At 60.4% G+C, this 57,671-nt stretch carries 47 protein-coding genes and 1 pseudogene (1 of these 48 running past the window's edge); 36 read left to right on the plus strand and 12 right to left on the minus strand.

Translation table 11 applies throughout. The features are described from left to right. Positions 1 to 115: 115 nt before the first annotated feature. Complete coding sequence (locus tag EDC28_RS18700) at positions 116 to 2,431, minus strand: Tex family protein (protein ID WP_123422624.1); 2,316 nt, start codon at positions 2,429 to 2,431, stop codon at positions 116 to 118. A gap of 177 nt (positions 2,432 to 2,608) precedes the next feature. On the opposite strand from EDC28_RS18700, the gene greB reads away from it, so the two are divergent. From greB to EDC28_RS18730, 6 genes are all read left to right on the plus strand, one after another. Beyond that, positions 2,609 to 3,088 carry a transcription elongation factor GreB gene (greB, locus tag EDC28_RS18705; protein ID WP_123422625.1) on the plus strand — a complete coding sequence of 160 codons (480 nt, stop codon included), beginning with the start codon at positions 2,609 to 2,611 and terminating at the stop codon, positions 3,086 to 3,088. Between the two features lie 112 nt (positions 3,089 to 3,200). After that, complete coding sequence (gene ompR, locus EDC28_RS18710; RefSeq protein ID WP_050658831.1) at positions 3,201 to 3,926, plus strand: osmolarity response regulator transcription factor OmpR; 726 nt, start codon at positions 3,201 to 3,203, stop codon at positions 3,924 to 3,926. Continuing rightward, positions 3,923 to 5,251: a two-component system sensor histidine kinase EnvZ gene (gene envZ, locus EDC28_RS18715; protein WP_123422626.1), complete on the plus strand. Its 1,329-nt coding sequence runs from the start codon at positions 3,923 to 3,925 to the stop codon at positions 5,249 to 5,251. Before ompR ends, envZ begins: the two co-directional genes overlap by 4 nt. Positions 5,252 to 5,367: 116 nt before the next feature. After that, positions 5,368 to 7,041, plus strand: a complete 1,674-nt coding sequence (locus EDC28_RS18720; protein ID WP_050658829.1) for a carbon starvation CstA family protein — start codon at positions 5,368 to 5,370, stop codon at positions 7,039 to 7,041. Between the two features lie 74 nt (positions 7,042 to 7,115). Then, positions 7,116 to 7,394: a cory-CC-star protein gene (locus EDC28_RS18725; RefSeq protein WP_211355755.1), complete on the plus strand. Its 279-nt coding sequence runs from the start codon at positions 7,116 to 7,118 to the stop codon at positions 7,392 to 7,394. Next, positions 7,394 to 8,407, plus strand: a complete 1,014-nt coding sequence (locus EDC28_RS18730) for an ArsA family ATPase (RefSeq protein WP_123422627.1) — start codon at positions 7,394 to 7,396, stop codon at positions 8,405 to 8,407. Before EDC28_RS18725 ends, EDC28_RS18730 begins: the two co-directional genes overlap by 1 nt. A 29-nt stretch (positions 8,408 to 8,436) precedes the next feature. On the opposite strand, the gene EDC28_RS18735 is transcribed toward EDC28_RS18730, so the two are convergent. After that, positions 8,437 to 9,075 (minus strand): NAD(P)-dependent oxidoreductase, encoded by a 639-nt coding sequence (locus EDC28_RS18735; RefSeq protein ID WP_123422628.1) that lies wholly within the window; start codon positions 9,073 to 9,075, stop codon positions 8,437 to 8,439. 110 nt (positions 9,076 to 9,185) lie between these two features. Between EDC28_RS18735 and EDC28_RS18740 the strand changes: the two genes are divergently transcribed. After that, the gene (locus EDC28_RS18740) at positions 9,186 to 10,070 is read left to right on the plus strand and encodes a LysR family transcriptional regulator (protein WP_123422629.1); all 885 of its coding nucleotides are present in this window, start codon (positions 9,186 to 9,188) and stop codon (positions 10,068 to 10,070) included. Between the two features lie 41 nt (positions 10,071 to 10,111). Here the strand turns inward: EDC28_RS18740 and EDC28_RS18745 are convergent, their stop codons facing one another. Both EDC28_RS18745 and EDC28_RS18750 read right to left on the minus strand, forming a co-directional pair. Beyond that, positions 10,112 to 11,857 carry a phytase gene (locus EDC28_RS18745; protein WP_170164176.1) on the minus strand — a complete coding sequence of 582 codons (1,746 nt, stop codon included), beginning with the start codon at positions 11,855 to 11,857 and terminating at the stop codon, positions 10,112 to 10,114. A gap of 12 nt (positions 11,858 to 11,869) precedes the next feature. Beyond that, complete coding sequence (locus EDC28_RS18750) at positions 11,870 to 14,563, minus strand: TonB-dependent receptor (RefSeq protein ID WP_123422631.1); 2,694 nt, start codon at positions 14,561 to 14,563, stop codon at positions 11,870 to 11,872. Positions 14,564 to 14,781: 218 nt separating this feature from the next. On the opposite strand from EDC28_RS18750, the gene EDC28_RS18755 reads away from it, so the two are divergent. Both EDC28_RS18755 and EDC28_RS18760 read left to right on the plus strand, forming a co-directional pair. Then, positions 14,782 to 15,675, plus strand: a complete 894-nt coding sequence (locus tag EDC28_RS18755) for a GGDEF domain-containing protein (protein ID WP_170164177.1) — start codon at positions 14,782 to 14,784, stop codon at positions 15,673 to 15,675. Further along, positions 15,675 to 16,652, plus strand: a complete 978-nt coding sequence (locus tag EDC28_RS18760) for a helix-turn-helix domain-containing protein (protein ID WP_123422633.1) — start codon at positions 15,675 to 15,677, stop codon at positions 16,650 to 16,652. The genes EDC28_RS18755 and EDC28_RS18760 overlap by 1 nt, the downstream gene beginning before the upstream one ends. Here EDC28_RS18760 and EDC28_RS18765 read toward each other — a convergent pair. Next, a complete protein-coding gene (locus tag EDC28_RS18765; RefSeq protein WP_280530868.1) occupies positions 16,649 to 17,506 on the minus strand; it encodes a patatin-like phospholipase family protein in 858 nt (285 codons plus the stop codon). The two genes, EDC28_RS18760 and EDC28_RS18765, sit on opposite strands and share 4 nt — an antisense overlap. A 183-nt stretch (positions 17,507 to 17,689) precedes the next feature. Continuing rightward, positions 17,690 to 19,291, minus strand: a complete 1,602-nt coding sequence (gene pckA, locus EDC28_RS18770; protein WP_050658821.1) for a phosphoenolpyruvate carboxykinase (ATP) — start codon at positions 19,289 to 19,291, stop codon at positions 17,690 to 17,692. Between the two features lie 311 nt (positions 19,292 to 19,602). Between pckA and EDC28_RS18775 the strand changes: the two genes are divergently transcribed. Continuing rightward, on the plus strand, positions 19,603 to 23,187 hold the full coding sequence (locus EDC28_RS18775; RefSeq protein ID WP_123422634.1) for a S8 family serine peptidase: 3,585 nt from the start codon (positions 19,603 to 19,605) through the stop codon (positions 23,185 to 23,187). Between the two features lie 100 nt (positions 23,188 to 23,287). Further along, a pseudogene (gene tnpA / locus EDC28_RS18780) lies at positions 23,288 to 23,653 on the plus strand (IS200/IS605 family transposase); the annotation flags it as partial. An 84-nt stretch (positions 23,654 to 23,737) separates the two neighbouring features. Here tnpA and hslO read toward each other — a convergent pair. Further along, complete coding sequence (hslO, locus tag EDC28_RS18785) at positions 23,738 to 24,601, minus strand: Hsp33 family molecular chaperone HslO (protein WP_123422635.1); 864 nt, start codon at positions 24,599 to 24,601, stop codon at positions 23,738 to 23,740. Between the two features lie 2 nt (positions 24,602 to 24,603). Continuing rightward, entirely contained in the window at positions 24,604 to 25,002 is a 399-nt protein-coding gene (hslR, locus tag EDC28_RS18790; RefSeq protein ID WP_050658817.1) for a ribosome-associated heat shock protein Hsp15, read from the minus strand. 300 nt (positions 25,003 to 25,302) lie between these two features. Between hslR and gspC the strand changes: the two genes are divergently transcribed. From gspC to EDC28_RS18850, 12 genes are read left to right on the plus strand one after another with little or no spacing between them, the layout of a single operon-like run. Further along, positions 25,303 to 26,190 (plus strand): type II secretion system protein GspC, encoded by an 888-nt coding sequence (gene gspC, locus EDC28_RS18795; protein WP_170164178.1) that lies wholly within the window; start codon positions 25,303 to 25,305, stop codon positions 26,188 to 26,190. 26 nt (positions 26,191 to 26,216) lie between these two features. Further along, positions 26,217 to 28,298, plus strand: a complete 2,082-nt coding sequence (gene gspD, locus EDC28_RS18800; protein WP_050658815.1) for a type II secretion system secretin GspD — start codon at positions 26,217 to 26,219, stop codon at positions 28,296 to 28,298. Further along, positions 28,291 to 29,817, plus strand: a complete 1,527-nt coding sequence (gene gspE / locus EDC28_RS18805) for a type II secretion system ATPase GspE (protein WP_050658814.1) — start codon at positions 28,291 to 28,293, stop codon at positions 29,815 to 29,817. The genes gspD and gspE overlap by 8 nt, the downstream gene beginning before the upstream one ends. Continuing rightward, a complete protein-coding gene (gspF, locus tag EDC28_RS18810; protein ID WP_123422637.1) occupies positions 29,817 to 31,037 on the plus strand; it encodes a type II secretion system inner membrane protein GspF in 1,221 nt (406 codons plus the stop codon). Before gspE ends, gspF begins: the two co-directional genes overlap by 1 nt. A gap of 19 nt (positions 31,038 to 31,056) precedes the next feature. Next, complete coding sequence (gspG, locus tag EDC28_RS18815; RefSeq protein ID WP_050658812.1) at positions 31,057 to 31,491, plus strand: type II secretion system major pseudopilin GspG; 435 nt, start codon at positions 31,057 to 31,059, stop codon at positions 31,489 to 31,491. A gap of 3 nt (positions 31,492 to 31,494) precedes the next feature. Further along, on the plus strand, positions 31,495 to 32,238 hold the full coding sequence (locus EDC28_RS18820) for a prepilin-type N-terminal cleavage/methylation domain-containing protein (RefSeq protein ID WP_123422638.1): 744 nt from the start codon (positions 31,495 to 31,497) through the stop codon (positions 32,236 to 32,238). Then, positions 32,232 to 32,600, plus strand: a complete 369-nt coding sequence (gene gspI, locus EDC28_RS18825) for a type II secretion system minor pseudopilin GspI (protein ID WP_050658810.1) — start codon at positions 32,232 to 32,234, stop codon at positions 32,598 to 32,600. The genes EDC28_RS18820 and gspI overlap by 7 nt, the downstream gene beginning before the upstream one ends. Then, a complete protein-coding gene (gene gspJ, locus EDC28_RS18830) occupies positions 32,597 to 33,220 on the plus strand; it encodes a type II secretion system minor pseudopilin GspJ (RefSeq protein WP_123422639.1) in 624 nt (207 codons plus the stop codon). Before gspI ends, gspJ begins: the two co-directional genes overlap by 4 nt. Then, on the plus strand, positions 33,220 to 34,173 hold the full coding sequence (gene gspK, locus EDC28_RS18835; RefSeq protein WP_123422640.1) for a type II secretion system minor pseudopilin GspK: 954 nt from the start codon (positions 33,220 to 33,222) through the stop codon (positions 34,171 to 34,173). The genes gspJ and gspK overlap by 1 nt, the downstream gene beginning before the upstream one ends. After that, positions 34,173 to 35,354 (plus strand): type II secretion system protein GspL, encoded by a 1,182-nt coding sequence (gene gspL, locus EDC28_RS18840; protein WP_050658807.1) that lies wholly within the window; start codon positions 34,173 to 34,175, stop codon positions 35,352 to 35,354. Before gspK ends, gspL begins: the two co-directional genes overlap by 1 nt. Next, entirely contained in the window at positions 35,351 to 35,821 is a 471-nt protein-coding gene (gene gspM, locus EDC28_RS18845; RefSeq protein ID WP_050658806.1) for a type II secretion system protein GspM, read from the plus strand. Before gspL ends, gspM begins: the two co-directional genes overlap by 4 nt. Then, positions 35,821 to 36,573 carry a type II secretion system protein N gene (locus EDC28_RS18850; protein WP_123422641.1) on the plus strand — a complete coding sequence of 251 codons (753 nt, stop codon included), beginning with the start codon at positions 35,821 to 35,823 and terminating at the stop codon, positions 36,571 to 36,573. The genes gspM and EDC28_RS18850 overlap by 1 nt, the downstream gene beginning before the upstream one ends. Positions 36,574 to 36,886: 313 nt before the next feature. Here EDC28_RS18850 and yrfG read toward each other — a convergent pair whose 3' ends face one another. Beyond that, positions 36,887 to 37,573: a GMP/IMP nucleotidase gene (gene yrfG, locus EDC28_RS18855; RefSeq protein ID WP_123422642.1), complete on the minus strand. Its 687-nt coding sequence runs from the start codon at positions 37,571 to 37,573 to the stop codon at positions 36,887 to 36,889. 61 nt (positions 37,574 to 37,634) lie between these two features. On the opposite strand from yrfG, the gene nudE reads away from it, so the two are divergent. From nudE to EDC28_RS18875, 4 genes are all read left to right on the plus strand, one after another. Further along, the gene (nudE, locus tag EDC28_RS18860) at positions 37,635 to 38,198 is read left to right on the plus strand and encodes an ADP compounds hydrolase NudE (RefSeq protein ID WP_050658999.1); all 564 of its coding nucleotides are present in this window, start codon (positions 37,635 to 37,637) and stop codon (positions 38,196 to 38,198) included. Next, complete coding sequence (gene cysQ, locus EDC28_RS18865) at positions 38,195 to 38,971, plus strand: 3'(2'),5'-bisphosphate nucleotidase CysQ (RefSeq protein WP_123422643.1); 777 nt, start codon at positions 38,195 to 38,197, stop codon at positions 38,969 to 38,971. Before nudE ends, cysQ begins: the two co-directional genes overlap by 4 nt. A gap of 12 nt (positions 38,972 to 38,983) precedes the next feature. After that, the gene (locus tag EDC28_RS18870) at positions 38,984 to 39,304 is read left to right on the plus strand and encodes a hypothetical protein (protein ID WP_123422644.1); all 321 of its coding nucleotides are present in this window, start codon (positions 38,984 to 38,986) and stop codon (positions 39,302 to 39,304) included. Between the two features lie 186 nt (positions 39,305 to 39,490). Beyond that, positions 39,491 to 39,772 carry a hypothetical protein gene (locus tag EDC28_RS18875; RefSeq protein ID WP_123422645.1) on the plus strand — a complete coding sequence of 94 codons (282 nt, stop codon included), beginning with the start codon at positions 39,491 to 39,493 and terminating at the stop codon, positions 39,770 to 39,772. Here EDC28_RS18875 and EDC28_RS18880 read toward each other — a convergent pair. Continuing rightward, positions 39,765 to 40,268, minus strand: coding sequence for a GNAT family N-acetyltransferase (locus EDC28_RS18880; protein WP_123422646.1), 504 nt, complete (start codon positions 40,266 to 40,268; stop codon positions 39,765 to 39,767). The genes EDC28_RS18875 and EDC28_RS18880 overlap by 8 nt on opposite strands. A 58-nt stretch (positions 40,269 to 40,326) precedes the next feature. On the opposite strand from EDC28_RS18880, the gene EDC28_RS18885 reads away from it, so the two are divergent. From EDC28_RS18885 to EDC28_RS18900, 4 genes are all read left to right on the plus strand, one after another. Further along, the gene (locus EDC28_RS18885) at positions 40,327 to 40,839 is read left to right on the plus strand and encodes a phage tail protein (RefSeq protein WP_123422647.1); all 513 of its coding nucleotides are present in this window, start codon (positions 40,327 to 40,329) and stop codon (positions 40,837 to 40,839) included. A 12-nt stretch (positions 40,840 to 40,851) separates the two neighbouring features. Beyond that, on the plus strand, positions 40,852 to 41,352 hold the full coding sequence (locus EDC28_RS18890; protein WP_123422648.1) for a phage tail protein: 501 nt from the start codon (positions 40,852 to 40,854) through the stop codon (positions 41,350 to 41,352). 11 nt (positions 41,353 to 41,363) lie between these two features. Continuing rightward, a complete protein-coding gene (locus EDC28_RS18895) occupies positions 41,364 to 41,900 on the plus strand; it encodes a phage tail protein (RefSeq protein WP_123422649.1) in 537 nt (178 codons plus the stop codon). Positions 41,901 to 42,028: 128 nt separating this feature from the next. Next, complete coding sequence (locus EDC28_RS18900; RefSeq protein WP_123422650.1) at positions 42,029 to 50,425, plus strand: tandem-95 repeat protein; 8,397 nt, start codon at positions 42,029 to 42,031, stop codon at positions 50,423 to 50,425. A gap of 57 nt (positions 50,426 to 50,482) precedes the next feature. Here EDC28_RS18900 and EDC28_RS18905 read toward each other — a convergent pair whose 3' ends face one another. Both EDC28_RS18905 and EDC28_RS18910 read right to left on the minus strand, forming a co-directional pair. Beyond that, positions 50,483 to 52,213: a potassium/proton antiporter gene (locus tag EDC28_RS18905; RefSeq protein WP_123422651.1), complete on the minus strand. Its 1,731-nt coding sequence runs from the start codon at positions 52,211 to 52,213 to the stop codon at positions 50,483 to 50,485. A gap of 85 nt (positions 52,214 to 52,298) precedes the next feature. After that, entirely contained in the window at positions 52,299 to 53,027 is a 729-nt protein-coding gene (locus EDC28_RS18910; RefSeq protein ID WP_123422652.1) for a L,D-transpeptidase family protein, read from the minus strand. Between the two features lie 118 nt (positions 53,028 to 53,145). Between EDC28_RS18910 and EDC28_RS18915 the strand changes: the two genes are divergently transcribed. The 5 genes from EDC28_RS18915 to EDC28_RS18935 all read left to right on the plus strand — a co-directional run. Beyond that, complete coding sequence (locus EDC28_RS18915; protein WP_123422653.1) at positions 53,146 to 54,519, plus strand: Na+/H+ antiporter NhaC family protein; 1,374 nt, start codon at positions 53,146 to 53,148, stop codon at positions 54,517 to 54,519. A gap of 21 nt (positions 54,520 to 54,540) precedes the next feature. Beyond that, positions 54,541 to 55,011, plus strand: coding sequence for a hypothetical protein (locus tag EDC28_RS18920; protein ID WP_123422654.1), 471 nt, complete (start codon positions 54,541 to 54,543; stop codon positions 55,009 to 55,011). A 66-nt stretch (positions 55,012 to 55,077) separates the two neighbouring features. After that, a complete protein-coding gene (locus EDC28_RS18925) occupies positions 55,078 to 56,013 on the plus strand; it encodes a 3-hydroxyacyl-CoA dehydrogenase NAD-binding domain-containing protein (RefSeq protein WP_050658791.1) in 936 nt (311 codons plus the stop codon). A 104-nt stretch (positions 56,014 to 56,117) separates the two neighbouring features. Further along, positions 56,118 to 57,458, plus strand: coding sequence for an SH3 domain-containing protein (locus EDC28_RS18930; protein WP_123422655.1), 1,341 nt, complete (start codon positions 56,118 to 56,120; stop codon positions 57,456 to 57,458). Between the two features lie 189 nt (positions 57,459 to 57,647). Beyond that, positions 57,648 to 57,671, plus strand: the beginning of a protein-coding gene (locus tag EDC28_RS18935) for an alkaline phosphatase family protein (protein ID WP_123422656.1). It continues 1,500 nt past the right edge of the window; the window shows 24 of its 1,524 coding nt (coding positions 1-24); its start codon is at positions 57,648 to 57,650; its stop codon lies off the right edge, out of view.

Below are 57,671 nucleotides of genomic sequence, written 5' to 3' on the forward strand. Positions count from 1 at the left end.
AGACGCATAAAAAAATCCGACACCAAGGAGATGTCGGATTTTTCCATCACTAGAGGATCAGTCAAGCGATCGGTCTTAACTGATCAGCATTAGGGGCTTGGCCCCGGTTTTTTAATTAGCGCTTCAGCGCCGCTTTGAGGGCATCGGCCATGGCCGAGTTGCCGCTGTTGCCCCCTAGGCTCTGGGGCTGGGGTTTGCCGGCGCTGCGGTTGTTGCCGGTGCGCTCGGGGCGAGGGCCGCCGCTGCGCGCCCCGCCTGCCTGCTGGCCGGGCTCGTCGCTAAGGCGCATGGAAAGGGCGATGCGCTTACGCGGTATGTCCACTTCCATCACTTTGACCTTCACCACCAGGCCCGCTTTCACCACTTCCCTTGGGTCGTTGATGCGGCGCTCGCTCATGGCGCTGATGTGCACCAGGCCGTCCTGGTGAACACCAATATCCACAAAGGCGCCGAAGTTGGTGACGTTGGTCACCACCCCTTCGAGCACCATGCCGGGCTTGAGGTCGTTAAGGGTTTCCACCCCTTCGGCAAAGCTGGCGGTGGTGAACTCGGGTCGCGGGTCGCGGCCGGGTTTGTCCAGCTCTTTCAAAATGTCGGTGACGGTGGGCAGGCCGAACTGCGCGTCTACAAAGTCGCCGGGCTTGAGCTTGCGCAAGACATCAGAGTTACCAATCAGCGCCGCTTCCATCTTGCCGGTGCTGGCCTTGATTTTCTCCACCACCGGGTAGGCTTCGGGGTGCACGCCGGAGGCGTCCAGGGGGTTGTCACCGTTCATGATGCGAAGGAAACCGGCGCATTGCTCAAAGGCCTTGGGCCCCAGGCGCGGCACTTTCAAAAGCTGCTTGCGGCTCTTAAAGGCGCCGTTTTCGTTGCGCCAGGCCACCAGGTTGCCGGCCAGGGTGCTGTTAAGGCCAGACACTCGTGCGAGCAGCGGCGCTGAGGCGGTGTTCAAGTCCACTCCCACGCCGTTTACGCAGTCTTCCACCACCGCGTCCAGGGCCTTGGCCAGCTGGCTTTGGTTCACATCGTGCTGGTATTGGCCCACACCGATGGATTTGGGGTCGATTTTCACCAATTCCGCCAGCGGATCTTGCAGGCGGCGGGCGATGGAAACGGCGCCGCGCAGGGATACGTCTAGGTCCGGGAATTCATTGGCGGCCAGCTCCGAGGCGGAATAGACAGAGGCCCCTGCTTCGCTCACCACCACCTTAGTGACTTTCAGATCCGGGGCCTTTTTAAACATCTCGGCCACCATGCGGTCGGTCTCGCGGCTGGCGGTGCCGTTGCCGATGGCAATCAAGTCCACCTTGAACTTGCGGCACAGCTGCTCCAGGGCGTCGATGGACTGGGCATATTGGCGCTTGGGTTCAAAGGGATAGATGGTGGCGGTGCCCAGCACCTTGCCGGTGTCGTCCACCAGCGCCACTTTGCAGCCGGTGCGGATACCCGGGTCCAGCCCCATCACTACTTTCGGGCCAGCAGGCGCGGCCATCAACAAGTCTTTGAGGTTGTCGCCGAATACCTTGATGGCTTCTGCTTCGGCGGCGTCGCGCACCCGGCCCATCAGCTCGGTTTCCATGTACATCAAAATCTTGATGCGCCAGGTCCAGCTCACTACCTGTTTAAGCCAGGTGTCGCGGGGGCTGTCGCCCAAGTTAAGGCCGAGATGTTTGGCGATGATCAGCTCGCAGTAAGAGGTTTTAACGCTCTCTTCCTGGCCAGGGTCGGCGTTGATGGCCAGCGCCAAAATGCCTTCGTTGCGGCCACGGAGCATGGCCAGGGCCCGGTGCGAGGGCACCTTGGCCAAGGGCTCTGAATGGCTGAAGTAGTCGCTGAACTTGGCGCCCTCAATCTCTTTGCCGTCCATCACTTTGGCGGTGAGTTGGGCGTTGCTCCACAGGTAGCTGCGGATCTTTTCCAAAAGCGCCGCGTCTTCGGCAAAGCGTTCCATCAGGATGTAGCGGGCCCCTTCCAGGGCGGCTTTTACGTCACTCACGTCACCGCTGACAAACTGCTCGGCAAGTTGCTGCGGGTCGCAGCTGGCGTTATTGAACAGCTCCTCGGCCAGGGGCTCAAGGCCCTGCTCGATGGCGATCTGGCCCTTGGTGCGGCGCTTGGGTTTGTAGGGCAGGTACAACTCTTCCAGTACCGTTTTGGTGTCGGCGCCCAGCAGCTCTCTTTTGAGCTGGTCGGTGAGTTTGCCCTGCTCGTCAATGCTCTTGATGATGGCCTGGCGGCGGTCTTCCAACTCGCGCAGGTAGCCCAAACGGGATTCGAGGTTACGCAGCTGGGTGTCGTCCAGGCCGCCGGTTACCTCTTTACGGTAACGGGCAATAAAGGGGACGGTGGAACCTTCGTCCAGCAGGGCCACGGCGGCGCTGACCTGGGCTTCACGAACGCCGAGTTCCTCGGCAATTTTTCTGTTGATCATCCTTACCACTTGTCTTTCGTGCGGACGGCGAGAGCGCCATTGTGCCACGCAGGGCGGTGATGGCGAATGGCCTTTTTAGCGCGAGCACCGGCCCGTTCAGCAAATGCTTGCCAGCCGCCTTGCCAATGGCGAGCTGAGGCGATACAAAGCGCTCAAGACATTCTGTTGCCGGCCACTATGAGAACCGACCTTATCACCCGCGAGGGCTTTAACGCCCTGAAAGAAGAACTGGATTTCTTATGGCGCACCGAGCGCCCCGAGGTCACCCAAAAGGTGGCCTGGGCGGCCAGCCTGGGGGACAGGTCCGAGAACGCCGACTACCAATACAACAAAAAGCGGCTTCGGGAGATTGACCGGCGGGTGCGCTTTTTACGAAAGCGCCTGGAGGTGCTGCGGGTGGTGGATTACTCCCCCCAGCAGGACGGCAAAGTGTTCTTTGGCGCCTGGGTGGAGGTAGAGAACGAAGCGGGGGATTTGCTGCGCTTTCGTATCGTCGGCCCAGACGAGATTTACGGCCGCAAGGATTACATCTCCATCGACGCCCCCATGGCCCGGGCACTGTTGAAAAAGGAAGTGGACGACGAAGTGATGGTCAGCACCCCCCACGGCCCCAAGCCTTTTGTGGTGGTTAGCATTCACTACCCGCAAGGGAAGTAACGGCATCCGGCCACGGCTGGCCATGACACGACTTGTAACAAAGGCCAGTGGTGGTTGCTGGCGGAACTTTTTATAGTAAAAGCCGACGCTTAAGCCCTGGGTGAGAACAACGATGGCACAGGAAAGCACCAAGATCCTGGTAGTGGACGACGACATGCGCCTGCGCGCGCTTTTGGAACGGTACCTGATGGAGCAGGAGTTCCAGGTGCGGGCCGTGGCCAATGGCGAGCAGATGGACCGCTTGCTGGAGCGGGAGAATTTCCATCTGATGGTGCTGGATTTGATGCTGCCTGGTGAAGACGGCCTGGGTATCTGCAAGCGGCTGCGCTCCCGCGGCGAAAACATTCCCATCATCATGCTCACCGCCAAAGGCGACGAGGTGGACCGCATCATCGGCCTGGAACTGGGGGCCGACGATTACCTGGCCAAGCCCTTTAACCCCCGCGAATTGCTGGCCCGTATCCGCGCCGTGCTGCGCCGGCGCACCATGGAAGCGCCGGGTGCGCCGTCCACCGAGGAGCAGGAGATCACCTTCGGCGAGTTTCGCCTCAACCTCGGTACCCGCGAGATGTTCCGGGGCGATGAGCATATGCCCCTGACCTCCGGCGAATTTGCGGTGCTCAAGGCTTTGGTCAGCCACCCCCGTGAGCCTCTTTCCCGCGACAAGCTGATGAACCTGGCCCGTGGCCGCGATTACTCGGCCCTTGAGCGCAGCATCGACGTGCAGGTCTCGCGCCTGCGCCGCATGATTGAGCCGGACCCTTCTCACCCCCGTTATATCCAGACCGTCTGGGGCCTGGGTTACGTGTTTGTGCCCGACGGCCGCGCCCGGCCATGAAGCTGCTGCCCCGGTCCGCCTTTGGCCAGACGGTGATGCTGCTGGCGGGCCTGCTGCTGATCAACCAACTGGTCAGCTACACCATAGTGGTGATGTACGTCATCAAACCCAGCTACGACCAAATCAACGATCTGCTGGCCAAGCAGGTCAAGGTGGTGTTCCTCGACGAGCCCATCAATGGCCGCCAGCGGCTGGAGCTGCCCGATGAAATGCGCCAGCGTTTTTTCGAGGCCACCGGCATCGAGCTATATAGCGAGCAATCGGCCCGCAAGGCCGGGCTCGACCAAGCCACCTACTACAGCTACCTCTCCGAAGAGCTGGGCCGTGAGCTGGGCGGCCCCACCGAAGTGCGCATCAACCAGGGCACACAGTTCGATATCTGGGTGCGCCCGCCCATGGCCCCCAAGTATTGGTTGAAGGTGCCGCTAAGCGGCTTTGAGGGCTTCCAGTTCTCGCCGCTGCCGCTCTATTTGGCGCTGATAGGGGTGCTGTCGGTGCTGGGAGGCTGGCTTTTTGCCCGGCGCCTTAACCGGCCGCTGAAAAAACTGGAAGTGGCCGCCCACCAGGTGGGGCGCGGCGAGCGCCCGGCAACGCTTTCTGACGATGTCGGCTCCAGCGAAGTGGCGGCGGTAACCCGAGCCTTTAACCAGATGGCCAAAGGGGTGGCGCAATTGGAAGAAGACCGTGCCTTGCTGATGGCCGGTATTTCCCACGACCTTCGCACCCCCCTGACCCGCATTCGCCTGGCCACCGAGATGATGCAAAGCTCCGAGGGCTACCTCAAAGACGGCATCATCGACGACATCGAAGACATGAACGCCATCATCGACCAGTTCATCGCCTACGTGCGCCAGGACCGGGAAGACAGCCCCGAGCCGTCGGATGTTGAAGCCTTGCTGGAAGACGCGGTCAGCGCCTTTGCTGAGCGGCCGCTGCGCACCGTACTGGCGGTAGAGCCCATTCCCGAGCTGTGGCTAAGGCCGCTGTCCATCAAGCGGCTTGTCTACAACCTCTTGGAAAACGCCGAACGCTACGGCCGGGGCGAGGCCAGAGTGGAGGCCAGGTTGTCTCTTAACAGCAACGAATTGGTGCTCAAGGTGGGGGATAACGGCCCCGGCATTCCCGAGGCCGAGCGCGAGCGGCTGTTCATGCCCTTTGAGCGGGGCGACAAAGCCCGCAGCACCCACGGCTCCGGCCTGGGCCTTGCCATCATCAAGAAGATTGTCGATTCCTACCATGGCCGCATTCTCCTGGGCCAATCTACCCAAGGGGGGCTGCTGGTGGAGATCCGCCTGCCGCTTTCTTCCTTAAGCCCGGTGGAATAAGGCCTGGCGAGGTGCATTAGCGAAAAGTCGTATTGTGCCAGGGTCGTTTTTGCAGCAAAGGTGTAACGCTTACACAACTATTATTCAAATGTTGCAGAAAACGATAAGGACAGCACATGAGCGCCATCGTATTGCTGGTATTGGGGTTGGGAGGCATGGCCCTGGGCTATTTCTTCTACTCCCGTTTTATTGCCAACCACATCTATAAACTCGACGAAAACTTCAAGACCCCGGCCCACGAGATGGAAGACGGTGTCGATTTTGTTCCTACCAACAAATTCGTGCTTTGGGGCCACCACTTCACCTCGGTGGCTGGGGCGGCGCCCATAGTGGGCCCGGCCATCGCCGTTATTTGGGGCTGGTTGCCGGCCTTCTTGTGGGTCACCTTGGGCACCATCTTCTTTGCCGGTGTCCACGATTTTGGCGCCATCTGGGCCAGTATCCGCAACCGCGCTAAATCGGTGGGTTCGCTCACCGGTGAAGTGGTGGGCAAGCGGGCCCGTGCGGTGTTTATGATTGTCATCTTCCTGGTGCTGCTGATGGTCAACGCCGTGTTCGGGGTGGTGATCGCCAAGCTGCTGATTAACAACCCCGGCGCCGTAGTACCGGTGTGGGGCGCGGTGGCGGTGGCACTGGTGATTGGCCAGCTGATTTACCGCTTCAAGTTCAACCTGGCCTGGGTGTCGCTGATTGGCATTATCGTGCTCTATGGACTGATTTACGTCGGACCATCGATGCCGATTACCCTGCCTGACAGCACTTTTGGCCTTTCTGCGTCAGCCAGCTGGATCTTGCTGTTGTTCCTGTACGCGGCCATCGCTTCCCTGTTGCCGGTGTGGATGCTGCTTCAGCCCCGTGACTACATCAACGGCCTGCAGCTGTTCGTGGGGCTTATCCTGCTCTACGCCGCCGTGATTATCGCCAACCCCAGCGTGGTGGCGCCGATGATCAACATGGACCTGCCGGCCAATACGCCGTCGATGGTGCCGCTACTCTTTGTGACCATCGCCTGTGGGGCCATCTCCGGCTTCCACGGCCTGGTGGCATCTGGCACCACGTCCAAGCAGCTCAACAAGGAAACCGACGCCCGCTTTGTGGGTTACTTCGGTGCCGTGGGTGAAGGCGCTTTGGCCCTGGCGGCCATCATTGCCGCCACCGCCGGCTTTGCCTCCCTGGCCGACTGGCAGGCGGTATACAGCGCCTTCGGTAAAGGCGGCGTGCTGGCCTTCGTTAACGGCGGCGCCACCATCCTCCACGCCGGTACCGGTATCGATGCAGCGGTGGCCTCCACCATGCTGACGGTAATGGCCGCGCTCTTTGCCGGCACTACCATGGATACTGGCCTGCGCCTGCAGCGCTACATCTTCCAGGAGTGGGGCGAGATTTATAACATCAAGTGGATGGGCAAAGCCCTGCCGGCCACCTTGCTGGCGGTGGCCAGCTGCCTGGTGCTGGCCTTTGGTGCCGGTGGCGCCGACGGCTCCGGTGGCTTGCTGATTTGGCCGCTGTTTGGTACCACCAACCAGCTGCTGGCGGGCCTGACTCTGTTGGTGATCACCGTGATGCTGGTGCGCCGCAAATCGCCCACCATCTACACCCTGGCACCTTTGGTGTTCCTGCTGGTGATGACCCTGGCGGCGCTGCTGCTGCAACTCAAAGGGTTCTACGACCAGCAGAAATGGTTCCTGCTGGGCCTGGATATCGTGGTGCTGGTTGCCGCCATCCTGGTTACCCTGGAGTGTGCTGCCGCCCTCAAAGACGAAAAACGCAAGGCCGCCGAGGCTGAATAAGCCTGCCGGTTTTGGCTGCAAAAAAACCGGCGCCCTGTGGCGCCGGTGTATTTTGTAAGAGGAGTGCAGCCCAAGTGAAAGAAACCCTATCCAAACTCAAATTCTGGTACCAAAAGGCCGGTGAACTGGGGGCCCAGTACTACAACGCCCCATACCGCGCCGCCATTGCCCGGGCCAAGCGTGAAGAAGACGACTTGTTCATGCTGCTGGTGTTCTCCGAGATGATGGGGGTGCCCAACCCGGCCTCCTGGTATTGCCTTGAGCTTCAACCCCTGCTGCTGGAACGCTTTCACGACTGGCACCAGCGCATGGGCATGGAACATTCCCCCCTTGATAACTTCCGGTGTTGCTGATGTCGCTGGACTTAAAAAAACTCATTGCTGAAAAACGGCTGCTGCTGGTAGGTGGCAAAGGCGGCGTGGGCAAAACCACGGTGTCGTCCTCGCTGGCGGTAGCGGCGGCCGAGGCTGGCCGCAAGGTGCTGCTGGTGTCCACCGATCCGGCCCACAGCCTCTCGGACGCCTTTGATAAAGCCATAGGCGGCAAGGAGAAAATGCTGGCCCCGAACCTCACGGTGCTGGAGCTGGACCCCGACGCCGAAGTGGACGCCTACCTCGAGCGGGTGCTGGGGCAGATGCGCCGCTATGTGGGCCCGGATCAGGTGGCGGAGCTCAGCCGCCAGTTGCGCCTGACCCGCCAGTCCCCCGGTGCCCAGGAGGCGGCGCTTTTGGAGCGTATGGCCACGCTGATGGAAGAGGGGCTAGAGCAGTACGACTTGTTGGTGTTCGACACCGCCCCCACCGGCCATACCCTGCGGCTGCTGTCCCTGCCCGAGGTGATGGCGGCCTGGACCGACGGCCTGTTAAAACACAACAAACGCTCGGAAAAACTGGGCCAAGTGTTGTCGCACCTCACTCCCGGCCGTAGCGTCAATAACCCCATGGGCGACCCCAAGGACAACGCCCTGGAAGGGCTGGACGACAAAGGCAAGCAACTGGCCGAAACCCTGCTTAAACGCCAGCGGCTGTTTCACCGCACCCGCCACCTGCTGGCCGATGCGGCCCGCACCGCCTTTTTGTTTGTGCTGACCCCGGAAAAGCTGCCCATTCTGGAAACCGAACGGGCGGTGGCGGCCTTGCAAGAGTCGAAGATCCCGGTGGCCGGCGCCGTGGTCAACCGGGTGTTACCGGCCGCCGCCGACAGCGCCTTTTGGGCGGCGCGCCGCGAGCGCCAGCAGCGCCACTTGGAGGATATCGAGGCGCGGCTTGGCAAGGTGCCGAGGGTCACGGTGCCGCTCTGGGAAGATGACATCCAGGGCCTTGACAGCCTCAGCGCCTTTAGCAAGGCGCTACTGGACGCCAAATAAAAAAACGCCGCTGTCGCGGCGTTTTTTGATCAGTAGGCCAGGGTAAAGCGCCGGTTGATAAAGTCTGCGCTTTCCATCTCGTCAATCATGGCTTTGGCGTAATCCTCGACCGAAATGTGGCTGTTACCCTCGCCATCCACTAGCAGCTGGTCGGTGCCCAAGCGGTAGTGACCGGTGCGCTGGCCAGGGGCGATGATGGCGGCCGGTGACAGCATGGTCCAGGTGACCTCGGATTGGCCGCGCAGCTTGTTCAGGGCGTAGCGGGCGCCTTCGGCGCTGGCTTTGTATTCGGCGGGGAAGGCGGGGGAATCAATCAGCAGCTGGCCCGGTGCCACTTCCAAGGAGCCGGCGCCCCCCACCACCAGCAGGCGCTTGACGCCAGCGGTGTTGGCGGCGGCCAGGATGCTGTCAAAACCCTTGGCGTAATAGCCTTGGATGTCTTGTTGGGCGTGGCCGGAGAAGGCACTCAGCACCGCGTCAAAACCGCCAAGCTGCGCCGCCAGGGCCTGGGTGTCCTGCACGTCGGCTTTAACCACGGTCAGGCCCGGCATGGCAGCCAGGCGCTCGGGGCGGCTGACCAGGGCGGTAACGCTGTGGCCGCGGCTCAGGGCCTCTTCACGCAGGGCAGAACCGATAAAACCGCTGGCACCGATCAGGGCAATTTTCATGGGGTATTCCTCGTTGTCTGACGTTGATGGCGCCATTGTGAGTCGGGTTATTGATTTGAAAAACGCTGCAATCAATAATTCATTGTTATTAAATTGATAACGGTGTTGCCGTGGCCAGCGAACTCGACCTCAACAACCTGCCGCTTTTCATCGCCACGGTGGAAGCCGGGTCTTTTACCGCCGCCGCCGAGCGCCTGGGGTGCACCAAGACCAAGATCAGCCTGAGCATCCGCGCCCTGGAGCAGCGGCTGGGGGTCGCGCTTTTTACCCGCACCACCCGGCAAATCACCCTCACCGACGCTGGCCAGCAGCTTTATCTTGGCAGCAAGCCGCTGCTGGCAAGGCTGGGGGAAACGGTGCAGGAAGTGGGCAGCAGCGCCCAGGCGCTGAGCGGCACCTTGCGGATCACCGCGCCGGTAGACCATATGAGTCATCAGTTGGCTAGGGTTGCCGCCGCCTTTGGTGAGCGCCATCCGGGGCTGACCATCGAGCTTCGCAGCGGCGACAAGGTGGCAGACATGGTGCGGGAAGGGATTGATGTGGCCATCCGCATGGGCTGGCTCAAAGACTCAAGCCTGCGGGCCCAGAAGCTCGGCACCTTCGAGCAGCTGCTGGTGGGCTCAAAAGACTACCTGGCGGCGCACGGCAACCCGGAGCATCCCAGCGAACTTGGCCAGCACCGCTGGCTCGAATTCACCCCGTTACCCAGCGCCCTGACCTGGACCTTCACCCGCCCGGGGGAAACCCATCAGGTGCAGCTGCACAGCCGCCTCAAGGTGGACAACACCGCCGCCCTTATCAGCCTTATCAAGGCCGGCGCCGGGGTTTCGGTGATTGGCCATTTCGGCCAGCAGCTGGACCCAGAGCTGGTGCCGCTACTACCCGATTGGCGGCTACCGAGTGGCGGCATTTACGCCGTCTTCCCCCCCGGCGCTTTTATCCCCGCTAGGGTCCGCGCCTTTGTGGATTTCTACCGGGACTGGCTCGGAAAATAAAAAGGCAGGCGCGGGGCCTGCCAAAAGGGGTAAGACGATGCTTATTGTTGGAGTAATTTCAGCACCGCATCGAAGGGCACCAGTTTGAAGTTCTGGCCTTGCTCGGGCAGGCGTTTGCGCCCGTCCTGCACCGCCAGCAGGCCTTGGGGGTAAGCCTTGCCAAGGGCGAGGCTGGTGATGTCGATGCCGTCGGTTTCGCTGGTGCCGTCGATGCCCGCTTCGCTGTTAAGGCCGATGCGAAAGCGGCCCAGCAGCTGGTAGGGGGGCAGGGCGCTGTAGGCCACGTAGCTGTCGTTACCCTGGCTGGAGGCCACCAAGATGGGCCGCTGGCCTTGCCAAAGGGCCAGGCCTTCTACGTCGGCGTGGAGCATGGGGCCGACCTTGGCGATAAGGGTGCCAGCGGGCGCCTGGGTGTCGTCGGCGTTAAAGGCCCAGATGCCTACGTCTTCTTCTCCCAGGAAAAAGCGGCCGCGCTTGTCGTCGGCCACACAGCCCTCGGGCTGGGTGTTAACGCGAAAATCCCGCACCAGGGTGCCTTTAATGGCGCCCTGGTTGTCGTCCAGGCGGTATTGCAGCACCCGGCCGTTCTTGTCGTTCACAAACACCTGCAACTGCCCTTGGGGTTGGTACATGCAAAGGCCGTAGATGTCTTTAAGGGGAGTGGGTACTTCCCCCAGTAGGCTGACGTCGCCGCTGTCCGGTGCGATGGCAAAGACGCTGATGGCGTTATGGTCGCGGTGGCTGGCGGTGGCGATATCCACGGTCTTGCCACCAAGGCGAAAACCCTGGCGCACATCCACGTTGTTGACCCGGCCCACGGCCAGCCGCTGCAGGCGTTTGCCATTGAGGTCATACACCTCCAGGGCGCCGCGTTTGTCGGTGCCAAGCACCCGGCTTTGCTCGGGGTGCTGGTGGTTAACCCAGATGGCCGGGTCGTCCATGGCATCACCGATGCGATCGGCCGGCAGGGTTTGAGAGATGGCCTGCACCTCGGCAATGACCGGCGCCTGATAGTGGCTGACTGCCAGTTTCGGCAGCGCCTGCACTGTGCCCCCCAGATTGGCGCTATCGCCGTTGACGGCCAGCAGCTCGGCGCCGGGTTTACTCAGCGTCAAGCGCTGGGTGCCTTGCTCGGGGGCTTTGGGGCGGGTGGCGTTGGGGTAAAGGTCGAGGCTGTGGGTGCCCAGGCGCACCAGCAGGCCGTCGGGCCTTACCGCCAAGGCTTTGGTTTCGCCACTAAGCGCCCCAAAGGGGGCGGCGGCGTCCAGCAACTGGCGTTTGGGCTCTGCTTCGAGCTCGGCGCTGTAGCGCCACAGGGCCTGGTCGTCTTCGCTGATAAAGAGCGATTCCGAGGCGCTGTCGGTGGCGCAGGCCGTGGATTTATAAGGAATATTCAGGGTGCGCAGCCGCTTGGGCGCCTTGAGCCAGTGGCTGGTTTTTACCAGCCATTCCTCGCCGCTGCCCCTGTCGTCGAGGATAAAAAGATGCAGGCTGCCGTCCCTTGGGCTTTGGTAGCTGCATACTGCTTCCACCACCCGGTCGGTAACCGGCGCCGAGAATACTTCTTTGGCCCCCTGCCACAGGCGCAGCTGTTGGTCGGCCTTATCTACCGCCATCAACAAGGCGCCGTCCTGGCTGAGGTTGACCGGGTCCACCGCGCCTTTGACCAGGGTCTTGCCTTGCCAGCTAAGGCCCTGCTGGCTGATGTCTAGCTCGCTGCCTTGGTAGGGCAGCTGGCTTGCCAGGGCGCCTTGGGCCAAGAGGGTCAGGGTTAGTAATGCTTTCATGGCCATTCCTTATTAAAACGCGTGGTACTGCAGGCCCAACTGGAAGCTGCGGCCATAGGTTTCGTATTGGGCGTTGAGGGCCGAGCGGCCGGTGTAGACGTAGTAGGGCTCGTCGTTAAGGTTCAGCGCCTTGAAGGACAGTTGCAGGTTGGGGGTGGCGGACCACTTGGCGATAAAGTCCCACTGCAGGTGCGAGTCGGCGTAGAGGTCGTAACGGCTGTCGGTGACATCGTCCACTTCCAGCAGGTATTTGGACTGGTAGGCGCCAGAGATGCGCAGCGACAGGGTGCCGTCGTCGTAGCCCAGGGCCAGATTGGCGGTCTTGTCGGATTGGCTGGGGAAGGGCAGGTCGCGGCTGCCGCTGTCCCAGCTTAAGGTGGCGGTGGAGTCGGTCCAGGTGCCGTTGGCCGAGAAAATAAGGTGGTTGAAGGGCGCCGGCAGGCTGTCAAAGCGGGTCACGAAGTTAAGCTCGACCCCGTACAAGTCGGCGCTGTTGCCGTTGATGTAGGTCAGGGCCTGGTCGTAGTCCTCAAAGCCGGCAGAACCGGCCAAGTCGGCCCGGTAGATGAAGTGTTTGATGTCCTTGTAGAAGGCGCCGATGCTGGCCACGCCAATATCGCCGCTGTAGTGCTCAAGGCTTAAGTCGTAGTTGGCGCTGGTCATGGAGCGAAGCTCGGGGTTGCCGAATTCGGCTTCAAAATCGCCGGCGTCCCCTTCGCGGTAGAGGCCGGGTGCCAACTGGTCATAGGTGGGGCGCACAAAGGAGTTGGAGTAGGCGGCCCGCACCAGGGTGTCGTCGTCCAGGTTGTATTTGAGGTTCAGCGACGGCAACCAGCGGTCTTCGTCCTTGTGGTACTGGCTGACGGTGGCGGCGTCGTCCTGGTCTTCAAAGATGCTGTAGCCACGGGTGTCGCGGCGGGTCTTCTCATAGCGAAGGCCGCCTACTAGCAGTAAGTCGTCCCAGCGACTGGTGGCCATCAGGTAGGCCGCTTTGTTGTCTTCCTTGACGTGGTAGTCGTTGATCAAGGAATCCACGTCGTCGCGGTAGTCGGCTCTGTCGTAGCCGCTGATGGCGGCCAGAATGGCGCTGGTGCTGATGGTGGGTCCGAAGGGCGCCAGGCCGTAGTCGGCGTTGGCGCCAGCGTAATCGGCGAGGGTGTCTGGGATGGCCAGCTTTTTGTAGGTGAAGGTGTCTTCGTCCATGTCCTTCTTGCGCTCACCGAGCTTGATGCCGCCCTGGATATCCAGGGTGCTGGCGCCCAAATCCAGGTGGCGGGTCAAATCGGCCCTGACGCTGCGGTTATGGTCGGTGGCGTCGTGCTGGTACATCTCGATTTTGCCGAGCTGGTAATTGGCGGCGTCCAGCAGGCTGTCATCGCCCTCGAATACCGGCTTATCGCCGCTGGCGTAATGGATATTGCCGCTGTATTCGAACTTGGCGGCCTTGACCCCAAAGGGCAGCTCTTCTTCGGCGCTGCTGGTGGAAAGCTGGTATTTGAGGGTCCAGTCCTGCCAGTTGGACTTACCGCCGACGCTCAAGGATTTAATGAACTGGTCTTCGACGCGGTCTTTAAGGGCGCGGGTCAGGTCGGCCGGGCCGTCCACCCCCGGCTCGGCGGCATCTTCCCACTCGGCGCTGTAGGACTGGCGGGTCTCGTGGTCCTTGAACTGGGAGTAGAGGCCGCGCAGGTAAAACTGGTGGTTGTCGCTGGGGCGGTAGTCGATGTTGGCGGCCAAGCCCTTGCGCTTTCGGGAGATGCTGTAGTCACGCATGTCGGTTTCTTCCAGCAGGGCGCCGTCCCAGGCGCCGCCGGTTTCAACGTTGTCGGAACCAAACTTGCGGTCGTAATAGCTGGCGGCGAGGGCAATACCCAGGGCGTCGACCTGGCTGCCAAGGTCAAAGGTGTCAGACCAGGCGGCAGAGGCCTTGGGGCTGGTTTTGTCCCTGAGCTTGTTGTAGCTGCCCTCGGCGGTGAAGCTGAAGAAGCGGCCGTCGTGGTCAAAGGCGGTCAGGCTCTTCATTTCCACGTTGCCGCCCAGGGTGTTGGCGTCCATTTCCGGGGTCAGGCTCTTGGCCACTTCCAGGGTGCCCAGCAGATCAGAGGGAATGACATCCAGCGCCACGGCGCGGCGGCCCGACTCCGGCGCCGGGATGTTGGCGCCGTTGTAAGTTACGGTGTTGAGATCCGGCGCCAGGCCGCGGATGCGCACAAAGCGCCCTTCGCCCTGGTCGCGCTCGATGGAAATGCCCGGCAGCCGCTGCAGCGCCTCGGTGGCGTTGTCGTCGGGGTATTGGCCTATGCCGTCAGCCGAGGCCACGGTAACGATGTTGTCGGCATTTTTCTGGATATTAAGGGCGCGGCCAAGGCTGGCCACCTGGCCCACCACCGTGATGCGCTCTACCTTGGCGGCAAGGGTCAGGGGCAACTCCAGGGTGTGCTCGTCTTGCACGTCAATGGTGCGGGTTTCGCTGGCCAGGCCCGGATATTGGATCAAAAGCTGGTACTGGCCCTCTCGAACCGAAGGCAGTACAAAGCGGCCTTCGGGGCCGGTTTGGGTGCGATAGGGGCTGTTTTCCAGGTGGATGGTGGCGCCGATGAGTTTTTGGCCGGCGCCGTCCTGCAACTGGCCCTGAATTCGGCCGTCAGCCCAGGCCTGGGCACACAAAGCCAGAGCCGTCACTGCAAACAAGGGTGCTTTTTTCATGATGTCGGGTCCGCTGAATAAGTCTGGCGCCGACTCTGAAAGCCCTATGTGACAATGTGGTTGCAGTTTTTCGGCCTTAAGCCTGCCTTAACGTTTTTAGGGGCCTGGGCCGATGCAACAGCCTGAGCCGGGCTGACCCGGGTCCGATCGGCTCAGGGCTTCGCGGCGCTGTCACCTTTTTGTAAAAAGCAGCCAAGACAATGGGCTTAGGAGTGCCTATGTCTCGACACAAACTCAAACTGCTGCTGACCTTCCTTATCCTGCTGGCGCTGGGCGCCCTTGCCCGGCATATGGGCGAGCTCAAGCCCTGGGCGCTAATCGACTGGCTAGACGTGGTGGGAGAAGGCTGCGTGCTGCTGGTCAGCCTCGCCTGGGTGCTGATGGTGCTCAAAAGCCGCCCCCATGGCCGAGTGACTTTGCTGCTTTTTAGTGGCGGGCTGATGTTCTGCTGCTCCAGCTGGCTCGATTGGCTGGACGAATTCCTCCACTACCCCGAAGGCAGCCACCTGATGAGCTGGACCGAGAGCCTGCCCGCGCCCTTTGGCCTGGCCATGCTCACTTGGGGGCTGTGGGGCTGGCATCGCGAGCAGCTTGCCATCAGTGCCCAGCTCAAAAGCCGTGAACATTTCTTTCGCGAGCACCAGTTGGTGGACCCGCTCACCCGCCTTTATACCCAGCCCTACCTGCAACTGGTGTTGGAGCGGGAATTGGGGCTGCACCAGCAAGGGGCCAAGCCGCTCACGCTGCTGGCCTGGGACATTCGCGGCTTTGGCCGTTTCAATTTGCGCCACGGTGAGCTGGCTGGCGATAAGGCATTGAAAGGCCTCGCGGAATTCTTGCTGGCCGGGCTGCGCCCCCAGGATCTGCTGTGCCGCCTGGGAGGAGACCGCTTCGTGGCCCTGCTGCCTGGCACCGGCGCCGGTGAGGCGCGCGCACTGGGGCAAGCCCTGTCTCGGCAGCTGCAGGAGCGGCCCTGGCTTGGCAACAGGGTCAGCCTGAAAACCGAGCTGTTGCAAGCAGGGACGGCCGATAGTGTCGATACCCTGCTGGCGCGGCTGCAGGTGCAACTGGACAAGGACAAAGGGCCCGGCCCCTTTGCCAGGGAAGCCTGATGCGCCCCTGGTTTGGCAGTGACGACAAACAGCTGCCGGCCTTGCAGGCCAAGGCCATTGTTACCGTGGCCGAGCGCCGGGGCGTGGCCCCCGAACGGTTATTGAGGGGCACCGGTATTTTTGAGGGCGACCCGCTGATAAGCCCGGCGCAACTGGTGCGCCTGGCTTGCCAGGCACAAAAGCTGCTGCCCCAGGGCGAACTGGGTTTTCTGGTGGGCCACCACCTGCTACGCCAAGACCACCCCTTGGCAAACCTGCTGCGCGCCGCGCCGGATCTTCGCCGGGCCCTGATGGGGCTGGCCCGCTACCGAAGCCAATGGCAGTTGCTGCAATACCTGCGCCTGGAGGCCAGCCATGACCGGCTTTATCTCTATCTGCAAGACGCGGTGGGGCTGGGGGAGGCGAGGGCGTTTTTCTGCCAGGTGACCTTGGGGCTGCTGAGCGCCTTGCTGCGTTTGCAGCTTAACGGGCGCCAGGCCCTTGAGATCAGCCTTAGCCAAAAGACTCCCAAAGGGCTGCACCATTACCAGGCCCACCTTGGCTTGGCGCTGAGATTCGGCGCCGAGCAAGACTGCCTGAGCCTGCCGCGCAGCTGGTGGCAAGCAGGCTTTGCCGAGGCGGATGCCACCGCCTTTGCCGACGCCAAAGCTGCCATGGTGGCCGAGCTTGCGCCCCTGGGGTTACTGGAATGGTTGGCCAGGCTACAGCACCGGCATTTAACGGCGCAGCTGGGGCTAGAGCAGGTGGCAACCCGTGCCGGGCTCAGCCCCGCCAGCCTCAAGCGCCAGCTCAAGGCCCAGGGCACCAGCTTTGGCCAATGTGGTGACCAGGTGAAAAAGCTTCGGGCCCTGCACTGGCTTTGTTACGGCCAGCTGCCCAACGAGGTGCTGGCGCAGCGGCTGGGTTACTCGGACGTACACAACTTTCGCCGCTCCTTTAAACGCTGGACCGGCGCCGTGCCCTCGGTGTTTCGCTAGGCGCTCTTGGCCAGGCGCTGCTCCATGGCCAGGTAATCACGGCCTGCACCCAGCCCCATCAGGTAACCGGCGTCGAGCTTGGCTTTGTCCATGGTCAGGCGGCCCACGGCAAAATCCTGGGGCGGGGCGATGACCCTCAGTTGGCAGTCCGCCGGGGGATGGGCGATGAAATCCAGGGCAGCGTTGTAGTGGTTGGCCCTGTCCAGCAGGGTTTGGGCAAGCTCGGGGTGGTCGCGAAAGAGGTGCTGGGTCAGCCAGGGCAGGCGGCTTGGCTTCATGCGATAGCCAAGGGGATGGGACAGCACCACGGTCAAGTCGCGGGCACCGCGCCGGTAGGCCTCCTGCACCGGTATGGAGTCGGCCATGCCGCCGTCGGTAAAGGGCTGGTGGTCGATTTGTGGCATCTCTTTAAAGGCGATGGGCAGGGCGCAGGTGGCCAGCATCACCTGGTCGAGGTTGTCAGGGGTTACGCTCATGTAGCGGGCACCGCCACTGAGCACGTCGGTGACCACCGCCACCAGTTGTGGGCCCTTGGTCAGGCAATCGAGGTGCAGCGGCAGCAGTTTGCGCGACTCGTGCCAGAGCCAATGCACGTCGGTAAGGTGGCCGCCAAGGGCAAAGCGCCGGGGATTGAAGAAGCGGCGGGTGGTGGCAAGGCGGGTGATGATTTTGCGGCTGCGGCCCTGGCGGCGGCTGAGATAACCCACCGAATTGGTGGCGCCGGCAGAGACGGCCAGGATCAGGTCAAAGGCGTAATGCTGTTGCTGGATAAAGCTGTCCAGCACCCCGGCGGCAAAGATACCGCGCATGGCGCCGCCTTCAACAATCAGGGCTTTATTGGCTTTCGGTTGCACGGGTGACCTCCGGCTGAGTGATTGCTCTAAACTAGCAAAGCAGGCCTGAGATCTTAAATAGGTTTTTTAAATCAACAAGATAGTAAAACGAAAAGCTCTTTTTCCGTATTTTTAAGCGCACGCTCGTGCGCTTTTTTTCGCCAATAAAAAAGGCCGCTTACGCGGCCTTTTTCAATTTTTAGCTTACAGTTGTGGGCCGGCTGCTACCAGCGCCTTACCTTCGGCGTTGTCGGTGAACTTCTCGAAGTTGCTGACAAAACGCTGGGCCAGATCCTGAGCCTTGGCATCCCACTGGGCGGCGTCGCTGTAGGTGGCGCGGGGGTCGAGGATGGAGGCATCTTCAACACCGGCCAGGGCCTGGGGCACCGCCAGGTTGAAGTAGGGCAGCTGCACGAACTCGGCGTTCTCGATGCTGCCGTCGAGGATGGCATCGATGATGGCGCGGGTGGCCTTGATGGAAATGCGCTTACCGGTACCGTTCCAGCCGGTGTTGACCAGGTAGGCCTCGGCGCCCACCGCTTCCATGCGCTTGACCAGCACTTCGGCGTACTTGGTGGGGTGCAGGCTCAGGAAAGCGGCACCAAAACAGCTGGAGAAGGTGGGAGTGGGTTCGGTAACGCCACGTTCGGTGCCGGCCAGCTTGGCAGTGAAGCCGGACAGGAAGTAGTACTCGGCCTGGGCCTTGGTGAGCTTGGATACCGGCGGCAGTACCCCGAAGGCGTCAGCGGTCAGGAAAATAACCTTCTTGGCGTGGCCGGCCTTGGACACCGGTTTGACGATGTTATCGATGTGGTAGATGGGGTAGGAAACCCGGGTGTTCTCGGTCTTGGAGCCGTCGTCGAAGTCAACGCTGCCGTCTTTGCGCACGGTAACGTTTTCCAAGAGGGCGTCGCGGCGGATGGCGTTATAGATATCCGGCTCGGCTTCCTGGCTCAGGTTGATGGTCTTGGCGTAGCAGCCACCTTCGAAGTTGAACACGCCGTCGTCGTCCCAGCCGTGCTCGTCGTCGCCAATCAGCTCACGCTTGGGGTCGGTGGACAGGGTGGTCTTGCCGGTGCCGGACAGACCAAAGAAAATGGCTACGTCGCCGTCTTTGCCCACGTTGGCAGAGCAGTGCATGGAGGCGATGCCCTTAAGCGGCAGCAGGTAGTTCATCATGGAGAACATGCCCTTTTTCATCTCGCCACCGTACCAGGTGCCGCCGATGAGCTGCATGCGCTCGGTGAGGTTGAAGGCCACGAAGTTTTCGCTGTTCAGACCCTGCTTTTCCCAGTTGGGGTTGGTGGTCTTGGCGCCGTTCATGACGATAAAGTCAGGCTGAAAGTCTTTCAGTTCTGCTTCCGTGGGGCGGATAAACATGTTTTTCACGAAGTGCGCCTGCCAGGCCACTTCGGTGATGAAGCGAACGCTAAGGCGGGTATCGCTGTTGGCGCCGCAGTAGGTGTCCACCACAAACAGGCGCTTGCCGGACAGCTGCTCGGTAACCAGGCCTTTAAGATCGTTCCACACCTCGGTGCTGATGGGCTTGTTGTCGTTTTTGCCCTGATCGCTCCACCAGACGGTATCCCTGGTGGTGTCGTCGCGAACGATGTATTTGTCCTTCGGAGAACGGCCGGTAAAGATACCGGTATCCACGGCCACAGCCCCCAGGCTGGTAACCACTCCCTTTTCATAGCCTTCGAGGTCTTCGCGGGTTTCTTCGATGAAAAGTTGCTCAAAGGAGGGGTTGTAAACGATTTCCTGGACGGCATTGATGCCGTACTGGCCCAGATCGATCTGACTCATGGGGGATGGCTCCTAGGGTACGTAGTGTCTAGCTGTAGGGATTTGTCTGTCTGTTTTCTGGCGGCATTGTAGCCCAAAGGTGAGGGGGAGAGAACGCCGAGCAGTCACGAAAATGAAAGACTTTCAGGTCGGGTTACATAATGTGTTTCTTATACATCTTTAATACAAAAGTGTGAGCAAAGGTTTCATTTGTTTGCATGTTGTTGATTGTTGATTTTTCTGGTGTTAATACATGGGTTCCTTTGCAAGGATGTTGCGAGCGGCCAGCAGAGCCGCCGTAGAGATGTTTCACACTTAGAAGGAATGAAACCTTGAAACTCCAAACCGCTTTCAAGCTGAGCCCGCTGGTCCTGGCGCTGGCTTCTGCTTCTTCTGTTGCCGCGTTGTCGGTCAGCCCGCATCAGGTTGTATTCGACAATCCCGTAATAACTAAATCCAAAGTAACCAAGGCTCAAAAAGGTCCCCTGCGTGAGATCGTGCCGAATCGTTACATCATCGAACTGACCGGTGAACCTGTTGCGGCTCGCAGCGGTAGCCATGTTGCACGCTCTGCCAGTGGTAAGCTTGATTTTGCAGCCAGCTCAACTCAGGCGGTTAAGAGCCAATTGGCCTCAGAGCGTGCCCAAGCTGCTGCTGCCCTGAAGACTCTGTATCCTTCTGCCAGTGTTGTTCGCAAGTTCGACACCGTCTTTAACGGTTTGGCCGTGCAGGGCAATGACATCGACGTCGACGCCCTACGCAAGCTGCCCAACGTTAAACACGTTTATCGCGACGAAGTTTTCCATGTGAACATGGATCAATCGCTGCCGATTATCAAAGCTCCCGCAGCTTGGGAAGCCTTGGGTGGCCAAGCCACCGCCGGTAAAGGCCTGCGCGTTGCGGTTGTAGACTCCGGTATTCGTCCGGAAAACCCGATGTTTGACGATGCCGGCATGACCGCTCCCGATGCCAGCACCCTGCCTACTGATGACTACTGTCATACTGTTGACGCCAGTTTTTGTAACAACAAGCTGATCGTTGCCCGCTACTACCCTGCGCTGTCCAGCACCATTGCCGAGGAATACACCGACAAGCCGTTGGGCTGGAACGGTCACGGTACCCACGTTGCTGGCACTGCCGTGGGTATGCCTGTTACCGCAGACTACAAAGGCACTGATTATGCCCTATCAGGGGTTGCTCCCGGTGCCTATCTGATGGTGTACAAGGCCCTGTATCAGGGAGCTACCACCGCATCAGGCTCAACTTTGAGCCTGATGGCTGCTGTTGAAGATGCTGTTAACGATGGCGCTGACGTTATCAACAACTCCTGGGGTGGTGGTGCTGGTGGCGATCCGAACAATAGCGCTTACAAAACCACCTTTGAAAATGCCGAAGCGGCTGGCGTAGTGGTAGTAAGCGCCGCCGGTAACGACGGCAACGGTGCCCAAACCATCGGTTGCCCGGGTTGCGTCGAGTCTGGCATTACCGTAGCTAACACCCAGACTGGTCGCAGCTTTGTCCAGGAAATGAATGTCGATGGTATCGGTAATTTGCAGATGGTAGAAGGCAGCTCTTCGGTGCAGCTGTCCAGCTTGGCTGCGGCGGATCTCACTGCGCCTCTGGTTGCCGCTGCCAACATTGATGCCGCAAATGCCGAAGGGTGTGATGCCTTCCCGGCAGAAACCTTTGTCGATAGTTTTGCCTTTATCTCCCGCGGCAGCTGTAACTTTACTGTCAAAGCTGCCAATGCCGAGGCTGCTGGTGCCAAAGGCCTGGTTGTCTATGACAACGGCGGTGGTGTTGTTCAGATGTCCATGGATGAATCCACCATTTTCGGCGTGATGCTCAGCCAAGCCGACGCTGAGAAAGTGCTGGCTGCCATGGGCACCGGTTCTATCAATGTCACCCTGGATCCTGCTGTTCACTCCTTTGTGGATAGCGCTTTGGTTGATGTGATGAACAGCTCCTCTTCACGTGGCCCTAATGGCGACAATAGCTTTATCAAACCTGACCTGGCTGCCCCCGGTACCAACATTCTGTCGGCATTCTCTCCAGATGAGTTGGGTATTGGTGGTACTGACCCTGTCTTTGATTCCCTGACCGGTACCTCTATGGCCAGTCCCCATGTGGCAGGCGCGGCAACCTTGGTTCTGGCGGCGCATAGTGACTGGACTCCGGCGGAGGTAAAAGCCGCTTTGACCACCACCAGCACTACCGAAGTCAAAGACGATGACGGTGAGACACAGGCTTCACCCTTTGCCATGGGTGCCGGCCGCATTGATGTATCCAAAGCCATCAATGCCGGCTTGGCAGTGGCACCGGTCTCCATCTCTGGCCCGGGCTGTATGACCACCTGCACCTTTACCGTTGATACCACCAGCTTGGCTGGCGACACCGTCAACTGGACCGGCACCGTCAGCTTTAAAGATGCTGGCATCACTGCAACCCTGTCCAGCGCTACCATGAGCTTGGAAGCCGGTGCCACTGGCTCCTTTGTGCTGAATGTTGATGCCACTTCTGCGACCAAGGATGAATGGCACTTCGGAACCATTACCTGGACTGATGCCGACGGCAACCTGCCTACGGCGCATATGCCGGTGGCTATATACTCCGGTAACAGTACTGACGCGACCGCGCTGAGCTCTACTGGCGGTGTTATGACTGCTGGTGGTGAGCTTGCTGCGCAGACTCAGGTATCCAACAACGGTTTCGACGGTACTGCGACTGTGAAAGTAGTTCTGCCTGAGGGACTGGATGTTAATGGTACCCCCGAAGCAACCGAGTCTGGTGCAACCCAGGACAGCTTTGGTTATGACGCTGCAACCAAAACCATGACCTGGACTGGTACCCTTAACAAGTCTTTCGCCAACCTGGCGGCTGGTCCTGCTTGGCTGGACAGCTTGCCTTCTCTGACCGATGGTTTCGATCCGTTTGAAATCGCGTGCAGTGATTGTGATGAAGGGACCGTAAGCTTAAATGCTGCTGGTCTTGGTATTCAGTTTATGGGTAAAGCTGTTACCAGCATTACTCTTAGTGCCAACGGTTATGTTGCTTTCAACGGCGCCATTGTAACGGCTCCCTATTACAATGACAGCATGCCAAGCTCCAAGATCAGCGGTGCCGTGCTGGCTCCGTTCTGGACCGACTTGGATCTGACCAATACCGGCAAGTGGTACTACCAAATCATCAATGATGGTACCAACGACTATCTGGTCTTTGAGTGGAAAGATATCTCCGAGTACGGTGATACCAGTGGTCGTAAGTACACTTTCCAGGTACTGCTGCAATTGGATGCCGATGCTGCCTTCGTACATTACGTCAGCATGGATGCCATGCCGACTTATGTCACTGCCGGTGTCCAAGATGCCAGTGGCGCTAGGGGTAGCAATCTGTATATCGATGGAACTGGCACGGCTCCTGCGTCAGGCTCAAGCTACGGTCTGACATATCAGGATGGCGGAAAGGTTCAACTTGATTACAATCTGGTATCTGACGCCATCGTTGTAGACGATGTGGCTGCTGTTGTGACGGGGCCGGTAACTATTAACCTGCCCTCTCATATCCATGGCTCTCGCCCAGTGATTTCCTCGACACTGACAGCTACAGGTGTTGACGCTAAGGCTTTGTCACCTATTCAAGTTGATCCGGCAGAGAAGGTGGTTATCACTACTGAACCCTCCAATGGAACCTTGTCTGTTGACTCCTCTGGCGTTGCAACCTATACGCCCAGTGAGGGTTTTACCGGCACTGATAGCTTCAGCTATGCCGCAGAAGGTAACGAGTCGGTAACCGGTACCGTCACCGTTAACGTATCTGCTAAGCCCAACACCAACTCTGGTGGCGGCGGTGGCGGTGCCTTCGGCATCCTGGCCCTGCTGATGGCGCCTCTGATGTGGATGCGTCGCCGTAAGGCCTGATAAATCTCGCCCATAAAAAAGGCCCCGCAAGGGGCCTTTTCTTTTTCAGCGTTAAACCACCTCCTATGGAGGTGGTGATCGTCAAGTCGGGGCTATTCACCGGATTTTGAAGAACAATGTAGGAAAAGAGGTCTACCGAAGTATCTACGTGTACTGCAGCATGAAACAGTGCGAGGTATTGGAGTTGAATGTCCAAGTGAACCATGTCCATTTGGTGGTAAGTGTTCCGCCAAAATTGTCGATATCGGAGTTGATGGGTTTCTTGAAGGGGCGTAGCGCAATACGGTTGTTCAATAAGTTTCCATACCTGCGCAAGCAAAAACTTTGGGGAAACCACTTTTGGTCGAGAGGGTACTTTGTGGACTCAGTCGGTGTGAATGGAGCGATAATCAGACGTTATGTGCGTCACCAAGAGAAAAAAGAGAAAGAGTCAGAACAGCTAGAACTACTGTCAGCGGGCTCATAAAGACGAAAGCCCCCTTCTAGGGGGCCTTCTCTCAAAGCCACCTTCTAAGAAGGTGGTCTTTTACTATCTGCCGTTTGGCGCTTTTTACTGGGTGCTTTGGGGGGCGTCTTTGGCACCGGCGAAAATACCGGCCACATCGACGCTGTCGAAGCGGTATTGCTTGCGGCAGTATTCGCAGTCCATGTCCAGGGCGCCGTCGTGCTCGGCGACCAGCTTTTCAACCTCATCCTGACCCAGGGAGATAAGGGCGCTCTCGCAGCGCTCGCGGGAGCAGGTGCACTTAAAGCTCACCGGTTGCGGCTCAAAAAGGCGCACTTCTTCCTGGTGGAACAGGCGGTGCAGCACATCTTCGGCGCCAAGCTCGAACAGCTCTTCGGCCTTGATGGTGTCGGTAAGGGTGGTCAGGTGTTCGAACTGGCTTTCCTCGTCCTCGGCGGCAGGCAGCACCTGCAGCATCATGCCGGCGGCCTTTTGGCCCTCGGCAAAGAGCCAAAGCCGGGTAGGCAGCTGCTCGGAGTTGGCAAAATAGCCTTCCAGCACTTGGGCTAGGTTGTCCCCTTCCAGGCCAACAACACCCTGATAGCGCTCGCCGTCTTTGGGGGAAATGGTGATCACCAGGTAGCCTTTGCCTACCATCTCGGCCAGGGTGCCGTCAGGTATTTCACCCTGATAGCGGGCCACACCGCGCAATACCTGCTGGTGAGTACCGTTGATCACCGCCAGGCTGACCGGGCCGTCCCCTTGCAGCTGCACGGTGATTTCGCCTTCGAATTTGACCGTTGCCGTCAGCAGGCTGGTGGCTGCCATCAGCTGGCCCAGCAGGCGCTGGATGGGCTGCGGGTAGTTGTGGTTGGCGATGATGGCCTCAAAGCTCTCGTCGAGCTGGACCAGTTCGCCCCTTACCTGTGCGTTTTCAAACACAAAGCGATACAGCTTGTCTTGGGCCATGGTTACTCCTGATGCTTGAAATCTCTCAGCTGCCGGCGCTGCTTTTTGTCCGGCTTGCTGTCGGGGTGCGGATTGTACAGGGCATTGAGCTTGCGCGCCTCGGCATTTTTGGCTCTTTTTTCGGCGCTTTGGGCTGTTTCTTCATAGAGCTGCTGGGCAACGCTGGCCGGGCCCCGGGTCTCGGTCAGCGCCAGGACAGCCACTTCTTTTTCGTCACTGCCGGCCCAGAGTTTGACCAGGGCCCCCACTTCCACGATTTTTGCCGCTTTTACCCTGTTGCCGTTGTAATGCACCTTACCCCCTTCCACCTGGGCGCGGGCCAGGGAGCGGGTCTTGAAAAACCGGGCTGCCCAGAGCCATTTGTCCAGGCGAACTTTTTGATCGTTTTGCTTGTCAGTCATAGGCACCTTCACTTGCTTGGGGCATTATGACCAAGATCAGGCGCAGATGCAGTTTTGTGGGCAGGGTCTCACCATGGGGTGAACCTGTCTTATCCATCTATTGCAACTTGGTCGTCATGCTGAGACTTTACTCTGGAAACGCCAAGGCTTGCGTTGCAATTGCCAAAGCCATGGTTTTAACTAGCAAGTTGCTGTTGATAAACCAATTAGAAACAATTAGTGCACATTTTGCGCATCACTTTTTGAAGGGGTCGCAGCTTCCACCATGGATGTGGGGTTATGCAGGGAGCTGTAAAGATAATGAATTCTGAATTACTTCTTGAGCGCGCCGGCACTCTGGCCCGGCGTCTTCCCGAATCTGCTTTGCGCAGGTGGCTGACGATAGTGCCCGCCATGGTGGCCTTGTGGCTGCTGGCAGGGCTGGTGTGGCTACTGCTGACACCTACCCCAGGGCCATCGCCCTGGCAGCCCCAGCAGGATAACGCTTCTGGCACCGACCTTGATTTGAGTGGCCTGAATGGTTACCCCATGTTCGGGGTGGCCGATGTGGGCGCCGAGCAGGCCCAGCCTGCCCAGCAACTGGTGGACGCCCCGGAAACTCGCCTGAAATTGCGCCTTACCGGCCTGGTGGCCGAAAGCCATACCGGCAGCGGCGTGGCCATTATCGAAAGCCAGGGCAGCCAGATGGCCTACCGGGTCGGTGACGACATCAAAGGCACCCGCGCCAAGGTGGCCCGCATCCTCTGGGACAGGGTGCTGCTGGATAACAGCGGCAAGACCGAAGCGCTGATGGTGGACGGCAAGGAATACCAACCGTTGTCGGTGCTGGCAGCCCCTGCGGGTCGCAAACCTGCTCCCACCGCTACGGTGCCGGCTGCCGAAGTGAAAGCCACCTTAAGGCAGGTCCGTGACAACCCGCAGTCCATTGGCGATCTGGTGCGTTTCAGCCCGGCCCGCGAAGGGGACAACATTACCGGTTACCGGGTTGCGCCTGGCCGCGACCCGGCCATGTTTAAGCAGCTGGGGCTCGAAAGCGGCGATTTGGTCAAATCCATCAATGGCTATGACTTGAGCGACCCGGCCCAGGCCCTGGATATCCTCGGCCAGTTGCAAGGGCTCGACAGCCTGAGCCTCGACATCGAGCGCGGTGGCCAGCCCATGAGCCTGAACATCAATATTGCGCAATGACCGCCATGAAGAATAAAGGAAAACCTATGGTCATCAATAAAGGCCTCAAGCCGACCCTGGCGGCCATGCTGCTGGCATCTTTGCTGAGTGCCCCGGCCCTGCCGTTGCAGGCCGCCGAATCGGCCAAGCCCAATACCTATTCTGCCCAGTTCCGCGACACCGACATCAACGAATTCATCTCTACCGTGTCGGCGGTACTGAAGAAAACCATCGTGGTTGACCCGTCGGTGCGCGGCAAAATCGACGTGCGCTCCTACGACCAAATGAGCGCCGATGAGTACTACCAGTTCTTCCAAAACGTGCTGGACGTGTATGGCTTTGCGGTAGTGGAAATGCCCAACGGCGTGCTGAAGGTGGTCAAAGCCAAAGACGCCAAGACCGGCGCCATCCCGGTGGTGGACGGTAAGCTTGGCAAGGAAGGCGGTGACGAGATGATCACCCGGGTCTTCCAGGTGCATAACGTGGCGGTGCGGGAACTGTCGCCGCTACTGCGCCAACTGGTGGACAACGCCGGTGCCGGCAACGTGGTGCATTACGATGACTCCAACGTGCTGATCGTCACTGGCCGCAGTGGCGTGGTGGACCGTATCGGCCAAATCATCCAGCGGGTGGACAAGGCCGGCGACCAGGAAGTGGCGGTGGTCAAGCTCAAGTACGCCTCCGCCGCCCAGGTGGTGTCCATCATCAACGACCTCAACAAGGGCTCGACTGCCAACAACAATACTTCCTCGCCGCTGGCGGTGAAGGTGGTGGCGGACGAGCGTACCAACTCGGTGCTGGTATCCGGTGAGTCCAAGGCCCGCGACCGCATCATCAAGACCATCAAGGGTCTGGATACCGACCAGCAAAGCACCGGTAATACTCGGGTGGTCTACTTGCAGTACGCCAAAGCCAAAGACTTAGTCGACGTGCTGCAAGGGGTGTCTGACACCATCCAGGCCGAGGACCAAAAAGGCGACAAGGGGGCCATCCGCACCGCCAGCAATGGCCGCCAGCAGGTGTCTATCAAGGCCCATGAAGAAACCAACGCCCTGGTGATCACCGGCCAGCCGGACCTCATCAACAACTTGGTGAACGTGGTCAAAAAACTGGATATCCGCCGTGCCCAGGTGCATGTAGAGGCGATGATCGTCGAGATCTATGACTCCGACGGTACCGACCTTGGGGTGCAGTGGTTCTCCAGCAAATACGGTGCCCAGCAGTTCTCCAACGGCTCGGCTCCCAGCTTGACCACCCTATATGGCGCTTATACTGCGGCGACGGTCAACAGCGGTACCACCACCACTACGGTGGACCCGTCCACTAACATCACCACCACCACTTCTACCAACAATACCGCCGACTATTCCGACCTGGCCTCGGCCCTGGGTGGGGTCAATGGCGCGCTGTGGGGCGTGTTTAAGGGTGATTGGGGCGCGCTGGTCAACGCGGTGAGCTCCGATACCAAGGCCAACATCCTGTCGACCCCCTCGGTCACCACCTTGGACAACAAAGAAGCGTCTTTTGTATCCGGTGAGGATGTGCCGCTGCTGACCGGCTCAACCCCCAGCTCCGACAACTCCAACCCCTTCCAGACCATCGAGCGTGAACAGCTGGGTGTGAAGCTCAACGTTACCCCGCAAATTAACAACGGCGATTCGGTGCAGCTGGCCATCAAACAGGAAGTGTCCAGCCGCTCCGGTAACACCGCGGTGGATATCACCCTCAACAAGCGGGAAGTGAACACCACGGTACTGGTGCACAACGGCGACACCATAGTGCTGGGCGGTTTGATTGACGAGCAGACCCAGGAATCGGTGTCCAAGGTACCGCTGCTGGGGGACATTCCCATCCTTGGCAACCTGTTCAAGTCCACCTCCAGCACCAAGCAAAAGCGTAAATTGATGGTGTTCATCCACCCGGTGATTGTCCGTGACGATGAAACCATGCGTGGCCTTAGCCGCGAGAAATACAACCTGGTGCACGACGAACAAATGCGCCGTAAGGAAGAGGGCATCAGCCTGATGCCCTTTATGGACGTGCCCGAAATGCCGGCTTGGGACGACAGCCTGGCCCAACCGCCGGGGCTGACTGAATTTATCCGCGACCGGGATAACAAGCATGACTGAACAGAGCCTCAACGCTGAACTGGCCGAGGCCACCGAAGCGCCCGAGCTCAGCCCCGAGCAGGAGCGGGCGGCAGGGCGCCTGCCCTTTGCCTTTGCCAAACGCCACGGGGTGCTGTTTACCGAAGGCCAGCTCTACCTGCGCGACGGCGCCCAGCCGTCCGCTTTGCTGGAAGCCTGGCGCTTTCTTGGCAAGGGGGTCGCTCCTACCCCCATCAATGGCCACGATTTTGAAGAGCAGCTGGTGGCCGCTTACCAGCGCGACTCCAGCGCCGCTCGCCAGTTGATGGAAGACATCGGCGCCGATCTCGATTTGAACGCCCTGGCCGAAGAGTTGCCCCAGACCGAAGATCTGTTGGACTCCGACGACGACGCGCCGGTGATACGCCTTATCAACGCCCTGCTGTCTGAGGCCATTAAAGAAGGGGCCTCGGATATCCACATCGAAACCTTCGAACAGGCGCTGGTGGTGCGGTTTCGGGTCGATGGCGTCTTGAAAGAAGTGCTCAAACCCAGCCGCAAGCTCGCCAACCTGCTGGTGTCGCGGATCAAGGTCATGTCCCGCATGGACATCGCCGAGAAGCGGGTGCCCCAGGATGGCCGTATCGGCCTGCGCATTGCTGGCCGCGCCGTGGACGTGCGGGTGTCTACCATGCCGTCTAACCACGGCGAGCGGGTGGTGCTGCGTCTATTGGATAAAAACGCAGTGCGCCTGGATCTCGAAGACTTAGGCATGGTCAAGTCGGTGCGCGACCAGTTCGAGGGCCTTATCCGCAAGCCCCACGGCATTATCCTGGTCACCGGCCCCACCGGCTCCGGTAAATCCACCACCCTCTATGCGGGGCTGTCGGAGATCAACTCCAAAGACCGCAACATCCTTACCGTCGAAGATCCCATCGAGTTTGACCTCGAAGGCATAGGCCAGACCCAGGTTAACCCCAAGGTAGACATGACCTTCGCCCGCGGTCTGCGCGCCATATTGCGCCAAGACCCAGACGTGGTGATGGTGGGGGAAATTCGCGATTTGGAAACCGCGCAGATCGCGGTGCAGGCGTCGCTCACCGGCCACTTGGTGCTGTCCACCCTGCACACCAACACCGCCTCCGGGGCCATTACCCGCTTGGAAGACATGGGGGTCGAGCCGTTTTTGATCTCCAGCTCGCTGTTGGGGGTCCTTGCCCAGCGCCTGGTGCGCCGTCTGTGTCCGCATTGCCGCAGCCCCTACCAAGCCAGCAAAGGCGAGTTGGAGCTGATGGACCTTGAAGAGAAAAAGCTCACCCTGTTCCACCCCAAAGGCTGCGAACACTGCAACATGACCGGCTATCGCGGCCGGACCGGCATTCACGAGTTCATCATCATCGATGAGAAGCTGCGCGAGCTTATCCACAATGGCCGTGGCGAGCAGGCCATCGTCAAGCAGGTGCGCAAGTCAGTGCCCAGCATCCGCGACGACGGCTTTGCCAAGGTCCAGGCCGGTATCACCTCCCTTGAGGAAGTGCTGCGGGTTACCCGGGAGGATTGATGGCGGCTTTTGAATACGTTGCCCTGGATGCCAAAGGCAAACAGAAAAAAGGCGTTCTGGAAGCCGACAGCCCCCGCGCCGCCCGAAGCGCGCTGCGCGACCAGGGGCTGATGCCGGTTTCCCTGGCCGAGAGCGTGCAGCAGGAAAAGGCCCGTGGCAAAGCCCGCGGCCTGGGTTTTGGCACCAAGGTGTCGGTGAGCGATTTGGCGCTTATCAGCCGCCAGCTCTCCACCCTGGTGCAATCGGCGCTGCCGCTGGAAGAATGCCTTAAAGCGGTGGCGGACCAAACCGAGAAGCCGCGCCTTCAGCGCATCCTGATGGCGGTGCGCTCCAAGGTGGTGGAAGGCTATAGCCTGGCCGACTCCATGGCCGAGTTTCCCAATGTCTTTGACGAGCTGTACTGCGCCATGGTGGCTGCCGGTGAAAAATCGGGGCATCTGGATACGGTACAAAACCGCCTGGCCGACTACACCGAGCAGCGCCAGACCGTAAAGCAGCAAATCCAGCAGGCCATGATCTACCCCATCATGCTGACCCTGGTGGCCATCGGCGTGGTGTCTCTGCTGCTGACCTCGGTGGTGCCGCAGGTGGTGGGCCAGTTCGAGCACATGAACGCCACCTTGCCGGCCAGTACCCGCTTTTTGATTGGCGCCTCGGACTTTGTCCGTGACTGGGGGCTGTTGGTACTGGCGGGGGTTATCCTGGCCGGGGTCGGTTTTAGCCGGGCCATGAAAAAAACCGGCTTTCGGCGCAAGGTGCACGGCTATTTGCTGCGCATGGCGGTGCTGGGCAAGGTGGTGCGCGGCGTTAATACCGCCCGTTTTGCCCGTACCCTGGCCATTTGCTCGGCCTCGTCGGTGCCGCTTTTGGAGGGCATGCGCATCAGCGGTGACGTGCTGACCAACCTGGTGATGAAAGAATCGGTAGCCGAGGCTACCACCAAGGTCCGCGAGGGCACCAGCCTTCGTCAGGCCCTGACCCAGACCAAACTGTTTCCGCCAATGATGCTGCACATGATCGCCTCCGGGGAGAAGTCCGGCGAGCTGACCCAGATGCTGGAGCGCGCCGCCGACAACCAGGACCGGGAGTTTTCCAACCTGGTTACCGTGACCCTCGGGGTGCTGACCCCGGCCATGGTGGTGACCATGGCCGCCATTGTGTTTTTCATCATGATCTCTATCCTGCAACCCATTCTGGAAATGAACAACATGGTGGCCTGAGCTGCCAAGGAGTCGCTGTATGAACAAGAAACAACAGGGTTTTACCCTCATCGAAATCATGGTGGTGGTGGTGATCATCGGCATGCTGATCGCCATCGTCGCCCCCAACGTGTTGGGTAACAAAGACAAGGCCATGGTCCAAAAAGCGGTGGCCGACATCAATGGCCTGGAGTCGGCCCTTGAGATGTATTACCTGGACAACTCCACCCTGCCCACCACCGAGCAGGGCCTGCAAGCACTGGTGCAAGAGCCCACCCCGGCGCCTCGCAACTACCGCCAGGGCGGTTACATCAAGCGTCTGCCTACCGACCCTTGGGGCCGCGACTACATCTACATCAACCCCGGTGAGCATGGCCGCTATGACCTCTACACCCTAGGCGCCGACGGCCAGGAAGGGGGCGATGAGCTCAATGCCGACATCGGTAACTGGAACCTCAAGGACTTCCAGAAGTAAGCGATGACAGCCCCGCGCGCCCAAGGCCATGGCTTTACCCTTATCGAGATCCTGGTGGTCCTGCTGCTGATGGGGCTGATGGTGGCTATGGTCTCCGTCTCCTTTGGTGGCCCCAGCGACGGTAAGCTGGTGGATAAGGAAGCCGATGCCTGGCAGGCGCGCTTTGCCCTGATGCACGACGAAGCCATCATGCGCTCCGAAGAGTTGGGGCTGAAATTCGACGGCAAGGGCGGCGTGGAAGTGATGCGCTTTGACCCGGACGCCCCGGTGCCCGGCACCGAAGACGACCCAGACGGCCCCAAGGGCGCCTGGGTCGACCTTAATGACGACAATGTCCTTAAAAACTGGCAAAGCCAGCCGGGTATTCACGGCAGCCTAGTGCTGGATGGCTTGTCTCTGGGGGAAAGCCTGATCCCGGACGATGCCTTTACCAGTGGCGACGATGACAACCGCGCCAACCAAGACAGCAAAGACGGCAAAGACGGCAAGGATAAACGCCTGACTCCCCACCTGTTCTTCCTCTCCTCCGGCGAGTTCATGCCCTTCGAGCTGTGTCTGTACAAGGTGCACAGCTCGCTACTGGATGGCCTCTTTGACAGCCAGCGCCAGAGCCGCGAGCGTGCCTTGCTGGCCAGTGGCGACCCGGACGCAGTGGTGGCCACCTGTATTGACGGTCACGCCAATGGCACCCTGAGCCAGCCGCAAGACCCAGATATGGATTGGAGCAAGGGAGAGGTGAAATGGTAAGGGCCAGGGGCTTTACCCTTATCGAGGTGCTGGTGGCCATGGCCATCTTCGCCATTGCCGCCATTGCCATCATCAATGCGGTGACCGCCAACATCCGCAGCCTGTCCATTCTCAAGGACAAAACCCTGGCCGACTGGGTGGCCACCAACAAGCTCAACGACAGCCTCTACAGCGCCGTCAAAGACGGCGCCAAGGGCACCGAAACCCAGGCCGGGGTAGAGTGGTACTGGCAAATCAAGAAGCTTAAAACCGAAGACAAAGACTTTTACGCCCTGGAAGTGACGGTCTCTAAAAACAGCGATCTCTCCCACCCCGAGGCGGTGCTACGCCGCTACGGCGCCGTGCAGGAGCAAAAGAAATGAGGCGCCAGCGCGGCTTTACCCTGATTGAGATGATGGTGGCCATGGCCATCTTCGCCTTGATTGGGGTGGCGGCCTACTCGGTATTCAACCAGGTCAGCCTGGCCGACCGCTCCAGCCAGGAGGCCTCCAAACGCCTGGCCGAGGTGCAGCAGGCCATGCTCACCATAGAGCGGGACATGACCCAGCTCTCCAGCCGCCAGGTGCGTTTCCCCAATGGCGACAAGCAATCGGAAGTGCTGGCCGGTAAACACTTTTTCCTCGACAGCGAAGACGACGGCATCCTCTTTACCCGCCGGGGCTGGCAGAACCCCTCGGCGATGCTGCCCAGAAGCGAGATCCAACTGGCCGCCTACCGCCTGGAAAAAGGCGAGCTTATCAAGCAGTACTACTTCTACCCTGACCCTGAAGTGGGGGTAGAGCCCCAGCGCCAGGTGCTGCTCACCGGCGTCGAAGAGCTGAAAATTCGCTACTACGACGGCGAAAACTGGCAGGACAACTGGGCCGCTTCCGAGTTGCCCCAGGCCATCGCCATTACCCTCAAGCTCAAGGATTACGGCGAAATCGTGCGCCGCTTTGCCACGCCTTCCAAAGGCCGGGGCAAGGCCAAGGAGGACAGCTGATGCGGCGCCAGCAAGGGGTGGCCCTTATTACCGTGATGCTGATTTTGGCCGCCATCGTGGTGGTGGCCGCCAGCATGACCTCGCGTCTTGGCCTTAATATCCGGCGCACCGGCAACCAGTTGGGGCAGCACCAGGCCTATTTCTATGCTTTGTCCGGCGAAGCTTATGCCGAGCTTGCCCTGCACCGGCTGCTGGACGACAAAGACGGCAAGCTCAACCTCAGCCAGGACTGGAACAAGGAGCAGAGTTTTCCGGTGGAAGGCGGCGGTATTCGCGGCCATATCCGCGACGCCCGTACCTGCTTTAACCTCAACAGCCTGGCCGGCGACGACGGCGCCAGCCACCGTGCCCAGTTTCAGGCGCTGCTGGAAGACTTGGATGTCGAGAGCTTCCAGGCCGAGACCATCGCCTTCTCTCTGCGTGACTGGCTTGATGACGACAGCGATCTCAGCTCCAGCTTTGGCGCCGAAGACGCCGAATATCAGGGCCGCGAGCATCCTTACCTTGCCGCCAACGGCCCTATGGTAGACCGCTCCGAACTGCGCATGGTCAACGGTGTTAGTGCCGCTATCTACCAGAAGGTGAGTCCCTATGTGTGCGCCCTGGACGACACCAAGCTGGAATTGAACATCAATACCCTGGCGCAAGACAATGCGGTGGTGCTGGCGGCGGTGCTGGCCCCCATGACCTTGGAAGACGCCAAGCGGGTACTGGCCGACCGCCCCGAGAAAGGCTACGACACCGTCGAGGGGGCCTGGGCCGACCCGACGCTGGCCGCCGTGAAGAATCTGCCCGAGGGCGCCAAGGATGCCTTGGTGATCACCTCGGATCGTTATTTTGTCGACCTGGAAGGGCGCTTCCAGGACCGGCCCCTTTATATGCAAAGCCTTCTTAAAAAAGGTGACGATAACAAGCTGACGGTGCTGTGGCGCCGTCTGGGAGGACGCTTGTAATGAATACCCTGGTTATACGGCTGCCAGTGACGGCAAGCCAGCCGGTTTCCTGGTTGCACTGGTCGGCAAGTGAGGGCCAGGTGCTGGCCAGCGGCGCCCTGGCTAGCACCAATCGGCTGGGCGATTTGGCCGGCCTTGACGGCCGGGTGCTGGTACTGGCGCCGGGCAGCAGCTTTTTTTGCACCGCCCTCAAGCAGGCCAACAAGAGCCGCCAGTTTTTAAAGGCGGTACCGTTCATGCTCGAAGAAGAGCTGGCGGACGACGTCGACAGCCTGCACTTTTTGCTCAAGCCCCAGGGCGAGCAAGTGGCGGTGCTGGCGGTGCGCCACCAGCTGATGCAGGAATGGCTGGGCTGGCTGGAAGAGGCCGGTATCGAGCCGTGGAAACTGGTGCCCGATTTCCTGGCCCTGCCGCTGGTGGAAGGGGCCTGGTCGGCCCTGGGTATCGACGGTGAGCTGCTGCTGCGCACCGGCGCCTACACCGGCCTAACCGTGCCACAAGAGTTGGCCGAGTGGGTGGTAGCGCCTCTGGTGGGCGACGACGTGCAACCGGTAGAAGCCTATGGCGATGTCACCTTGCCGCTCACCTGCACCCAGACTCAGCTACCCGCCGAGCTGCCGCTGGCGGTGCCGGCCAAGCAGGCCGATGCCCTCAATGTTGACCTGTTAAGCGGCCCTTACCAGCGCAAATCCCAGTCCAATACCCTAGTCAAACGTTGGTGGCCGGTGGCAGCCAGCTTTGGGGTGCTGTTGCTGGTGGCGCTGGTGGGTAAAGGGGTGGCCATTTACCAATTGTCTGCCCAGTCGTCGGCCCTTGAGCAGCAAATTGCCCGCGATTATGGACGCCTCTTTCCCGGCGAGCGGCTGGTGAGTGCCGGCGCGGTGCGGGCCCAGCTGCGCGGCAAACTGAAGAATCTGGTCAGCGGCTCTGCCAACGCCAGCCTGCTGGCCATGCTTAACGATCTGTCGCTGACCTTTGCCAAGGTGGGCAACATCAAGCCGGACAACCTGCGTTTTGACGCCAGCCGCGGCGAGCTGAGGCTATTGACCACGGCCCCGGACTTTGCCGCTTTTGAAAAACTCAAGGCGGCCCTGGCCGACCGTTACAGCGTGGAAACCGGCGGCCAAAGCACGGTGGAAGGGGGCGTCTCCGGCACCCTCATCTTAAGGAGCAAGGGATGATCAAGGACTACTGGAACAACCTGGCGCCCCGTGACCGCCAGATCCTCACCTGGGCCTCTCCCTTTTTTGCCCTGGGGCTCTTTTACTTTGTTATCTGGCAGCCCCTGCAAGGGGCCGAGGCCTCGGCTCGCCAGACCCTTAGCAATCGCCAGGGCGATTTAAGCTTTCTGCGCGAGCAGGGCAGCCGGGTGTTGGCGGCCAAGGGCGGCAAGCTGGCCAGCGGCGCCGGCAGCCTGACCGACAGGGTTACCCGCAGCGCCAACCAGTTCAGCATTCGCATCGACCGCCTGCAGCCGGGTAACGGCAGCATTAACGTCTGGGTGGACGAAGTGCCCTTTGAGCAATTGGTGGGTTGGCTCACCCAGCTGCAACTCAAAGAAGGGCTGAGCGTGGCCCAGGCCGATATCGCCGCCACCGGCAAGCCGGGCATGGTGAAGGTGCGGCGGCTGGAACTGACGGGGGCCTGATGAAAGCAGCAAAATGGATAGGGCTGGGCCTGGTGTTCTTCCTAGTGGCGCTGGTGTGGCAACTGCCGGCAGCGGTGGTGCTGGGCCATGCCAAGCTGCCAAAAGAGGTGGGCATAGAGGGGGTTTCCGGCACGGTGTGGCAGGGCCGGGTAGAGAGCCTGAGCCTGGCTGGCACTGCCTTTAAGGACGTGACCTGGCAGCTCCATCCTCTGGCGCTTTTTACCGGCAAGGTGGCGGCCAGCATCAAAAGCCGACCGGATCGCACCCGTTTGAGCGGCGATCTCGCTGTTGGCTTTGGCGGTAAGCTGGCCATTGAAAATCTCATTGTACGGGTGCCCGTGGCGCCGCTGGTGGCAGGGGTGCATTTGCCGGTTCCCAGCCAGGTGGGCGGTGAGTTGTCGGTGGCTATTGCCCAGTATCGTCAAGGCCAGCCCTGGTGTGAGGCCCTCAAAGGCAAGGCTCAGTGGCTGGATGCGTCGGTGACCAACAAGTTTGGCGACTTCAATCTGGGCCGCATCGATGCCGACCTTGATTGCGACAAGGGCGCGGTGACTGCCGTTATCCGCGACACGCCGCCGCGCCTGGGCCTGGAGCTGGAAGCGCGCCTAGATGGCCAGCGCTATCACATTCGCGGCTTTGCCAAACCGGCCGCCGATCAGCCCAAAAACCTGCGCGATGCCTTTGCCTTTTTCGGCCGCCCTGCCGGCGACGGCCGCTACCCGGTGCAGTTCCAGGGCACCTTGCCGCGCTAAGATGAGCGCTATGACAAAGCCCTCTTCGGAGGGCTTTTTTATCGGTAGGGCTAAGTTGACTGCCATCATTCAGCCGGGCCGGGTTATAAGGTTGCGGCAGCCCGGGTGTTGGCCAAGCTAGGCTCTCGAACCATTTGTTCTAAAAAACCTGTTGGATGAAAAGACTTTAATCGAACAAGATTGAGGCTTCCCGCCAATGCATGAGTCAGGCTCGGTGACGACCGGGCCTGCTACAGGTACTGAAACGGCGCCCAAGGGCGCCGCCGGTGCATACCTATAACGATAAGCAATGTATTTTCTTACCCCCGGCCATTTATATGGCCGTTTTTTTTATGTCCTCGATAAAGCCCAGGTAATCACTGGTGGAGGCAAAACCGTTGAAGGTTTTGTGGGGGCGCTTGGAGTCGGGGTTTTCTACGCCAAGCAGGTAGCGGATGCCAAACTGGCTCGCCGCCTCGAGGATGGGCTGGGAGTCGTCTACAAAAAGGGTGCGCTGTGGGTCGAACTTGAGATCCTGGTACACCCCTTGCCAAAGCCGCTGGGATTCTTTGGAAGCCCGGTAACTGTGGGTGCTGATGAGCAGGTCTAAGTGCTTGTCGAGTTCGGTCAGCTCCACCTTCAACGACAGGCTTTTGGGGTGGGCGTTGGTGAGCAGCACCACCCGCCGCCCAGACTCGCGCAGTGCCTTTAAGAAGGGCAGGGTGTCGCTTCGCAGGCTGATGAGGTGCTGAATGTCGCGGCTGGCCAAATCGATATCCAGCCCCAAGCGGGCAGTCCAGTAGTCGTAGCAGTACCAGTTAAGGGTACCGAACACGGCGGCGTACTCGGCGTCGATACGGGCCTGGGCCTCGGCCAGGCTGATACCGTCTTTCTCGGCCAGCAGCACCGGCACCCGCTCCATCCAGAAGTGGCTGTCAAAATGCAGATCCAGCAGAGTGCCGTCCATATCCAGTAAAACGGTGTCAATTTCCGACCAATTTAGCCTTTGGTCATTTCGCATCTGGTATCTGCCTTCGTGATTGGGTGTAATGGGGAAGCTATTCTAAGCCAGCGGTATGCCCATGACGAAATCTGCCAAACTCCCCGAAGTGCTCGAATCCGAAATAGTGGCCCAAAGCAGGCTGTTCAAGGTGGAGCAGTTGCACCTGCGGTTTTCCAACGGCGCCGAGCGCGTGTATGAGCGCATGGCGGGCAAGGGCCGAGGCTCGGTGATGATAGTGCCGCTACTTAACGACGACACCCTGCTGCTGGGCCGCGAGTATGCCGCGGGCCTCCACGCCTATGAGCTGGGCTTTCCCAAGGGCCTGATTGACCCAGGTGAAGACGCCATCGAGGCGGCCAACCGCGAACTGCAAGAAGAGATAGGCTATGGCGCCCGCGACTGGACAGTGCTCAGGGACGTATCCATGGCGCCGGGCTATTTTGGCTCGCAGATGACGCTGCTCATTGCTCGCAGTCTCTACCCCTCGCGCCTGGAAGGGGACGAACCCGAGCCCATCGAAGTGGTGCCCTGGCCGTTGGCCCGGCTCAATGAGCTACGCTATCAAAAGGATTTTTCAGAAGCGCGCAGCCTGACCGCTTTGCTGCTGGCCAGGGACTGGTTGGAGGAACAGGCACTGCTATGAATCCCCAAGCCCTGATCGACGACATCATCCACCTTGCCCGCCAGGCTGGCGACGCCATCCTGCCCTGGTTCCGCTCCGACCAACTGGTAACCGAACACAAGGCCGACGACAGCCCGGTGACCAACGCCGATATCGCCGCCAACAAAGTGATTTTAAAGGGCCTCAAAGCCCTGACCCCGGACATTCCCATCCTCTCGGAAGAATCCGGCCACAAACCCTTTGCCGAGCGTCGCCAATGGCAATGCTACTGGCTGGTGGACCCTTTGGACGGCACCCGGGAGTTTGTCGGCGGTTCGCCGGATTTTGCGGTGAACATCGCGCTAGTGGTAGACAACGAGCCGGTAATGGGGGTGATCTACGCCCCGGTGTCGGGCGACTGCTACTGGGCCGTTAAAGGCCATGGGGTCTTTAAAAACGGCCAGCCCATCCATACCCGCAAACCCAGCTCGCCGCCGCTGCTGGCGGTGTCGCGGCACCAATCCCTGAGTACCTTGAAGAGCCATCTTAGAGACGCGCTGGATTTCGAGGCCCTGGCCTTTGGCTCGGCCAGCCTGAAATCTTGCATGGTGGCCGAAGGGGTGGCCGACGCTTACGTACGCATCGGCCCCACCGGCGAGTGGGACACCGCCGCCAGCTGGGCCATCGTGGTGGAAGCAGGCGGGGCTATTGTCGATTTGGATGGCAAGCCGCTGACTTTTAACCGCAGCGAGAGCCTGGAAAACCCCAACTACGGGGTGCTGGGGCAACTGGCCGCGGCCCAGCTCTTTCCTTAAGGAAATTCATTGATGCGTATGTTGATGCTGGTGGTGGCAGTGCTGGTATTGCTGGCGTTGGTGCGCATGCTGGCGCTGGGTGTTGGCGACAAGGAAGAGTCGCAGGCGCCACTTCCCCAACAAACCCTTAAGAACGTGCATCGCCAACTGGACGACGCCATGCTGCAAAGCCAGTGCCTGAACGCCATCCAAGCCCATTATGGCTTTCAGGGTATGCGTATTAAAAAGCTTGCCGATAATCGCTATCAAATCAGCGACAAGGGCAAGAGCGACATCCTCAGCTGCACCCTCGGGCCCGAGGGTGCCATCAAGCTCACCGAACAGAATCCTTAACTGCGTAGCGTCAAAATCGTGACACTTGTCACATGCTTGAAATTAAACCAGTTGTTCATCTTTGCTTTGTTTAATGAAAAACAAGGGGTTACGTTTCCCTTCGGTAGGATTTCTTTTGTTTAGCGCTGTCTAAGTTCATTACCTTGTATTAACATTCAGCCCACTATTGCGGTGCCAAGGTAGGTTATGCAGCACATGCAGGGAAGGTTTGACGTTAATCAGTCGCAGGCCTGTATCGACAGTCCTCTATACCTCAAGCGCAGCCATGACGTTGCCCTCCCTTTTCGCCTGACCGGCGTTCTCAATCACAGCCCCCTCGACGACTCTTTAGGCCTGTTCGCCTTGAGCTTGCGCGCTCTTAAGCCGTTCGCTGCGAAAGGTTCTGGCTACGCCGAGCAAAAGGCCCTGGGTGAGTTGCTGGGGTTCTTTGTGCCGGGCAGCGCTACCCCATACCGCATCTTTATTTAGCAGGGGCGATGGTCTGCGGCAGCCAGGTCATGGCCAGGTAAAAGGCGTCGCCTTCACCAGCCACAAAGCCAAGGCGCTGATAGAGCCTTTGGGCCGGGCTGGCAGGGGCAACCTGCAGTTTTATCGCGAGCGCTTTGGTGGTGGCTTCGGCCTGCAGCTGGCGCAGCAGCGCGCTGCCAATACCAAGCCCCTGGTGGCTGGGCAGCAAGGCGATGTCCACCAGGCGCAAGTGGTCTGGATGTTCGGCCACCAGCAGCCGGCCAACCGGCTGGCCCTGCTGCTCGATAAGGGTAAAGCGCTGGCTGGGGTAATGGGTGAAGTAGTGGCGGTATTGCGCCTCGAACTGGCTTTGCAGGAACAGCGTTTTCTGCTGGTCATTGAAGGGAAAATTTGCCAGCTCTGCCTGGCGATTGGCGGCATAGAGTGCGGCCATAAAGACTTTGTCATGGTCCGTTATTGGACGAAGGCTGATGCCGGTTGGCAAAGCGTTGCGCATGGAGCCGTCTCCTGTCCTTGGATGGGGATGGAATATCAATAACGGAAGAGGATACGCAATGGAACCTTACATCGGCGAGATCCGGATCTTCGGCGGCAATTTTGCCCCGGCGGGCTGGGCCTTTTGTAACGGCCAGATAATGGCCATCAGTGAGTACGACGCGCTTTTTGGCCTGCTCGGCACTACCTACGGCGGCAACGGCCAGACCACCTTTGCCTTGCCGGATCTTCGTGGCCGCTTGCCGCTGCATATGGGCACCTCCACCACTGGCAGCCGCTATGTATTGGGCGAGCAGGCTGGCAGCGAGGAAGTCACCCTGCTCTCGACCCAGCTGCCCCAGCACAGCCACCAAGCGCTGGCCGCCGCTAGCGGCGACGTCGAAAGCCCCAGTAACACTTTTTGGGCGGGTTTTGGTGACGCTTTGGGTTACTCCAAGGCCTTGCCTAGCACCACCATGGCGCCCCAGGTCCTGTCCTTGACCGGCGGTAACCAGCCCCATGAAAACATGATGCCGAGCCAGGCATTGACTTTCATCATCGCCCTTTTCGGCATCTACCCGTCACCTAATTAAGGAGGACCTGTCATGGCTGAACCCTTTCTCGGCGAAATTCGTGTCTTCGCCTCCAATGTGGTCCCTAAAGGCTGGGCGGCCTGTAACGGCCAGTTGCTGCCCCTGAACCAGAACCAGGCCCTTTATGCCATCCTCGGTACCACCTACGGCGGCAACGGCACCACCAACTTCGCCCTGCCCAACCTCCAAGGGCGGGCTCCTGTGCATGTCGGCAATGGCGTCTCCCTTGGCGAAAGCGCCGGCGAGGAAACCCATACCCTGACGACTCAGGAGATGCCCACCCATAACCACATGGTGGTGGCGGACTCGGCCAATGCCACCAGTGCAGACCCGGGCAACGGCTATTGGGCGGCCAGTACCGAAGCCAGCCCTTACGCCAACCAGGCCAGCACCACTATGGCGGTCAATGCCATCGCCAATGCCGGTGGCAGCCAACCCCATAACAACATGCAGCCCTTTTTGGTGGCCAATTTCTGTATCGCCGTCCAGGGCATTTTCCCGAGCCGCGGTTAAGGAGCACATACATGGATTCTTTTATCGGTGAGATCCGCCTCTTCGCGGGTAACTTTGCCCCCAAGGACTGGGCCTTCTGCGACGGCCAGTTGCTGCCCATCTCCCAGAACACGGCGCTCTTTTCGCTGCTCGGCACCGTCTACGGCGGCAACGGTACCAGCAATTTCGCCCTGCCGGACCTGCGCGGCCAGGCGCCCATGCACTGGGGCCCTGGGCCTGGCCTGACCCTAAGGGTACCGGGCGAGCGGGTTGGCACCAACACTGTCACCCTCCTTGAGTCCGAGATGCCTACCCATAATCACCTGGCCAATGCTGTCGCTACTCTGGGGCAGGCTGGCCAAGGGCCGGAAGCGGCCTACTGGGCAAAAAGCGGTGCCGCCGGTGGGCGAAAAAGCCTTTCAGCCTACGGCAGTGGCGCCGATATGACGACCATGTCACCCATGGCCCTGGGTGTAACGGGTGGCACCCAGCCCCACAACAATATGCAGCCCTACCTGGGGTTGAACTTCATCATCAGTCTCTATGGCACTTATCCGCCGCACTCCTGATGGTGCAAAGGTGCTGTCAGGCGCAATGCATGGCGAACCGGGCTGCCCCCGCAAGGGGCGGCCTTTCGCCTTTGTTTTATCCAACAGGCCCCAGGGCCTTTACCCAAATTTGAATTGAGGATGTTGCCATGAGTCGAGCCTGGCTGTGGTTGGGATTACTGGTCGCCTTCGCGGGCAGCGCCAAGGAACTGGTGCTGGTGGATGCCGAGCTGGCGCCACAGCTTAACACCGAGCCTGGTGCTGAGGTCAGGGCCATCAGCCGTCTCGACCAATTGCCCGGCGCCCTAGCTGGCGGCCAGTGGGACAGGGTCAGCCTGGTCAGCCACGGCCGGCCCGGCGCCTTGCTGCTTGGCGGCCAGTCCCTTGACCAGGCCTTCCTCGCCAAGCATCCCGGCTTCCTGGACCTCTGGCAAAATCAACTGACGGCGGGTGCTCAACTGGAACTCTGGGGCTGTGGTGTGGCTCAAGGCCAGGGCCATGCCTTGGTGGACAGCCTCTCTGCGGCCTTGGGCCGGCCGGTGCTGGCCTCAACCGATGCCACAGGCCCTGCCAGCCTCGGCGGCAACCTGCGTCTGGAATACGGTCAGGGCCGAGTGCCGGACAGCGCGCCTCTTGCCCTGTTGCACCAGCTGTTGCTTAGCAGTTCGGACAGTCAGGACTTTGAAAGTTTCGCTGCTTCATCTTCGTCGCCAAACTATCCGGGCAATAGCGGCAACTTTGGCGCCTTTACCATCTCTTCTGATGCCGCGAGCACCCCTGGCCTTTGGGTCTTGGATAGCAGTTTGACCAATAGTAGTACCAAGGAGCTTTACGTTACTGGCTACAACGGTGATGTAACAACGGTTACCGTGAAAAGCACCGACGGCAGCGAGTTCAAGCTCAACTCCCTTTATTTCGACGTAGGTATTGGCGGTTTGGCCCAAAGGCTAACCATCACCGCTTACCGCAATGGCGCCTCGCAAGGCAGCACCAACGTCGATTACACCAGCACCCAGTTTGGTACCACCAGTTTCAGTGGGATCAGTGCCTTCGATAACATCGACGAAATCAGGATCACTTCAAATGACGGTCAACCTGTCGATGTCAGTATCGACAACATTAATGTCTCGTCATTGTTTGACAGCGACGGCAACCTGACCAACGGCGGCGGCAGCGAGCCCAGCAGCATCGCCACCAACGCAGGCACTACAGCGGCCCTGGATTTCACCCTGAGCGACGGCGGCGGCAGTGATGGCCTGGCCATGACGGTGTCCCAGGTCAAGGTTCATGTGTCCGGCACCAGCACCGCCACCGAACGTGGCAATGTCGCCTGGACCTTGACCGGCCCCGATATCAGTAGCCCTGTTACCGGCAGCTACAGCGCCGGTGTGGTCACTTTTTCCGGCCTTACCATCAGCGTTGCCGACGGCGGCGGCGAGACCTATGCCGTCAATGCCAACCTCGGCCACAGCGGCATAACCGATGGTCATACCTTCATCTTGAGCCTCGATGGCGATACCGACCTGACGGTAGGCGGCTCCGGCACCCAGATGGGCTCCACCACTGCCGTCAGCAACGGCGCGGGCTTTGCCGCCAGCGTTGTCGCTACCAAGCTTGCCTTTACCACCCAGCCAGCGGGCTCTGTCTCTGGCGGTGCTCTTAGCACCCAGCCGGTGGTCGCCGCTCAAGACGGTTTTGACAATACCGACACCGATTTCACCGGCAACGTCAGCCTCAGCGAGGCCAGCCCCGGCACCTTAAGCGGCACCACCACTGTCGCGGCAAGCGGCGGCGTGGCCACCTTCAGCAACCTGGTTTACACGGCGACGGCCGACCAGGAAGCCTTTACCCTGACCGCCGCTTCCGGTGTCTTGACCGACGGCACCGCCAACAGCGTCACCTCCGACGTGGTGGCCACTAAGCTGCTGTTCAGTACTCAACCAGCCCCCACCAGCATCATCAGCGGCTCGACTACCAGCTTCAGCACCGTGCCCGTGGTGCAGGCGGTGGACGCCAGCAACACCAGAGACACCGGCTACAACACCGATGTGACCTTATCGGTGACCAACACTTCTGGGGGAGTGCCAGCCGGCACTGTCGACAGCCTGACCGGCTCCGGGGACACCGACGGTAATAGCATCACCGTCTCCCTGACCCCAAGCACTGGCAGCGCTACCTTCACTGGCCTGGCCCTGGAATATACCAATGCTGGCGCCAGCGATACCTTGGTGCTACGGGTCTCTTCCGGCAGCTTGGCAAGCACCAGTTCAAACACCATTACGTCATTCTCCGGGCCAACGGTCAGTGCCGGCAATATCAGTGTCAGCGGTGCCAGTGGTAGTGGCGGCGCTTACAAAATTGGCGATACCGTTACCGCCAGATGGAACAACACCAGCGGCGGTGACAACAACAGCGGCGTTACCAGTGTTACCGTTGATTTCAGCCAGTTTGGCGGCGGCGCTGCCGTTACCGCCAGCAACAACAGCGGGAACTGGACGGCGACTTACACCATTGTGGCGGGCAGCATTGACGCCACTAACCGCAATGTCAGCGTTTCTGCCACCAGTGGCACTGGTACCAGCACCACCAGTGGCACCAACAATGTCAGCGTCGACAATCAGGTGCCCATCGTCACCGATGCCAATATCAGCATCAGCGGCGCCAGCGGCCCCGGCCCTACTTTTATTGTTGGCGATACTGTCACTGCCACCTGGAACAGCACAGCGGACAGCAATACTGATATCACCACGGTGCAGGTCGATTTCTCTGCTTTTGGCGGCGGCAGTGCCGTTGTGGCCAGTAACAGCGGCGGCACCTGGACTGCTACCTACACCATTACTGCAGGCACTATCGAAGCGAGTAATCGCAATGTGTCGGTAACGGCTACCGACGATGCGGGTAACAGCACCACGGCGAGTGATTCAACCAATGCGGCTGTGGATAACCTGCCACCGGCCGCGCCGTCGACGCCGGTGTTGGCTACTGCCTCCGATAGCGGTACCCAAGGTGATGGGCTGACCAATGACAACACCCCAACCCTGACTGGTACCGGTGAATCCGGTGCGACTGTGACCATACGCGAAGGCGCTACTGACCTGGGCACCGCCACAGCGACCGGCGGCAACTGGAGTATCACCACCAGCACCTTGAGCGATGGCAGTCATAATCTGACAGCCGTCCAATCTGATGCTGCAGGCAACGTCTCCAGCCCCTCGGCGGCGCTTAGCTTGACCATAGACGCCACTGCTCCCAGCGGTTACAGCGTGACTGTGGACCAGTCAGTTGTTAATGCCAGCAACCAAACCGCGACATCGCTTACCCTGGCCGGAGCCGAAGTCGGCGCCGCCTATCAGCTCAGTATTTCCAGCAGTGGTGGTGGTACGGCGGTAACGGCGAGCGGCACCATCAGCTCGGCCAGTGAGCAAATCAGCGGCTTGGATGTGAGCAGCCTGCCGGATGGCACCCTGAGCTACAGCCTAGTGCTCTTAGACGATGCGGCTAACAGCGGCGCAGCCGCCACCGATACCGTGCTTAAAGACAGCGCAGTGCCTGCCGGTTACAGCGCCAGCTTTAGCGCCGGGTTTGTCAATATTGCCAACCAAGCGGCCCAGTCTGTCACCATCAGTGGCGGTGAGGCGGGTGCTGATTATCAGCTTACTATCAGCAATGGCGCTGCCAATGTCAGCCGCAGCGGCACCCTAGCCGGTACCAGCCTGACCTTAAACGGCGTGAATTTGAGTACGCTTGCCGATGGCACCTTGAGCTTGAGCCTGGTACTGACCGACCCAGCCGGAAACGCCGGCGCGCCGGCCACGGGCAGTATCACCAAAGATACGGTAGCGCCCACCCTGCAAAGCAGCGCCCCGGCCGATAACGCCACCGATGTAGCACTGGGAGTTTCGCCCAGCCTCACCTTCAGCGAAGATATGGCGCCCGGTGCCAGCGGCAGCAACCACATCACCCTGACCGCCTCCAACAGCACCGTGGTCTTTGACGGCGCCGCCAATGGCGCGGCGGTGTCAATCAGTGGCGCTGAGGTCAGCTTTACCCCCAGCCAGGAATTGGTGCCGACCCTGGTGCATACCTTGTCGGTAGGGGCCGATGCGTTGACAGACCTTGCCGGTAACCCTTATGGCGGCGGCAGCCTCAGCTTTACCGCCCAGGACACCACGCCAGTGGCCAATAACGACAGCTTCGCACTCACCGAAGATACCCCGGCGCAACTGGCGGTGCTTGCTAACGATGCGGTGGTCAGAGGCAGCTTTAACAACGCCAGCCTGGTGGTGGTCACTGCGCCCCAGCACGGCAACCTTAGTCTTAATACCGGTACCGGCATCCTCACTTACAGCCCGGAGGCCGATTACAACGGCGCAGACAGCTTTACCTACCAGGTACAAGACAGCTACGGCACCCTGAGCAACACCGCCACCGCCACCCTGACGCTAGCGGCGGTAAACGACCCGCCACGTGCTGCCGATGATGTTGCGAGCTTGCAAGCGGGTGCTGAGATAACGGTGGATGTGCTGGCCAATGACGCAGAGGTAGACAGCGGAGACAGCATCAATGCCGCCACTTTGGTGATCGCCAGCAAGCCCCAACATGGCAGCGCCACTGTGCAGGGCGGGCAAATCCGCTACCAGGCCGACAACGACTTCACCGGCGTGGTGACCTTGCGCTACCAAGTGGGTGATACCAGCCAGGGGGCACTTTCCAACGAAGCGCAGCTGACCTTTACCATTTTGGTGCCTGACGCCCCGATTGCTAACGATGACAGCGCAGCATTAGATGAAGACACAGCATTGGCTATTGATGTGATGACCAATGACATTGGGGTAGGGCTGGATGCCGCTTCCTTGGTGGTGGTGCAGGCGCCTGCTCATGGTAGTGCCGTCGTTGACGCAGGGCTTATCCGCTATGTGCCAGCCAGCGACTACAACGGTGTGGATAGCTTTAGCTATCGGGTCGAGGATGCGTTGGGGCAAACGTCCAATGTCGGCACCGTAGTGTTAACCATCAACCCAATAAACGACGCGCCGTTGGCGGTAGCTGACACCGCTGTGCTGGAGAGTCGTAACGCGATGGATATCAACGTCAAAGGTAACGATAGCGATATCGACAATACCTTGGCACAGCTCTCCATTGTCCTAGTGACTCAACCTGTGCAAGGCAGCGCTTCCGTTATTAACGATCTGGTTCGCTACACACCCAATAGCGATATCCGCGGTGATGACAGCTTTAGTTATCGGTTAAGAGACCCAGAAGGTGCCCTGTCGGCACCGGTGGAAGTGACCATCACCTTCGCGGTGCCCAATGAACCACCGCTGGCGGTGAAAGACAGTGTTAGCACCCCGCAAGGGCAAGCTGTGACCATCGCGCTGTTGGCCAACGACACTGACAGTGACGGTAGCTTGGATACTACTAGCCTGACACTAGTGACGCCTCCCTCCCATGGTATGGTGGACCTACAAACCTCGGGTGATGCTGTTTACACTCCAGCAGCGGGTTTCCACGGCGACGATACCTTTAGTTATCAGGTCGCCGACAACCAGGGTGCCTTGTCTAATACCGCCCAAGTCCTGATCCAGGTGGTGAGGGTGAATCAAGTGCCGGTTGCCCAAGACGACAGCCAGTCGGTGGTAGCCGGGGTGGCCAGCAACATTGACGTGCTGGCCAACGACAGCGACAGCGACGGCTCGGTAGTCTCGGCCCAGCTGCAGCAAATGCCGGCCCATGGCAGTGCGGTGGTGCAGGGCGATGGCAGCATCACCTATACCGCCCTTGCCGACTATCAAGGCAGTGACAGCTTTACCTATGTGGCGGTGGATGACGAAGGTGGCTTGTCTACCCCGGCTACCGTCAACCTGACGGTGACCCCGGCCAATGCCGCGCCGCTTATCAGCGGCACCCCGGCAAGCTCGGTGAAGCAAGGGGCCAGCTACCGCTTTGCCCCCACCGCCAGTGACGCCGACGGTGACAGCCTCACCTTCAGCATCCAGAACAAACCGGCCTGGGCCAGCTTTGACGTGGCCACCGGGGTACTTGCCGGTACCCCGGGTAACGCTAACGTGGGTACCAGCAGCAACATCGTGATCTCGGTCAGCGACGGCACCGCTGTCAGCAGCCTGCCGGCGTTCAGCATCACTGTTATCAACGTCAACGATGCTCCGACCGCTCAGGCAGACAGCTACGGCCTGCTTGAAGGCAGCCTGCTGACCATCAGCGCCTTTGAAGGCGTGTTGGCCAACGACAGCGACCCGGACGGCGACACCCTAAGCGCCCAGCTGCTGAGCGGCCCGGCTCATGCCACTGCTTTTAACCTCAACAGTGACGGCAGCTTCAGCTACCAGCACGACGGCAGTGAAGGCAGCAGCGACAGCTTCAGTTACCAGGTCAGTGATGGCCAGGGCGGAGTGGCCTCAGCCAGCGTCTCCCTGACCATTAACCCGGTTAACGATGCGCCGCGCTTTACCAGCATCGCCCCCACCTCGGCGATAGCCGGCGCCACCTTCAGTTACCGGGTGGTGGTGGATGACCCGGACAGCGCCGTTACCCTGACCTTGGTCACGGCGCCAGCCTGGCTGACCCTGGAGGACAATGTGCTGGCGGGTAGCGTGCCGGGCGATGCCAGCGGCCAGGTTACGGTTGAGCTGTTGGCCAGTGACGGGGCTAAGACCGCCACCCAGCGCTTTGTGCTGACCATCGCCGAGCCGCAGCAAAGCCTGGTGGGCCTCACCGGTACCTGGCAGGGCTTGCCGGCCAAGATTGGCCGGCCCCTGGCGCTGGTGTTGTCGGCCCAGCACCAAGGCGGCCCGGCGCTTAGCGGCGCCACCCTTGAGGTGCAGCTAAGCGGTGCGACCATGAACAGCATCAGCGGCTGCACCTTGAGCGGCGCGGTGCAGCGCTGCCCGCTGGCGCTCGCCGTGGGTGCCCAGCAGCAATGGACGTTGCCGATCAGCAGCCAAAATCAGGGCGACCAAACCGTACTGGCCCGGGTACTGGATGCAGACGGCAACCCGCTTAGCGAGCTGACTACCGATGTCACCCTGGCTGCCGATGCCCTTTCTCAAGGTGACCGTGCGGCGGTGATCGCCAAGGCCACCGCACTGACGCTTATCCACGACCAGGGGCAAATGCTGCTGGTGGCCGGTACCAGCGAGGGCGAAGGCGTTACCTTCTACCGCTTCAGTGGCGAGACGTTGGTGGCTGAGGCCAGCCTCGACAACCTGGGCCATACCCGTGCCTTGGCGGTACTGGATTGGAACCAGGACGGCCTTGAGGATCTGGTGGTCATCAACAGCAGCGGCGATGCCTCGGCTATTTACCTTAACCAAGGAGGTTTGCGCTTTAGCGCCCTGCAAAGCCTGCCTTACGGCCGCAAGGTCAAGGTGTCTGATGTGGATGGCGACACCTATCCCGATCTGCTGGTGGGTGGCCAGGGGCTTTACCTGTTCCGTGGCAACGATGGCGGTACCCAAGCTGGCCTTGAAGTCGCCAAAACGCCCTTTATCGTCAAGGAGTTTGCGCTATGGCCTGACGGCCGGGTCTTGGTAACCGACGGCAGCGAGCTGTCGCTGATGGCCCTGGACACCGTGGCCGACCAGACCGGCGGCAGCGTGACCAGCGCGCCGATGATGGCGGCCCTGGCCGACGACCCGGCTACCGGCCAGATCCGTACCTTGCGGGTGGCTGACCTCGACGGTAACGGCGAGGCCGAGGCGGTGGCCAGCTATGGCCTGGATGCCAACGGCGAAGGCGGCGGCGTGGCGGTATTGAGTGACGCCGGCGACGGCACCATGGATACCCTCACCCATGTTGGCGACGCCGCGGTCGACGATCTGTTGGTGGCAGACTTTGATGGCGATGGCGACCTGGACCTGCTGGCCCAGCATGACAACGGCAGTTGGCAACTGATGACCAACCTGGGTTCCGCCTCGAGCTTTATCGCCAACAACCAGACCCTGTTCCACCCGGACAGCCTGGGCTTGGTGGGAGACTTTAACGGTGACGGCATGGCCGACATTCTGCTGACCGACATCGGTGACGGCTCCTGGACCATCTACGACGGCCTTGCCAGCCTGTTGCTGGGCCCCAGTGCCGACTTGGCCCTGACCAGCGAACTCACCGCCACCAGCACCCAGTACCAAACCCGCTACCAGCTGAGGGTGCAAAACAACGGCCCGGCCAGTGTCGACCAGGCGGTGCTGACAGTGCAGGTGCCGGCCAGTGTCACCGTGGCCCAGTGGCCGGCGGGCTGCACAGAAAGCCAGGTGGGTTGGCAGTGTAGCCTGGGTACCCTGGCCAGCGGCGCCGAGGTGCAGCTGACCTTGCTGGCGCAAGGCAATGCAAATCTTGCCAAAGCGCAGCTTGGCGCCAGGGTGGACGGCACCGCCGGCGACCCAGACTTTAGCAACAACAGCACCAGCGACACCTTGGGCCAGCCCTGGGGATTGCGCTATGGGGTTAAAGGCCACGGCGGTGCCCTGGCCTGGCCCTGGCTGCTGCTGTTGGCGCTGGCCTGGTATCGCCGCCGGCCACGAACGGCCTGAGTGCGAAGGAAATAAAAAAGGAGGCTGATGCCTCCTTTTTTGTTGCGATTTAAGGCCCTATTCGGCTTCTTCTTCTGCCACAGAGAGTTTGACCCCCACCTTGGCAATGCCGCTGTCAGACACCGACACCACTGTCCACACCAGGTTGTTCCAATGCAGCTGGTCCCCCTCCACCACCTTGGCGCCAAGGGCATGGGTGATGAACTCGCCCAGGGTTTGCCGCTGCTGGGCGTCGTCCAGGGTCAGGCCGTAAAGCGGGGCAATATCGGCCAGCGGCGCCGCGCCGTCCAGCACGAAGTCGCCAAAAAAGGTGTTGTCCAGGCCGCGCTTGGGAGGCTCGCTGAACAAAGTGCCCAGCTCGCTAAGATGCCCCTCTTTGCCGATAACGCAGAGAATGTCGCCAGCCTCCATGCAGGTAGAACCCTTGGGGTGCAGCAGCTCTTTTTGCCGAAACAAGGCGGCGATACGGGTGCCCTCTGGCATATGCAGGTGGCGAAGCTCGGAACCGATGAACCACTTTTCCGGCCCCAGCCGGTAAACAAAGAGTTCCCACTGGCTGGTGGGGTAAATTTCCAAACCGGCGCGGGAGATGGGCGAGGGTTTGGCCGGTACTTCCACCTTGGCCAGGCGGGTAGCCAGGGGCAGGGTGCTGCCTTGCAGCAGCAAGGATACCAGCACCACGAAGAATGCCAGGTTGAAGAAGATTTGCGCGTGCTCAAGCCCGGCCATCATCGGGAATACCGCCAGGATAATGGGCACCGCCCCCCGCAGCCCCACCCAGGAGATAAACCAGCGCTCCCTGGCCTTGAAGTTCTTGAAAAACCCCAGGCTCGCCCACACCGCCACCGGCCGGGCAAAGAGGATCATCCAAAGCGCCAGGGCCAGGCCGGGCAGGGCGATGGGCAGTAGCGCGCTGGGGGTCAGCAGCAGCCCCAGTACCAGGAACATGCCGATTTGCGCCAGCCAGGCCAAGGCGTCCAACACGCTCAGAATGGTGCTGTTGCTGCGAAGGGGCTTGTTACCCATAAAAAGGCCGGCCAGATAAATGGCCAGAATGCCGCTGCCACCCAAGGCGTTGGTGATGGCAAAGAGCAGCAGCCCGCCGCTCACCACCAAGATAGGGTAGAGCCCGGCGGCGAGGTTAGCGCGGTTTACCAGCTGCCAAAGCCCCCAGCCACCGGCAAGGCCCAGACCAATCCCCAGGCCGAACTGCTGCACCAGGCTCAAAAGCAGCATGGGGCCGGGCTGGGTGCTGTGGCTGATGATGGCGATGAGGGTCACGGTGAGAAACACCGCCATGGGGTCGTTGGAGCCCGACTCAATCTCCAGGGTGGCACCTACCCGCTGGTTAAGGCTGCGCCCGCCCAGCAGGGAGAACACCGCAGCCGCGTCGGTGGAGCCGACAATGGCCCCCACCAGCAGCCCTTCCATCCAGTTGAAATCAAAAAGGTAAGCGGCCGCCAGCCCGGTCAGGGCGGTGGTGATGGCGACCCCAATGGTGGCCAGGGACAGCGCCGGCCACAGCGCCACCCTGAAGGTGGCAGCCCGGGTTTGCAGGCCGCCGTCCAGCAGGATAATGGCCAGCGCCAGGTTGCTGACCAGATAGGCCACCGGGTAGTTGTCGAAATGGATGCCGCCGGGGCCGTCTTCACCGGCCAGCATGCCCACCGCCAGAAAAATCACCAGAATGGGAATGCCCAGCCGCGACGACAAGGAGCTGACCAGCACGCTGGCACCCACCAGCACGGCACCGATGATGTAAAGGCTGTTGATGGTAATGGCGTCCAATGGCGGTCCTTCTGGGCGGGTGCAAAGCCATACTTTACCCTAGCCGATAACAGTGCGGCCAGGTAACAGGCTGTTACTACAGGCTTTATTGGGGCAGGCGCGGCAGCCCCAGTTTGGGCGCCAGCCGCCAGTACACCGGCTTTGGCATCACCACCAGCATCGGCGAGGCTTTCGGGTCCAGCCAGCCCAGCAGTTGCTGCAGAGCGGGCTCGGCCATGGCGGTGCAACCGGCGGTGGTCTCCCCCGGACCTTTCCATACATGAAGGAAGATGCAGCTGCCGGCATTTTTGATGTTGGCCGGGTTGTGCAGCACCACTAGCGCCTCTTGATAGCGCTTGTCACCGGGGGTTTTGAGGTCGAGGCGCAGCGGCTCGCTAGAACCTGCTACCGCCGCCTGGCCCACCTGATTGCTGTCTACCAGTTGGTTGTAATAGGGGGAGGCCGGCACGTCCATGCAATAACTGCTGGCACTGGTGGCCAGGTAGGGCAGGGCTGTTTTAAGGGTGGGGGCATAGCCAAAGGCACTGCCCAGGGCGAAAATACCGGCCGGGGTCTTGCCGTCGCCTTCGGCCTTTTGCGGGTTAAGGGGTTGTTGGGGGTAGATGCCAAGGCCCCAGGCCAGGCCGCTTCTACCCAGGCTAACCGGGGTGGCCACAGGGCCGGCGCGCCAGTGGCCGTCTTGCTGCTCAAGGGTTTGCAATTGGCCTTGAGTGGCTTGCCAGTTGCCGGTGGTGACCACGATCAGCTGCCGCGCCTGCAGATCGGCGGCCATCACCTTGAGGGGGAGCAGCAGTAACAGCAGGATGCGATACATGGTCTTTGGCGCCTCTTTATCCAGTCAGCATCTCATTCTTTAACAAGGCGTTTCAGTTTGGTAGCGGTTTTTGCTATCAAAGAGCGGCATCCCAAAAATAAGCAAAAGTGAGCCCATAGTGCATTGGTATTCCCTGTTACCGCCCCTGGTGGCCATCGCCTTCGTGTTTTGGAAAAAAGACGTGATAGGTGCCCTGGTGCTGGCCATTGTCAGCTCCGAAGCCTTGCAACTGGTGGCCAAGGGCACCCCGGATCTGGCCCAGACCGGCGTCAACAGCGTCGACAGAGTTGTATCGGTATTCAGCTCGGCCGGTAACGTGCAGCTCATCATGTTCAGCGTGTTGATTGGCGCCTTCCTGGCGCTTATCCGCGAGTCCGGCGGGGTGGCGGCCACGGTAGCCTGGCTGGTGGGTAAGGGCCTGGCCAGTACCGCCCGGCGCTCGCGGCTCATTACCATGCTGGCCGGGGTGGCGGTGTTTGTTGAATCCAACCTCAGCGTGCTGACCGCCGGTATCCTCTCCCGTGGCCTCTTCGACAAGTTCAAGATGAGCCGGGCCCAACTGGCCTACCTGGTGGATTCCACCTCGGCGCCGGTCTGTATTTTGATTTTGCTGAACGGCTGGGGCGCCTATGTGCTGGGGCTGCTGGCCGATTACGATTTGCCCGGCGGCGCGGTGTCGGTGCTGTGGGGCACTGTGCCTCTTAACTTCTACGCCCTGGTAACCTTGGTTATCGCCTTTTACGTGGCCTGGACCGGCAAGGTGTTTGGCCCCATGAAAGAGAGCGAAAAGCGCCTCGAGCAGGGGATGGCGGGCCTTAGCTCGGTGCCGGCCACCAAGGTACGCTACATGGCGCTGCCCCTTGTCACCCTGGTTGGTGGCATGGCCGGCTTTATGCTTTGGAGCGGCCATGGCGATCTCACCCAAGGCAACGGCTCGCTGTCCATGCTCTACGCCACCCTGTGCGGCATTCTGGTGGCCTACCTGCTGCTGATTTTCGACCCGGCCTTTACCCACAAGCGTTTGATTGACCTTTGCTTTACCGGCATGGGCGAGCTGTTGCAACTGGTGAGCATCGTACTGCTTTCCATTGCCCTGGGCGCCAGTCTCAAGGTGCTGGGCACCGGGGTCTATATTGCTGGCCTGGTGGGGGAGTTTTTGCCGCTGGTGCTGGTGGCGCCGGTGTTGTTCCTGGCCGGGGCGGCCATGTCCTTTACCACGGGTACCAGCTGGGGCACCTTTGCCATCCTCATCCCCCTTGGCATGCCGCTGGTACAAAGCCTGGGGCTGCCCCCCGAACTGGTGCTGGCCGCCATTCTCGGTGGCGGCATTTTTGGCGACCACTGCTCGCCCATTTCCGACACCACGGCGGTGTCATCCATCGCCTCGGGCTGCGATCTGCTCGAGCACGTACGCACCCAGATGCCCTACGCCCTGGTGGCAGGGGGAGTGAGCCTGGTGCTCTATTTCCTGGCATCTTTGGTGATGGTGTAACCCCAACAAGGAAGTCGTGTCATGGTCGACCCCCAGGTTTATGCGCCGGATTATCAGCACCTATCCGACCAAGCGCTCTTCGTGCAGTGGGAGCGGCGGGCAAGCCTTGGCCATCCCAATCAGGTCAAGGCCCTGGCGAGAGAATTGGACAAGCGCAACATTCCCTGCACCGGCTTTTTTGCCGGGCGCCGGTATCTGCGCTCCTCGCTAAAACGGGTGCTGTGGACCCTTGGCGGCGGCGCGGCCATCGCGGCTTTGGCTATGCGCGGCCTCAGCCCCGCCGCCAGCCTGCATCTGGCTGGCTTTTTGGCGCTGATGGCGCTCCTTGTGTTGCTGCTGCTTGGGTTGGTGCATGTCAGCGGCAAGGTGCCTTCCTACCACGGCCTGTCTGCCAGCAATGCCAGCGCCCCGGTATTCAGCGCCTTGGTGCAGCTGCTGCTGGGCGGTCTTTTTTGGCTGCTCACGTTCAGTGCCGTAGCGGCGGCTAGCTAGGGCAGGGCTTTGTCGGGCGGGTTTTGGTACGCTGGCTTCAAGCTTTAGCGGTACAGGAGCAACAAGATGGATTTTAAAGAAAACGGTCTGGTGGCCGTGATTGGCGCCGGTGTGATTGGTTTGTCTTGGGCGGCGCTGTTTGCCGCGCGTGGCCACAGGGTGCGGCTCTTTGACCCCCGCGCCGATCTCTACAGCCATATGGCCCGGTATCTGCCGGTGTTTATTCCCCAGGTGCCGGGTATTCATGAAGATCCGGGCATCATCATGGACCGCATCACTGCTACCGGCGACCTCAAGGCGGCGGTAGAACATGCCGACTTTATCCAGGAGTCCGGCCCCGAGCAGGCGAGTTTCAAGCAGCACCTTTGGCAGCAGATTGAAGAGGCGGCCCCCATCGACGCCCTGTTGCTGTCGTCCTCTTCCGGCATCGTTGCCAGCGAGCAGGGGGCACTGATGAAGGCGCCGGAGCGGCTTATCATCGGCCACCCCTTCAACCCGCCCCATATCCTGCCACTGGTGGAAGTGTGCAGTGACGACCGCACCCCGTCTGTCTATCTGGACCGGGTGATGGGCTTTTATAAAAAGCTCGGCAAGGTACCGGTGAAGCTCAACAAGGAAGTGCCGGGCTTCGTGGCCAACCGTCTGCAAATGGCCCTGGCCAGCGAAGCCATCCGGCTGGTGGACGCCGGGGTGGTGAGCGTGCGCGACCTCGATGCCATCGTTACTAACTCCCTCGGCATTCGCTGGGCCTCTATCGGGCCGCTCAAGGCGCTGCACCTGGCCGGCAGCCAGGGCGGTTTGTCAGGGTTTTTACAGCACATCGGAGTTGGCCTTGCCGACCACATCGGCCAGAAGGCCATGTTCACCCAGGAGCTGGTCAGCCGCATTGGCGATCAAGCCGAAGCCGCCTATCCCTTTGACGAATTTGACGAATACCGCCGCTGGCGTGACCGGCGCCAAATGGTGATCATCGAGGATCACGAACGCCACCCGGAGCGCTGAACCGCCAGTTCGGGGTGCCGCCAAGCCAACTGCTGGCCAAGGCCGGGCTGCCCAATAGCCGCTGATATGCGACCATGGAGGCAAAGAGCTTTCAAGGACTCCCCATGCGACTGGCGCTACTGTTGTGGTTGGTAAGTTTTGGCCTGCTGGCGGCCCCCTGGCAAAGCGATGTGCCCGAGGTCAAAGAAGCGCAGCTGGCGCCTTGGTATTGGGTAAATCGCCTCAAGGCCCCCGACCAACGGCTAATGACCCCCAAAGAGATAACCGCCTTTAACGCCCGGCAATTTAAAACCCTGCCCGAGATGGTGGAGCTGGAGACCGTGCCGGCTTTGATGGCGGCGGATGAGGTGAAAGGCCAAATCACCGCGCTTGCCAAGGAGCCGCCCCGTTTTTACGCCAACGGCCGCGCCCTTGGCCCGGCCGACTGGGCTCGCTATCGCGCCAACCTCAATCTTGGCGCCATCAAGGGGCCGCAGAAGGTGGCCTTTGCCCTGGTGGTGCGGCGCACCGTACTGCGCACCTATCCCACCTTCGAGCGGGTCTTTAACAAGGGGCTCAACCTCGACCTTGACCGCTTTCAAGAAAGCGGGCTGTTCCCCGGTGACGCCCTGGCACTGCTGGCCAAAAGCCGCGACGGCCACTGGTACTTTGCCCAGTCTCAAAATTACCGGGCCTGGGTGCCAGCCGCCGATCTGGCCATTGGCTCGCGCCAGGCGGTGCTGGGTTATGGCAAGGCGACGCCTTTTCTGGTAACCACCGGCAGCCAGGTGGAGACCGTTTTTAACCCAGAGGAGCCGAGGGTGTCGAAGCTGCGCCTCGACATGGGCCTCAGGCTGCCGCTGGTGCCGAGCACCCACAACCTCTATGGCCAAAACCCCTATGCTGGTTTTGTGGTGCGGCTGCCGGTCAGAAACGGCGACGGCAGCCTGGATTTCAAGGCGGCCCTTATTCCCCGCAGCCAGGATGTACACCAGGGCTACCTGCCTCTGACCCAGGCCAATCTGGTGCGCCAGAGCTTTAAGTTCCTCGGTGAGCGCTACGGCTGGGGCCACGACTACCAGGGCCGCGACTGCACCGGTTTTGTGGGGGAGGTGTATCGCAGCTTCGGGCTGGTGATGCCGCGCAACTCCGGCGAGCAGGGCCATGGCCGCTATGGCCACGACCACCCCTTCGGCAAGGGCCAGGTAGCGGCCAAGCTCAAGGTGCTGGCAACGGCGCCGGTGGGCAGCCTGATTTACCTGCCCGGCCATGTGGCCATGCTGCTGGGTAAGGTGGACGGCAAGCCCTGGGTTATTCACGACGTGGCGGGCCTTGCCTACCTTAAGGGTGGCCAGTTCTACCGGGGCACCCTTAATGGCGTGTCGGTTACGCCCCTTGAGCCGCTGCTGCTTGGCCCCAACACCAGCTACCTGGACGCCACTTACAACATCAAGACCCTACCTTAAGCTGTCACCGTATTGTCAAAAAGCCCGGCGCGCCACGGCGGCCGGGCTTTGTGTTCTTACATGTTTAAACTCTGATAAATCATTTAACGATACGGAAACGTTTTCGTCACGTTGCTCGCGCACAATCCGCCGCACATCGGCCCCTTCACGCCGATGACCCAACCAGGAAAGCTAAACGCGAGGATTGGCATGAAAAAGATTCCACAAGTGATG

It is taken from the genome of Gallaecimonas pentaromativorans (assembly GCF_003751625.1).
Classification (GTDB): Bacteria; Pseudomonadota; Gammaproteobacteria; order Enterobacterales; family Gallaecimonadaceae; genus Gallaecimonas; species Gallaecimonas pentaromativorans.

What these genes read in the sequence shown, in the direction of transcription:
- EDC28_RS18700 (WP_123422624.1), bottom strand. Translation starts at nt 2,431, where the DNA reads ATGATCAACAGAAAAATTGCCGAGGAACTCGGCGTTCGTGAAGCCCAG.
- greB (WP_123422625.1), top strand. Translation starts at nt 2,609, where the DNA reads ATGAGAACCGACCTTATCACCCGCGAGGGCTTTAACGCCCTGAAAGAA.
- ompR (WP_050658831.1), top strand. Translation starts at nt 3,201, where the DNA reads ATGGCACAGGAAAGCACCAAGATCCTGGTAGTGGACGACGACATGCGC.
- envZ (WP_123422626.1), top strand. Translation starts at nt 3,923, where the DNA reads ATGAAGCTGCTGCCCCGGTCCGCCTTTGGCCAGACGGTGATGCTGCTG.
- EDC28_RS18720 (WP_050658829.1), top strand. Translation starts at nt 5,368, where the DNA reads ATGAGCGCCATCGTATTGCTGGTATTGGGGTTGGGAGGCATGGCCCTG.
- EDC28_RS18730 (WP_123422627.1), top strand. Translation starts at nt 7,394, where the DNA reads ATGTCGCTGGACTTAAAAAAACTCATTGCTGAAAAACGGCTGCTGCTG.
- EDC28_RS18735 (WP_123422628.1), bottom strand. Translation starts at nt 9,075, where the DNA reads ATGAAAATTGCCCTGATCGGTGCCAGCGGTTTTATCGGTTCTGCCCTG.
- EDC28_RS18745 (WP_170164176.1), bottom strand. Translation starts at nt 11,857, where the DNA reads ATGAAAGCATTACTAACCCTGACCCTCTTGGCCCAAGGCGCCCTGGCA.
- EDC28_RS18750 (WP_123422631.1), bottom strand. Translation starts at nt 14,563, where the DNA reads ATGAAAAAAGCACCCTTGTTTGCAGTGACGGCTCTGGCTTTGTGTGCC.
- EDC28_RS18755 (WP_170164177.1), top strand. Translation starts at nt 14,782, where the DNA reads ATGTCTCGACACAAACTCAAACTGCTGCTGACCTTCCTTATCCTGCTG.
- EDC28_RS18760 (WP_123422633.1), top strand. Translation starts at nt 15,675, where the DNA reads ATGCGCCCCTGGTTTGGCAGTGACGACAAACAGCTGCCGGCCTTGCAG.
- pckA (WP_050658821.1), bottom strand. Translation starts at nt 19,291, where the DNA reads ATGAGTCAGATCGATCTGGGCCAGTACGGCATCAATGCCGTCCAGGAA.
- hslO (WP_123422635.1), bottom strand. Translation starts at nt 24,601, where the DNA reads ATGGCCCAAGACAAGCTGTATCGCTTTGTGTTTGAAAACGCACAGGTA.
- hslR (WP_050658817.1), bottom strand. Translation starts at nt 25,002, where the DNA reads ATGACTGACAAGCAAAACGATCAAAAAGTTCGCCTGGACAAATGGCTC.
- gspC (WP_170164178.1), top strand. Translation starts at nt 25,303, where the DNA reads ATGAATTCTGAATTACTTCTTGAGCGCGCCGGCACTCTGGCCCGGCGT.
- gspD (WP_050658815.1), top strand. Translation starts at nt 26,217, where the DNA reads ATGGTCATCAATAAAGGCCTCAAGCCGACCCTGGCGGCCATGCTGCTG.
- gspE (WP_050658814.1), top strand. Translation starts at nt 28,291, where the DNA reads ATGACTGAACAGAGCCTCAACGCTGAACTGGCCGAGGCCACCGAAGCG.
- gspF (WP_123422637.1), top strand. Translation starts at nt 29,817, where the DNA reads ATGGCGGCTTTTGAATACGTTGCCCTGGATGCCAAAGGCAAACAGAAA.
- gspG (WP_050658812.1), top strand. Translation starts at nt 31,057, where the DNA reads ATGAACAAGAAACAACAGGGTTTTACCCTCATCGAAATCATGGTGGTG.
- EDC28_RS18820 (WP_123422638.1), top strand. Translation starts at nt 31,495, where the DNA reads ATGACAGCCCCGCGCGCCCAAGGCCATGGCTTTACCCTTATCGAGATC.
- gspI (WP_050658810.1), top strand. Translation starts at nt 32,232, where the DNA reads ATGGTAAGGGCCAGGGGCTTTACCCTTATCGAGGTGCTGGTGGCCATG.
- gspJ (WP_123422639.1), top strand. Translation starts at nt 32,597, where the DNA reads ATGAGGCGCCAGCGCGGCTTTACCCTGATTGAGATGATGGTGGCCATG.
- gspK (WP_123422640.1), top strand. Translation starts at nt 33,220, where the DNA reads ATGCGGCGCCAGCAAGGGGTGGCCCTTATTACCGTGATGCTGATTTTG.
- gspL (WP_050658807.1), top strand. Translation starts at nt 34,173, where the DNA reads ATGAATACCCTGGTTATACGGCTGCCAGTGACGGCAAGCCAGCCGGTT.
- gspM (WP_050658806.1), top strand. Translation starts at nt 35,351, where the DNA reads ATGATCAAGGACTACTGGAACAACCTGGCGCCCCGTGACCGCCAGATC.
- EDC28_RS18850 (WP_123422641.1), top strand. Translation starts at nt 35,821, where the DNA reads ATGAAAGCAGCAAAATGGATAGGGCTGGGCCTGGTGTTCTTCCTAGTG.
- yrfG (WP_123422642.1), bottom strand. Translation starts at nt 37,573, where the DNA reads ATGCGAAATGACCAAAGGCTAAATTGGTCGGAAATTGACACCGTTTTA.
- nudE (WP_050658999.1), top strand. Translation starts at nt 37,635, where the DNA reads ATGACGAAATCTGCCAAACTCCCCGAAGTGCTCGAATCCGAAATAGTG.
- cysQ (WP_123422643.1), top strand. Translation starts at nt 38,195, where the DNA reads ATGAATCCCCAAGCCCTGATCGACGACATCATCCACCTTGCCCGCCAG.
- EDC28_RS18870 (WP_123422644.1), top strand. Translation starts at nt 38,984, where the DNA reads ATGCGTATGTTGATGCTGGTGGTGGCAGTGCTGGTATTGCTGGCGTTG.
- EDC28_RS18875 (WP_123422645.1), top strand. Translation starts at nt 39,491, where the DNA reads ATGCAGCACATGCAGGGAAGGTTTGACGTTAATCAGTCGCAGGCCTGT.
- EDC28_RS18880 (WP_123422646.1), bottom strand. Translation starts at nt 40,268, where the DNA reads ATGCGCAACGCTTTGCCAACCGGCATCAGCCTTCGTCCAATAACGGAC.
- EDC28_RS18885 (WP_123422647.1), top strand. Translation starts at nt 40,327, where the DNA reads ATGGAACCTTACATCGGCGAGATCCGGATCTTCGGCGGCAATTTTGCC.
- EDC28_RS18890 (WP_123422648.1), top strand. Translation starts at nt 40,852, where the DNA reads ATGGCTGAACCCTTTCTCGGCGAAATTCGTGTCTTCGCCTCCAATGTG.
- EDC28_RS18895 (WP_123422649.1), top strand. Translation starts at nt 41,364, where the DNA reads ATGGATTCTTTTATCGGTGAGATCCGCCTCTTCGCGGGTAACTTTGCC.
- EDC28_RS18900 (WP_123422650.1), top strand. Translation starts at nt 42,029, where the DNA reads ATGAGTCGAGCCTGGCTGTGGTTGGGATTACTGGTCGCCTTCGCGGGC.
- EDC28_RS18910 (WP_123422652.1), bottom strand. Translation starts at nt 53,027, where the DNA reads ATGTATCGCATCCTGCTGTTACTGCTGCTCCCCCTCAAGGTGATGGCC.
- EDC28_RS18920 (WP_123422654.1), top strand. Translation starts at nt 54,541, where the DNA reads ATGGTCGACCCCCAGGTTTATGCGCCGGATTATCAGCACCTATCCGAC.
- EDC28_RS18925 (WP_050658791.1), top strand. Translation starts at nt 55,078, where the DNA reads ATGGATTTTAAAGAAAACGGTCTGGTGGCCGTGATTGGCGCCGGTGTG.
- EDC28_RS18930 (WP_123422655.1), top strand. Translation starts at nt 56,118, where the DNA reads ATGCGACTGGCGCTACTGTTGTGGTTGGTAAGTTTTGGCCTGCTGGCG.